The organism is Streptomyces sp. NBC_01306 (genome assembly GCF_026340465.1).
Taxonomy (GTDB): Bacteria; Actinomycetota; Actinomycetes; order Streptomycetales; family Streptomycetaceae; genus Streptomyces.
The window spans coordinates 5974737-6031186 of record NZ_JAPEPC010000001.1; the positions used below are offsets into that span (position 1 = coordinate 5974737).

Here is a 56450-nt window from a genome sequence, read left to right on the forward strand (position 1 = left end):
GTGTGCGCTTCGCCGGGCAGGACCTCGGCGCCCTCACCCCGGCCCAGCTGCGCTCCGTACGGCGGGAGATGCAGGTCGTCCTCCAGGACCCGTACTCCAGCATGAACCCGCGGATGCGGATCGCCGACATCGTGGCGGAACCCCTGGTCACCCACGATCCGGCGGCACGCGGGCGACGCGGCAGGGCCCGCACCAGGGAGCGTGTCGGTGAACTCCTGGAGGCGGTCGGTCTGGACGCGGGTATCCAGGACCGCTATCCGCACGAGTTCTCCGGCGGTCAGCGCCAGCGCGTCTCGATCGCCCGCGCGCTCGCCATCGAACCCCGGCTCGTGGTGCTCGACGAACCCACCAGCGCTCTCGACGTCTCCGTGCAGGCCAGGATCCTCGATCTGCTCGCTGAGCTCCAGCAGCGGCTGGGCCTGACCTATGTCTTCGTCTCGCACAACCTGGCCGTGGTGCGCCAGGTCGCTGACCGGGTCGCCGTGATGCGCCGGGGCGCCCTGGTGGAGGTCGGCGACGCGGCCGACGTCTTCCGGCACCCCCGGCACGAGTACACCCGCCGGCTCCTCGACGCGGTCCCCGACCCGGACCCGCGCACCGCACGCCGGACGGCGGGGCCCCGCAGGGAGAGCGCCGGGGCGGAGGCGGATCAGCGATGACCGGACCTGCCCCGGCGCTCGCCGTTCTACAGCTGCGACAGGACGAGACCGGCCCCGCCGAGCAGCGCCACATCGTCCACGGCCGCCGGGCTGACCTGCACCCTCGGCAGTTCGGCGGCGCCCGACGCCCCGTCGGCGCTGTCGGCGCGCAGCCGCTCCTCGATCAGCGTACGGAAGCGCTCGCCGCCCTCACGGGCCTCGCCGTGCAGCACGAAGAGGCCGGGGGCGAAGAGCTGCTGCACGTTCACCAGGCCCAGGGCCACGTTCCGCGCGTACTCCTCGACGACCCGGCGGGCCTGCTCGTCCGGCCGCTCCACCAGACCGGCCAGCGAAACGCGGTCGCCGAGCCCGGCCGCCCGCGAACGCTCCCGCAGCCAGCGGGTGGTGGCCACCGTCTTCCAGCAGCCGCGGCGGCCGCAGGTGCACGGGTCGCCGCTGGCCGACACCGTCATATGGGCGCCGCTGCGGCCCCCGGGCGGGGCCAGCACCTCACCGCCGTAGAGGATGCCCACCCCCAGCACCTCACCGGTCGAGACCGAGGCGAAGGTACGCCGCCCGCGCCCCGCACCGAACCAGCGGTCGCCGAGCACCTGGAGCCTGGCCCGGTGCTCGACCCGCACCCGCAGCCCGGTCAGAGCGCCCAGCCGTTCGGCCACCGGGTAGCCGTGCAGCGCCGGAACGTCGTTGACCTCGGTGATCAGGCCCGCCTCCGGGTCGACGAGGCCGGCGGCGGCCACCCCCACCCCGTCCGGATCATGACCGGCGAAGACCCGGGCCGCCCCGGCGAGTGCGGCGTCGATGTCGCGGGTCGTCGCCGCGCCCGCGTCGTACCTGGCCTCCGCCCGCTCCAGCACGGCGCCCGACATCGTCAGGACGGCCGCCGTGACCCGGCCGGGCACCAGCTCGACCGCGCCGAGCGTCCGCCGGGCGCCCGGCACGAGGGGGGCCGGAGCGGGCTCGGACACCAACCGCAACGGAGAACGTCTCTGCACCATGCGCCGACTCTGCCACGGCGGAGTTTCGAGGAGGTAGCGCTGTGAGCCAACTGCAACCGAGCCGACCGCGGCCGACCGGCCAGGCCCGGCTGACCGAACTGACCTGGGGCGAGGTGCGCGCGGCCGGTGAGCACGGCATCGCCCTGCTGCCCATCGGGTCCCAGGAGCAGCACGCCGGACATCTGCCGATGGGCACCGACACCCTGCTCGCCGAGGCGGTGATCGACCGGGCGGGCGCCCTGCTCGCCGGGGAGCCGGACGCACCGGAACTCGTACGGCTGCCGGCCCTGCCCTTCGGGCACAGCCCGCACCATCTGTTCGCCGCCGCCGTCTCGCTCTCCGCCGCCACCCTGGGCGCGGTGCTGGACGACATCCTGGACTCGCTCGTGACCAGCGGATACCGCCGGATCATGGTGGTGAACGGACACGGCGGCAACGACGAGATCATGCGCCTCGCCGTGAAGCGGTTCGCGCTGCGCTCCGATGTGACCGTCGCCGCATGCTCGTACTGGACCGTCACATCGGGCGCGGACGACGGGGGCAGGCCCGAGGTCACCCCCGGCCACGCCGGATGGTTCGAGACCTCGCTGATGCTGGCGGCCCACCCGGACCTCGTCCGTACGCCGGTACCGGCCCGCGCGCCCGTCGAGCCCCCACCGCTCTTCGACAACCCGCCGTACCCGGGGCTGACCGTGGAGCGCCACGGCGAGTGGGAGCGAGTGGGCGGTGCGACCGACGACGCGTCCGGCGCCGACGCGGAGCGGGGCACCCGGCTGCTCGACGACCGGGCCACCGGGCTGGCCCGCGCGATCCGCGCGTTCGACGCGGCGACCCGCTGAGCCGCCGGATCCCTGCACCAGATCCCTGCACCAGGACATCCCCGAAGAGCCCGATGAGGGCCCGATGAGGGCCCGATGCGAGAAAGAGAGAGCTGTGAAGATCACTGATGTCGACGTGTGGGTCGTGAACCTTCCGCTGGTGAATCCGTTCACCAGCTCGTTCGAGACCAAGACGGGCGAGACCCGCACGGTGGTGCGGATCCGTACCGACACGGGTGTCGACGGCTGGGGCGAGACGATGTGGGGCCGGCCGGTCGCGGCGATCGTCAAAGCGCTCGCGGCGGACCTGATCGGTACCAGTCCGTTCGCCCTGGAGAGCTTCCACCGCAAACAGCACATGGTGCCGTTCTTCCACGGCTACCTGGGATACGCGGCCATCGCCGCCCTGGACGTGGCCTGCTGGGACGCGATGGGCAAGGCCACCGGGCAGTCCGTCACCGACCTGCTGGGCGGTCCGGTACGCGACGAGGTCCCCATCACCGCACTGGTGACCCGCGCCGACGCGCCCGGAGTGGGCGCGGACGGGCTGCCGAAGGCGCTCGCCGAGCACACCGCACGGGTGGTGGCCGAAGGCGGCTTCGACGCGGTCAAGCTCAAGGGCACCAGGGACGTCGCCGGTGACGTCGCCATCCTGCGGGCCGTCCGCGAGGCCCTGCCCCGGGTGAATCTGCGGGTCGACCCGAACGCGGCCTGGTCGGTCCCCGACTCGGTGCGCGCCGGGATCGCCCTGGAGGAACTGGACCTGGAGTACCTGGAGGACCCCTGCGTCGGCATCGAGGGCATGAGCCAGGTGCACGCCAAGGTCCGGATCCCGCTCTGCACCAATATGTGCGTCGTCCGTTTCGAGGAGTTCGCCCCGGCGATACGCCTGAACGCCGTCGACGTGATCCACGGCGACGTCTACAAGTGGGGCGGCATCGCCGCGACCAAGGCGCTCGCGGCCCACTGCGAGACGTTCGGGCTCGGGATGAACCTGCACAGCGGCGGCGAGCTGGGCATCGCGACCGCGGCCCATCTGGCCGTCGTGTCCAGCACCCCGGTCCTGTCACGGGCGATCGACAGCATGTACTACCTGCACGCCGACGACATCATCGAGCCGCTGCACCTCGAAGGCGGCCGGCTGCGGGTGCCCACCGGACCCGGCCTGGGCGTCAGCGTGGACGAGGAGAAGCTGCGCCACTTCGCAGGGGTCAACGAGCGCGAAGGAGACCTGACCGGATGAGCCCGGCACCGGAAATCCACACAGACCAGCAGCCCGGACAGCGCAGCGGCGGCAAGCAGGCGGTGCACAGCGCGCACGCGCCACGCCCCGCCGGGGCCTACAGCCAGGGCGTGGTGGCCGGAGGATTCCTGTACACGGCGGGGTTCGGCCCGCAGGACCCGGCGACCGGGGAGGTACCCGGCACGGTCGGGGAGCAGACCGCCCAGGTGCTGCGCAACGTCCGGTCGGTCCTCGCCGAGTGCGGGCTGACCCTGGACGACGTCGTCAAGGTGACCGTCCATCTGGCCCGGCTCCACCGGGACTTCGCCGCATTCGACGCGGCGTACGGAGAGTTCTTCACGGCGCCGTACCCGGTGCGCACCACGGTGGGATCCGAGCTGATGGACATCCTGGTCGAGATCGATGTGGTGGCCTGTGCCGGTGAGTGAACACGGCCCGCACCGGGGGGAGAACCCGCGGGTCAGCGCCGTTCCATAAGGACCACTTGGAGGGCCCCGGCGCTGTCGCGCCATGGACGGTGCGCGGCCGGGGCCGCAGAGTGGAGCCCATGGAGACCTTGGCAGGCGCCGAGTTCGCGCCCGAGACGACATATCTGAACACCGCGAGCAGCGGTCTGCTCCCGGCCCGCACCGTCGCCGCGATCCACACCGCCGTGACGAGCGCGGCCGTGGGCAGGCAGGCCGACATGTTCGCCGATGTGGAGGCGTCCCGCGCCTCCTTCGCCCGGCTCGCCGGAGTCCCCGCCGCCCGTGTCGCGGCCGGGACCTCGGTCGCCGTCTACTGCGGGTTGATCGCCACCGCCCTCCCCGACGGGGCCGAAGTCCTGCTGGCCGAGGGCGACTTCAGCTCGCTGGTGAACCCCTTCGTCGTACGCGCCGGCCTCAAGGTGCGCTTCGCGCCGCTGGAGTCGATGGCCGAAGCGGTGCGCCCGGGCACCGCGCTCGTCGCGGTGAGCGCGGTGCAGTCGGCCGACGGCCGGATGGCCGACCTGGCGGCGATCCGGGCCGCGGCCCGTGCGCACGGCGCCCGCACACTGGTGGACGCGTCGCAGTCGGCGGGGTGGCTCCCGCTCGACGCCGCCGAGGACGACTACACCGTGGCCGTCGCCTACAAATGGCTGGCCTGCCCGCGCGGTATCGCGTTCCTGGTGGTCCCCGATGACCTGGGCGGGCTGACGCCGGTGTTCGGCGGCTGGGTCGCGGGGGAGGAGCCCTGGAGCAGCTGCTACGGACCGGTGGCCGAACTCGCCCACTCCGCACGGCGGTTCGACGAGTCCCCGGGCCTCTTCTCGTACGCCGGAGCCCGGCACTCCCTGGCCCTGATCGAGGAGACCGGGCCGGCGGCGATCGGGCGCCACAATGTCGCACTCGCCGACCGCTTCCGGGCCGGACTCGACCGGATCGGACAGCGCGCCGTCGCCGCTCCCGGCTCGGCGATCGTCGCGGCCCCGGGGCTCGGCCACCGCCGTGACGAGTTCGGCCGGGCGGGCATCGAACTCTCCGACCGCGCGGGCAACCTGCGCGCCGCCTTCCACCTCTACAACTCGGCCGCCGACGTCGACCGGCTCCTCGACGTGCTCTCCGGCTGAGCCCGGGAAGCACCGGCATACGCGGGAGGGGGACGGCACCCTGTGCCGTCCCCCTCCCGCGTACCTCAGATCACTTCACCGGAGTGAAGTCCCGCGCCCCGATGAAATCGGGCCGCCGGATCGGAGCCGAGAAGGGCTCCACCGCCGCGTTCTCCACGCTGTTGAACACGATGAAGACATTGCTGCGGGCGTACGGGGTGATGTTGTCACCCGAACCGTGCATGCAGTTGCAGTCGAACCAGGTGGCCGAGCCGGCCCGGCCCGTGAAGAGCCTGATGCCGTGGGCGTCCGCCATCCGCGTCAGCGCCTTGTCCGACGGGATGCCCGCGTCCTGCATCTGGAGCGACCGCTTGTAGTTGTCCTTCGGCGTCTCACCCGCGCACCCCAGGAAGTGCTGGTGCGAACCCGGCATGATCATCAAGCCGCCGTTGGTGTCGAAGTTCTCGGTCAGTGCGATCGAGACGGACACGGTCCGCATGTTCGCCAGACCGTCCTCGGCGTGCCACGTCTCGAAGTCCGAGTGCCAGTAGAAACCACTGGCTCCGAACCCCGGCTTGACGTTGATCCGGGACTGGTGGACATAGACGTCCGACCCCAGGATCTGCCGGGCCCGGTCCAACAGCCGCTCGTCCCGCACCAGTTGCGCGAAGACCTCGCTGAGCCTGTGTACCTCGAAGACCGACCGTACGTCCTGGGACTTCGGCTCGATGATGGAGCGCTCATCGGCGCGGACGTCCGGATCGGCGATCAGCCGGTCCAGTTCCGCGCGGTAGAGGGCCACCTCGTCGTCCGTGAGCAGATCGCCGACGGTGAGGAACCCGTCCCGCTCGAAGCCCTGGAGCTCCGGCTGCGCGATCGGGCCCGCCGCGCCGGGCTGCGACCAGACCACCGGGTCCTGGCGGGGGGTGGTCACTTCACTCGCGCCACGGGTGGGATAGAGGTCCGCCCGGATGTTGGACAGTACTTCGGTCATGGCTGTCAGGCCTCCTCGGTCAGCAGCGGGTAAACGCCGTTCTCATCGTGGTCCTCCCGTCCGGTGACCGGAGGGTTGAAGACGCAGACGCAGTGGAAGTCGGTCTTCGGGCGCAGAGTGTGCTTCTCGTGCCCGTTGAGCAGGTACATGGTGCCGGGCTCGATCCAGTGGACCTCGCCGGTGTCGTCGTTGGTGAGCTCGGCCTCGCCCTTGGTGCAGAGCACGGCCTCGATGTGGTTGGCGTACCACATCGATGTCTCGGTTCCCGCGTACAGGATGGTCTCGTGCAGGGAGAAGCCGACCTTCTCCTTGGCGAGGACGATGCGCTTGCTCTCCCAGGTCCCCGACTTCGACTTGATGTGGCGGTCGGTTCCCTCGACGTCCTTGAACGATCGGACAATCACTGTGACGTGAGCCTTTCTGTGTAGCCGGTGCGATGGTGCGTGGTGCGTCAGGCGGTCTCGCGGACGGAACGGGCCAGGATGCTCAGGCCCTCGTCCAGTTCTTCGGTGGAGACGGTCAGCGGCGGGAGCAGTTTGACGACCTCGCTCTCCGGGCCGGAGGTCTCGATCAGCAGCCCGAGGTCGAAGGCGCGGCGGGCGACGGCTGTGGCACGCGGCTTGTCCTCGAACTCGATGCCCCAGACGAGGCCACGGCCGCGGAAGCTCACGCCCGCTCCGTCATTCTCCTCGACCAGAGCCAGCAGCGCGCGCTCGACCTGCTCGCCGCGGGCCAGCGTCTGCTTCTCCATCTGGCCGTCGGACCAGTACGTCTCAAGGGTGGCGGTGGCGGTGACGAACGCCGGGTTGTTGCCGCGGAAGGTGCCGTTGTGCTCGCCCGGCTCCCACACGTCGAGCTCGCCCTTGAAGAGGCAGAGCGACATGGGCAGCCCGTAGCCGCTGATGGACTTCGACAGCGTGACGATGTCGGGGGTGATGCCTGCTTCCTCGAAGGAGAAGAAGCCGCCGGTGCGGCCGCAGCCCATCTGGATGTCGTCGACGATCAGCAGCATGTCCTGGCGGTGGCAGAGGTCCTGGAGTGCGCGGAGCCACTCGGCGCGCGCCACATTGATGCCGCCCTCGCCCTGGACCGTCTCGACGATCACGGCGGCCGGCTTGTTGAGACCGGAGCCCTGGTCCTCCAGCAGACGCTCGAACCAGAGGAAGTCCGGGATCTGGCCGTCGAAGTAGTTGTCGAACGGCATCGGTGTGCCGTGCACCAGCGGGATACCGGCGCCGGCCCGCTTGAAGGCGTTGCCGGTCACGGCCAGTGAGCCGAGCGACATGCCGTGGAAGGCGTTGGTGAACGAGACGACGGACTCGCGGCCCTTGACCTTGCGGGCCAGCTTCAGCGCCGACTCGACGGCGTTGGTGCCTGTCGGGCCCGGGAACATCACCTTGTACGGCAGGTCGCGCGGGCGCAGGATCACGTTCTGGAAGGACTCCAGGAAGGCGCGTTTCGCCGTGGTGGCCATGTCCAGGCCGTGGGTGATGCCGTCGCGCTCGATGTAGTCGATCAGCGCGCGTTTGAGCACCGGGTTGTTGTGGCCGTAGTTGAGTGAACCGGCTCCGGCGAAGAAGTCGAGGTAGGTGTGGCCGTCCTCGTCGTGGAGGTAACTGCCCTGGGCCCGGTCGAACACGGCCGGCCAGCTGCGGCAGTAACTGCGCACCTCCGACTCAAGGGTCTCGAAGACACTCAGGGCGGGCGGGGTGATGGTCACAGCAATCTCCTGGGGGTGAGGGATGTCAGTCAGGCCGAGACGGGGCTGATGCGGTACAGCACTTCCGGCTGGTGCGTCCCTTCGGGGAACAGTCCGCCGTCGAAGAGCACTTCACGTTCCACTGCCGCCCCGTGACGCTCTGCGAACGAGCGGAACAGGCGGTCGGACGCGGTGTTGTCCGGAGAAATGGTGGTTTCCAGCTCCCGGACCACTCCCCTGGCGGTCACCTTGGCGACCAGCCCGTCCAGCAGTACGCCGGCGAGGCCCTGGCCGCGGTATGCCTGGTCGACGGCGACCTGCCAGACGACGAGGGCTTCGGGACGGTCGGGGCGGACATATCCGGTGACGAAGCCGATGGGGGCACCGGCCGTGTCGCGCGCCACCACGGAGGTCGCTGCGAAGTCGCGACACCACAGCAGGTAGCTGTACGAGGAGTTGAGGTCCAGCACCTCGGAGTCGCGGGCGATACGCCAGATCGCGGCCCCGTCCTCCACTCGTGGGGTGTCTATCTCCTGGAATTCGCTACGGGCACGTACAAGGTCTTCTTGCGCGGCGGTCATGTAAAGGAAATTTACCCAGCAAATTCGAAAAATGCATTCTGGCGCAGGGTTGGCCAAAAGTTCAGTCCATGCTATCGCGCGGGCGCGGGTCGGCGCCTCTCCGGTCGCGAATATGGCTGATTTGTACCGGAATTATCGGGCAAAGTGACCGTACTGTGGGGTCGGTCACAGATGCGTAACCTTCGTGATGTGTGTCCGAAACCCGCTGATGGAACCTGTGGAAAATACTGCGTTTAGGGTCCGGGAAAGCGGGCAGAAGAAAAAAGTTGCCTGTACTGGTAAAAGCCGGAATTCTGCATTCTGCAATTCTTTGATTACGCGGGCTGTGTGTACGGGGGTGTGTACGGGGCCGGGCCGTACACACCCCCCGCCGTACGGGGCCGGTGGCTCAGCCGCGCTGCCAGGCCTCCGACACGGCGCCGCGTGCGGCCTCCAGATCGACAGCGGCCCCCGGACCACCCGAAGCGGGGCCACCCGGTACGGCGTCGCTCAGCGCGGCACCCAGTGCCGCGAGCGAGGACTGCACCACGCCCTGGGCGGCGTCCGGGCCGTAGTGGTTGATCCGCACCATCTCCCCGGCCAGCGCCCCGCCGCCCGCGATCAGCGGCAGCGTGGGGTCGGCCGCCAGGGCCTTCGCGACCAGCTCCGACGCGTCGACCCCGGCCGGGGTCCGGAGCGTGGTGGCCACGGGGGCCGCGTCCCGTGCCTCGTGCACGAACGGCGCCAGTCCGCCACCCAGGGCGAGCGCCCCGGCCCGGGTTGCCGCGGCGGCCCGTGCGTGCCGGTCCATCACCGCTTCGGGGCCCTCCGACTCGATCCGCTCCAGACAGGCCCCCAGCGCCAGCATCTCCAGCTGGGCGGGCGCGTGCGGCAGCGCGGTGCGCCCCGCGTCGATCCAGCGCTCCTTCCAGTCCAGGAGCGACAGGTACGAGCGGCGCGGAGCCCGCGGGTTCTCCGCGAACCGCTGCCAGGCGCGCTCGCTCACGGAGACGGCCGACACCCCGGCGGGGCCGCCCATCGCCTTCTGCGCGCCGATCACGCAGAGATCCACCCCCCAGGCGTCCGGCAGCAGCGGCTCGGCGCCCACCGACGCGACCGCGTCCAGCATGAAGAGCGCGCCGTGCGCCCGTACCGCCTCACCGATCTCCGCGACCGGGTTGGTGTTGCCGGTCGCCGCCTCCGCGTGGACCAGGGACACGAAGTCGATCTCCGGGCGGGCGGCGAGCGCCTCGCGCACCTGGTCCGCGGTGACCGCGGTGTGGAACGGCACGGCCAGGTCGACCACGGTGACCCCGCAGTCGCGCAGCCAGTTGCCGAAGGTCTGGCCGTACGGCCCGGTGATCACATTGAGCGCGGTGGAGCCCGGCCTGGCGCCGGAGCGGATGCAGCCCTCCAGCGGCAGCAGCGCCTCCCCCTGCATGATCACGATGTCCTGCCGGGTGCCGAGCAGCGAGGCCGTCTGCCGCTCGATCGCGGCGAAGTGCGCGGGGGTGAGCGGGGCGAGGTCAAGGAAGGGGTGCGTCACTGTGGTGCTCTCTTCGCGAGTTCGTTCGGGCTGCCGGTCCGATGGTACTGAGCAGGATTCCGGGCCCCTGCCGCCCGGCGTGGCCCCGTCGTTAGGCTCGCCGCATGAGCGATCACACGGTGCTGCATGTGAAGGGGCGGGTGCTGGTCGGGCCCGACGACGTCAGGGACGAACTGTGGGTGGTCGGCGGGCGGATCACCTATGTACGCCCGGCCGCGGAGGCCGTCACCGTGCGGGGATGGGTGCTGCCAGGGCTGGTCGACGCGCACTGCCACGTCGGGCTCGACGCGCACGGCGCGGTCGACGACGCGACCAGCGAGAAGCAGGCGCTCGGCGAGCGGGAGGCCGGGGCGCTGCTGCTGCGCGACGCGGGATCGCCCTCCGACACCCGCTGGATCGACGGCCGCGCCGACCTCCCGAAGATCATCCGGGCGGGCCGCCACATCGCGCGCACCCGCCGCTACATCCGGAACTACGCCCATGAGATCGAACCGGGGGACCTCGTCGAGTACGTCGCGAGGGAGGCCCGCAACGGCGACGGCTGGGTCAAACTCGTCGGTGACTGGATCGACCGGGACACCGGGGACCTCTCCGCCTGCTGGCCGCGCGGGGAGGTGGAGGCGGCGATCGCCGAGGCGCACCGGCTCGGGGCCAGGGTGACCGCGCACTGCTTCGCCGAGGACTCGCTGCGCGACCTCGTGGAGGCGGGGATCGACTGCATCGAGCACGCCACCGGGCTCACCGACGAGACCGTCCCGCTCTTCGCCGAGCGGGGGGTCGCGATCGTACCGACGCTGGTGAACATCGCGACCTTCCCGCAGCTCGCCGCGGGCGGCGACGCCAAGTACCCGCGCTGGTCCGCCCATATGAGGCGGCTGCACGAGCGTCGTTACGACACCGTCCGCTCCGCCTACGACGCGGGTGTGCCGGTCTACGTCGGCACGGACGCGGGCGGCTCGCTGCCGCACGGCCTGGTCGCCGAGGAGGCGGCGGAGCTGGTGAAGGCGGGCATCCCGGTGTCCGACGTGCTGTCGGCTGCGTCCTGGGGCGCCCGGGAGTGGCTGCGCAGGCCGGGGCTCACCGAGGGCGCGCCGGCCGACCTCGTGGTGTACACGGAGGACCCGCGCGAGAACGTACGGGTGCTGGGTGCCCCGCACCGGGTGGTCCTCGAAGGCCGGGTGGTGGGGTGAGAGAACCACCCGGACCGCCAGGACCACTCGGTGCCGGGGTGGGTCGGCGTTCCGGAGGGTGCCTGGTTGACCGGGCGTGACGTGAGGGCGCCCGCACTCGTTGAGGCACCTGGTGTGCGCCCCGCGGGGCCACCGGCGCACCACCTCGGGGCGGTGAAACGAGGGGTTCAGAGGAACGCCCGTGCCTCAGGATTCGAATGCAGACGCGGAAACGCCACTTTGGAGTGAACTCACGTCAGGTTGCTGACCGTTCACCCACAGTGCGTAAAGATTCCGGTGTCTCGGTCGCCGGCGCACCCACGAAGTCCCCGTGAGCTGCGCCCCCGGCGACGTCATGTCTCTTGTGGGGGTACCACCGCTTTGAACAGCAACACCTTCCGTATGCCCGCACGCCGTACGGCCGCCGTCTGTGTGGCCGCCGCGCTGACCGCGGGCCCCGCGGCGCTCCTCGCCGCGGCGCCCGCCCAGGCGGCCACCGGCAGTGACGGAAAGGCGAGCGCAGTCGTGCTCCGTACCGGGCTCGATGTCTCGCTGCTCAACAAGACCGTCGATGTGCCGCTCACGGTCGCGCTCAACGAGGTGCACGCCCCGGCCAGCGCGGACAGGACCGCGCTGACCGCGAAGCTGGACGGTGTCGACAAGGGCCGCCCGTTCAGCCTGCTGCGCGCCGATGTCGCCACCGCCCGGGCGACGGCCGACCGGCACAGGGCGGAGGGGTACGCCAACGTCGCCCGCGCGTCGGTCCATGTCCCCGGGCTGCCGCTGCTGTCGCTGATCGAGGTCGAGAAGGTCACGTCGAAGGCGGTCTGCGAGGCCGGTGAGCGGCCGCACGCCGAGTCGAACGTGCTCGGCCATGTGACCGTGCTCGGCAAGCGGATCACGCTCTCCGCCGGTGGCTCGACCCGGATCCATGTGCCCGCCGTCGGTGATGTCACGCTCGACCTCTCGAAGACCAGCACGACATCCCGTACGGCCGCCGCCACCGCGCTGCAGCTCAAGGTGTCGGTCAACCCGCTGAAGCTGAACGTCGCCGATGTCCAGGGCGAGGTGACCCTCGCGCAGGCGACCTGCGAGTCGCCGAAGGCCGCCCCGGCGGGCCACCAGGGCGGCGGCCGGCCGGCGGAGCCCACCCCCGCCACCGGGGTCGAGGAACAGACCGTGGCCCACCCGAAGCCGGCGGCCGCGCCGGAGAAGGAGCACCTCGCGGAGACCGGCGGCAGCTCCATGACGCCGTACATCGCGGGAGGCGCGGCGGCCCTGGTCCTGGCCGGCGGCGGCGCGCTCGCGGTGGCCCGTGGACGGAGCCGCAACAAGGCCTGACCGGTACGGGAGCCGGGCCGTACGACGGGGCTTACGAGAGCCGGCCGTACGAGCACGGGCCGTACGAGTGCCGGTCGTACGAGAGCCGGGGCCGCACCGGAGGGGGGTGCGGCCCCGGCCCGTCCGGACGTCAGCCGGAGATTCCGCTCAGCGCCTGGTCGAGCGCCTGCAGGAACCGGTTGGTCGTCGCACGGTCGCGCACCGCGAGCCGCAGCCACTCGGGCCCGAGCCCCGGAAAGGTGTCACCGCGGCGGGCCGCGAAGCCCAGCTGCCGCAGCCGCTCCCGCACCTCGTCGGCACGCTCCATCCGGACGAGCACGAACGGGCCCTCGGCCGCCTCGACCGCGCGTACCTCGTCGAACTCCGCGAGACCGGCCAGCAGATGGGCGCGGTCCTCGGCGATCGCGTGCGCGGCGAGCTCCGCCTCGGCCAGTGCGGGAGCCGCCGAGCACGCCTCGGCCGCGGCCAGCGCCGGGGTGGACACCGGCCACAACGGCTGTGCGCGCGCCAGCAGTTCCACCGTCTCCGGGTCGGCCAGCACATAGCCGATCCGCAGCCCCGCGAGACCCCAGGTCTTGGTGAGGCTGCGCAGGACGATCAGGCCCGGCACATCCGTACGGCCGGCGAGCGACTCGCGCTCGCCGGGCACCGCGTCCATGAACGCCTCGTCGACCACCAGCAGCCGCCCCGGCGCAGCCAGCGAGGCGAGCGTTCCGGCCGGGTGCAGTACGGACGTCGGGTTGGTCGGATTGCCCGCCACCACCAGGTCCGCCGCTTCGGGCACGGCCGCCGGATCCAGCCGGAAACCGTCCTCCGCACGCAGCAGCACCCGCCGCACCGTGTGCCCGGCGTCGCGCAGCGCCGCCTCCGGCTCGGTGAACTGCGGATGCACGACCACGGGTCTGCGCACCGGAAGGGCGCGGGCGATCAGCACGAACGCCTCGGCGGCGCCGGCTGTCAGCAGGACCCGTTCGACCGGCAGCCCGTGCCGGGCGGCCACCGCGGCTCTGGCGGCCCGTCCGTCGGGGTACGCGGCCAGGCCGCCGAGCGACCCCGCTATGTGGTCCCTGAGCCAGGGCGGGGGAGTGCCCGCCCTGACATTGACCGCGAGGTCGGTGAGGCCGCCGGGACCGCAGTCCCGTACCTCCGCGTCGCCGTGGTGCCGCAGATCGTGGACGTCAGTGTGTGAGCGCATGACTGCCATGGTGGTGAAGGTGGTGCCCCTCGTCATCAGGGTGGAGGTGGGGCTGTTGTGGAAGTCCCGGATCCGCGACGGCGCCGCGCGGCGCCATCCGGTGCCCCGGGCCCGGTGGTGCGGGCGGTTCACGGCGTACGACGGCGCAGGTCGCCATCGCCGGGCGGCCGTGCGGCGCCGACTTCCGCTTCGGGACGAGCAGTTCGCCGCCGCCGGCGAGTGCGGCCGCCTCCGCGACCGACGGGGTGCCGACCGCGGCCCGTGACGTGTCCGACGGGTGGGGCACCTCGATCCGGGCGAGCACGGCGGCGCCGTACGGACGCAGCGGCACCCCCAGCCGCACGGCGGCGGCGAGCAGCCCCGGCTCGCCGGCCCTGCTGTCCACGGTCGTCAGCTCGGCGACATCGAGCGGCGAAAGACCGGCGTCCCGCAGGGCGGCCACGACCAGCCCGATGACCTCGTCGGCACGGACCCCGCGGGAGGCCCCGACACCCACGACGAGGTCCGGCGCACGCTCCGGTGCTCCCACCGGGCCGGGTTCGACAGCGGTCATGGGCGCGGGTTCCTCTCCGGCGGATTCAGACGTTGACATGCGGGACCGGGGTGTCATGGGCTAGGCAGGGCCCATGGCGGTCTTCGTCGCGCTCGGCGCGTTCCTGATGACGCTGGTCGGTGGCTGGACGGCTCAGCGGGTCACCGACAAGCGCCATCTCGTGCTGGGTCTGGCCGGCGGACTGATGCTCGGCGTGGTCGGGCTCGACCTGCTGCCCGAGGCGCTGCGCGCGGCGGGCGGCGAGATCTTCGGTGTGCCCGCCGCGCTGCTGCTGTTCGTCGGCGGGTTCCTCGTCGCCCACCTGGTGGAGCGGCTGCTCGCGGTACGCCAGGCGGCGCACGGGGCGGCGGAGGAGCGGGTGCCCCAGGTCGGGCTGACGGCGGCGGCGGCGATGGTCGGCCACAGCCTGATGGACGGTGTCGCGATCGGCGCCGCCTTCCAGGTGGGCGACGGGATGGGCGCCGCCGTGGCCATCGCGGTGGTCACCCACGACTTCGCGGACGGCTTCAACACGTACACCCTGACCAGCCTGTACGGGAACGCACGCCGCAAGGCGATCGCCATGCTGGTCGCCGACGCGCTGGCTCCCGTGGTGGGTGCGGCGTCGACCCTGCTGTTCACCCTTCCGGAGCAGCCGCTCGGCTGCTATCTCGGCTTCTTCGGCGGTGTTCTGCTCTATCTCGCCGCCGCCGAGATCCTTCCCGAGGCCCACCACGAACACCCGGCCCGCTCCACGCTGCTGTGCACCGTGGCGGGGGTGGCGTTCATCTGGCTCGTGGTGGGCATCGCGGGCTGAGAGCCCCGCAACCCCGCGCACCGGCCCCGCGACAGGCCACCCCGGATTCTGGAGCGGCCCCGGCCCCGCGACAGACCCGTTCATCCCGTGCACCGGTCCACGAATCTGCGGGCGACCGCGGGCTGCGCGGCCCAGTGCGTGTGCAGATAGCTCGCGTGCACGCCCTGCTGGACGAAGCCCTCGACCCGGCGTTCCGGCTGGTGCACACCCCACGCGGGGGTGGCGCCCGCACCGGGCTCAAGGACCGTGCGGTGGAACTCGTGGGCGCGCAGCCGGGTCCCGGCCTGCGCCAGCGAGCTGTCCGACACGGCCACCGCGTCCCGGTAGCCGAGCGTCAGCCGCTCCGACATCCGGGCCTCCGCGTCCAGCACCCCGCACATCGGATGCCCGTCGAGCGAGCGCGACAGATACAGCAGCCCGGCGCACTCGGCGGCGACCGGTGCGCCGGACGCCGCCAGCTCCGCCACGGCCCCGCGCAGCGGCGCGTTGGCGGACAGCTCGGGCCCGTACACCTCGGGGAAGCCGCCGCCTATGACGAGCGCCCCGGTGCCCTCGGGGAGCCGCTCGTCGTGGAGCGGGTCGAAGCCGACGACATCGGCGCCCGCCGCGGTGAGCAGCTCGGTGTGCTCGGTGTACGAGAAGGAGAACGCGGCCCCGCCCGCGACGGCGACGACCGGGCGCCCACGGCGGGCAGCCCCGCCACCGGCTGCCGTGCCAGGACGCGCCGCCCCGCTGCCGGAGGCCGTAGCAGGATCGGCCGCCCCGCTGCCGGAGCCGGGCGCAAGGGCCTCGTGCGGGTCCCACGCCCCGGCGTCCAGCGGCGGTGCGCTCCGCGCCAGTGCCAGCACCGCCTCCAGATCGCACCCGGCCCGCACCTGCTCCGCCATCGCCGCGACGGCGCCCACCGCGTCGGGCCGCCGCTCCGCCACCGGCACAAGCCCCAGATGCCGGGACGGGGTCTTCGCCTGCCCGGTACGCCGGAGCACTCCGAGCACCGGCACCCCCGACTCGTCCAGCGCCTCCCGGAGCAGCGCCTCGTGCCGGTCGGAGCCCACCTTGTTGAGGATCACCCCGCCGATCCGCACCCGGGGGTCCCAGGACGCGAACCCGTGCACCAGCGCGGCCACCGACCGGGACTGCGACGACGCGTCGACCACCAGCACCACCGGAGCCCGCAGCACCTTCGCGATCTGCGCGGTGGACGCCAGCTCGCCCTGCCCGGCCGCCCCGTCGTACAGACCCATCACGCCCTCGACGACCGCCAGATCCGCGCCGGCCGCACCGTGCGCGAAGAGCGGCCCGATCAGCTCCGTACCGCAGAGGTACGCGTCGAGATTGCGCCCGGGGCGGCCGGTCGCCAGCGCGTGGTACCCGGGGTCGATGTAGTCGGGTCCCACCTTGTGCGGCGACACGGCGAGGCCGCGCCCGGCGAACGCGGCCATCAGGCCGGTGGCGACCGTGGTCTTGCCGCTGCCCGAGGACGGCGCGGCGATGACGAGTCTGGCTACCACTCGATGCCCCTCTGCCCCTTCTGCCCCGCGTCCATCGGATGCTTGACCTTGGACATGTCGGTCACCAGGTCGGCGAAGTCGAGCAGCGGCTGCGGCGCGTTCCGCCCGGTGATCACCACATGCTGGGTGCCGGGCCGGTCCCGCAGCACCGAGATCACCTCATCGGTGTCCACCCACCCCCAGTGCATCGGGTACGCGAACTCGTCCAGCACGACCAGCCGGTAGCTCTCCGCCGCCAGATCGCGCTTGACCTGCTCCCAGCCCTCCCGGGCGGCTTCCTCGCTCGACTCGATGTCCCGCTGGACCCAGGACCAGCCCTCGCCCATCTTGTGCCAGGCGACCGTCCCGCCCTCACCGCTCTCCCCGAGCACCTTCAGGGCCCGCTCCTCGCCGACCTTCCACTTGGCGGACTTCACGAACTGGAACACCCCGATGGGCCAGCCCTGATTCCAGCCGCGCAGCGCGAGCCCGAAGGCCGCGGTCGACTTCCCCTTCCCGATGCCGGTGTGCACCATCGTCAGCGGCCGGTTGCGGCGCTGGCGGGTGGTGAGCCCGTCCTCGGGCACGGTGGTCGGCTGTCCCTGCGGCATTACGCTGCCCTCCTGGATGAAGTGCTCTGTACGTCCTTGACCAGCCCCGCGATGCTCTCGGCCCGCAGCTCGTCCAGCGTCACCGCGGTGCCGCCGAGCTGCTGCGCCAGCTCTCCGGCGAGCCCCAGCCTGACCGGACCCGTCTCGCAGTCCACGACGACCGACGCGACGCCCTCCGCCTCGTGCAGCCGGGCCGCGCGCGCGGCCAGCGCGACCGGATCGGGGCCGCCGGTGGCCCGTCCGTCGGTGACGACCACCAGCAGCGGCCGGCGCGACGGGTCCCGCATCCGCTCGACCCGCAGTACCTCACGGGCTTTCAGCAGCCCGGCGGCGACCGGGGTGCGCCCGCCGGTCGGCAGTGTGTCGAGCCGGGCCGCGGCCGCGTCCACCGACGAGGTCGGCGGCAGCGCGATCTCCGCGTCCTTCCCGCGGAAGGTCACCAGACCCACCTTGTCCCGCCGCTGGTACGCGTCGAGCAGCAGCGAGAGCACGGCGCCCTTCACCGCGCTCATCCGCTGCCTGGCCGCCATCGACCCGGAGGCGTCCACCACGAAGAGCACCAGATTGCCCTCGCGCCCCTCCCGGGTGGCCTGCCGCAGATCGTCCCTGCGGACCACGAGACCGCGGCCGGAGCGCCCGCGCGCCCGCTGGTGCGGCGCCGCGGCCTGGACCGTCGCCGCCAGATGCAGCTTGGTGAGCGCACCCTGCGGCCGGCGCGAACCGGTGGTGCGGCCGTGCTCGGTCCTGGCCCGGGAGCGGCGCCCCGCGGCGCCGTCGCCGAGCCCCGGCACGCTCAGCATCCGGGTACGGAACGGTTCGGCCGCCTTCGCCGCCGCCTGCTCCCCGCCCCCGCCCGGCGCGGCGGGCGCGCTCTCGCCGGGCTGCTGCTGCGCGGGCGTGTCGGACCCGTCGGCCGCGGGCTCCTGCTGCTGCGGCGTGTCGCCCGGTCCGCCGTCCCCGTCGCGCTGCGGCGGCAGCCCGCCACCGCCACCGCCGTCGGGCCCGTCCGGTCCGGGATCGTCATCGCCGCCGTCGTGTCCGTCGCCGTCCCCGGCGGACTCCCTCAGCGTGTCGTCGAGCTTGTCCTCGTCGAGCCCCGGCGCGTCGAACGGGTTGCGCCTGCGGCGGTGCGGCAGCGCGAGCAGCGCGGCCTGCCGTACGTCGTCGGCCGTGACGTCCGGACGTCCCGCCCAGGCGGCCAGCGCGGTCGCGGTGCGCGCCATCACGATGTCCGCGCGCATCCCGTCCACCTCGAACGCGGCGCAGGTCGCGGCGATCTGCCGCAGCGCGGGATCGCCGAGACGCACGGAGGGCAGCAGCGCCCGCGCGGCCACGATGCGCGCCCGCAGCTCGCTCTCCTCGTCCGCCCAGCGGGCGGCGAACCCGGCAGGGTCGTCGTCGTACGCGAGCCTCCTGCGCACCACCTCGACCCGCTGGTCCGGGTCGCGCGACGCGGCGACCTCGACGGTCAGCCCGAAACGGTCCAGCAACTGCGGCCGCAGTTCGCCCTCTTCGGGGTTCATCGTCCCGACGAGCAGGAACCGCGCGGCGTGCCGTACGGAGACGCCCTCGCGCTCCACGTACGAGGCGCCCATGGCGGCGGCGTCGAGCAGCAGGTCCACCAAGTGGTCGTGCAGCAGGTTGACTTCGTCGACGTACAGGATCCCGCGGTGCGCGTCGGCGAGCAGCCCCGGCTCGAACGCCTTCACGCCGTCGGCCAGCGCGCGCTCGATGTCCAGCGCGCCGACCAGCCGGTCCTCCGAGGCGCCGACGGGCAGTTCGACCATGCGCGCGTCGCGCGACACGCCGTCGGTGGCCTCGTGCGGACCGTCAGGACACGCCGGGTCGGGTGCGCCGGGGTCGCACGAGAAGCGGCATCCGGAGACCACCGGGACCCCGGGCAGCAGCGCGGACAGGGCCCGCACCGCCGTACTCTTCGCGGTCCCCTTCTCGCCGCGCACGAGTACGCCGCCGACAGCCGGGCTGACCGCGTTGAGCAGCAGCCCGAGACGCAGGTCATCCATGCCCACGACAGCGGTGAACGGATAGGGCGTGCTCACTTCGGGATCACTCCTTCAGATGCTCGGGTGACAGGTTCGGTGAGGGGCTGACGGGCGAATGGGGCGACGGGCCGCCGGGCGCACGGCTGACGGGGCGTTCGCGGGCGCGCCCCGGCCGCTCTCATGGCGCTCCGGGTGGGACGAAGGGGAGTCCGGCCGGCGCGCCCGACTCGATGAGCGCGAGCAGCCCCTCGGTGTCCGCGTGCTCCTCGATGAGGTCGCCGAGCCGGTCGAGCTGCTCCTCGCGGAGCACGCCGAAGCTGGTGTCGGGCGCCGGTACGAAGCGCCGTCCCGCGACGGCGGCGACCTCGCGCAGAAAAGCCCGGCGGAAACCGTCGCTCTCCAGCGAGCCGTGCCAGTGGGTGCCCCACACGGAGCCGGCGCGGCAGCCGTCCAGGAAGGGGGAGCCGCCCAGCACATCTGCGACCCCGTGGTGGATCTCGTACCCCTCGACCGGCTCCCCGAGGGCTTCGCCGACGGGCCGCGCCAGGGTCTTCTCCACCTCGAACCGCACCCGGACGGGCAGCAGTCCGAGCCCGTCGACGGCCCCGGCGCGCGATTCGACCGTGTCGTCGATGTGCTCGCCGAGCAGCTGGAAACCACCGCAGATGCCCAGCACCGGACGGCCTTCGGCGGCCCGCCGGGCCAGCGCCTCCGCGAGCCCGCGCTCCCGCAGCCACTCCAGCGCGCGCACCGTGCCGCGCGTCCCCGGCACGATCACCAGGTCCGCGTCGGCCAGCTCCTCCGCGCGGTCCACGAACCGCACCACGACGCCCGGTTCGGCGGCCAGCGCGTCCACATCAGTGAAGTTCGACATCAGCGGCACGGCGCACACGGCGACCCGCAGCACGTCCTGCCCGTAGGGCGCGGACACGGCGGACTCGCGCACCGTGCCGCGCATCGACACCCGCAGCCCGTCCTCCTCGTCGATGCCCAGACCGTGCGCGTACGGCAGGACACCGTAGGTCCGCCGCCCGGTCAGCCCGTACAGCATGTCGAGCCCCGGTTCGAGCAGGGACACATCACCGCGGAACTTGTTGACGAGGTACCCGGCGACGAGCGACTGGTCCTCGGCGCTCAGCAGCGCCGTCGTACCGAAGAACGACGCGAAGACACCGCCCCGGTCGATGTCGCCGACGACGACCACCGGGAAGCGCGCGGCGCGCGCGATGCCCATGTTCACGATGTCGGTCCGCCGCAGATTGATCTCGGCCGGACTGCCCGCCCCCTCGCAGATCACCGCGTCATACGTGCCCCGGAGTCGGGTCAGACAGTCCGTCACGGTGCCGAGCAGCGCCTCCTGCCGGCCGCCGTGGTAGCCGCGGGCGCTCATCTCGCCCACCGGCTTCCCCATCAGCACGACCTGGCTCGACCGGTCGCTCCCCGGCTTGAGCAGCACCGGGTTCATCAGCGCTGTGGGCTCGACCCGCGCAGCCTGTGCCTGCATCGCCTGGGCCCGCCCGATCTCCGCCCCCTCGCGGGTGACGAACGAATTGAGCGACATGTTCTGCGCCTTGAAGGGCGCGACTTTCACACCCCGGCGCACCAGCCACCGGCAGATACCCGCCGTGACCACGCTCTTCCCGGCGTCCGACGTGGTTCCGGCCACCAGCAGCCCGCCACTCATCCGCGTACCTTCCTCACCACGAGAGCTGTCGCGAGCGCCAGCAGGGACACCCGGCGCGACAGCCGCACCGCGCGTTCGATGTCGCCGACGGCCACCGGCCGGCCGCCGCCGTTGAGTACCGCCCGGTGCTCGACCCGGCCGGCGTACGCGAGGGTGCCGCCGAGCCGTACGCCCAGCGCACCCGCGAACGACGCCTCCACCGGGCCCGCGTTGGGGCTCGGGTGGCGGCCCGCGTCCGACCGCCAGGCCCGTACCGCGCCGCGCGGGTCCCCGCCCGCGAGCACCGCCAGTACGGCGGTGAGCCGGGCGCCCGGCCGGCCCGCCAGATCGTCGAGCCGGGCGGAGGCCCAGCCGTACCGCAGATACCGGGGCGACCGGTGGCCCACCATCGCGTCCAGGGTGTTCACCGCCCGGAACCCGACGAGCCCCGGCACCCCGGCCAGGGCGCCCCAGACCAGCGCGCCCACCACCGCGTCGGAGGTGTTCTCGGCCACGGACTCCACGACGGCCCGCGCGATCTGCTGCGCGTCGAGCGCCTGCGGATCGCGTCCGCACAGATGCGGCAGCCGCTCCCTGGCCGCCCCGACATCACCTGCCGCCAGCGCGTCGGCCACCGCGCGGGCCTCACGCCCCAGCGAGGTGCCGCCGACGACGGCCCAGGTGGCGGCGGCGGTCAGTGCGACGCCCGCGGCGGGACGGCCGCGTACGGCACGCCCGGCCAGCACGGCGGCACCCACCGCGCCCCCGGCGCAGACCACGGTGTGCAGCGCGCCCCACCCGCGGTGGTCACGCCAGAGCCGGCGCTCCACGGCGGCGGCGGCCCGCCCGAAGGCGGCGACGGGGTGCCCGCGCCGGGGGTCGGCGAAGATGAGGTCTGCCAGGAGGCCCGTGGTGGCGCCGTACACGAAGACACGCTCTCCACGCATGGGGTCAGCAGGCCAGTTCGCCCGGGACCCTCACTGCGGTCGTACTCGGAGCATCGGGCGGTTCGGGCAGCAGGCGGCCGCGCATGGCGTAGTCCTCACTCAGGGTGTCCGCGCCCTGGTTCGACGTGACCGGCGGTGAGAGTTCCTGGCTCCCGGGGGCGACCCCGGTGACAGTGGCGGGACCGCGCCGGATTCGCACCGGACTTCCTCTCCTGCCGCCGTATTGGCCCCGGAAGTCCACCACGGTCGGCGAACACCCGTCAACTCACCCTTGACCTGCGACGGGGCAGTGTGCCGAGCCCCACACGGGCCACCCGGACGGCCGTACGGGCCACTCGCCCGGCAGGCCGCGCACACGGGCAGCCCGCCCGGTGGCCGGTGGCGGCCGCCGGGCGGGCGGAGTGACGCTGTCGCGGGGAGTGGTGGGGGAGGAGCGGGCCGTCAGGCGACGATCAGATAGATCCCGTACGCCACGGCCGCCGCGCAGAGCGCGAAGCAGGCGTACGAGCCGGCCCGCGCGGCCGGGCCCCTGCCCGTACCGGCAGGAGTCGCGGCGGCGGGTGCGGTGGCGGTGCCCGGCTCCGGCACGGGCTTCCGCGCCAGGCCCACCACGCCGAGGGTGAACAGGCCGACCAGTCCGACGGTGGCCACGAGGCTGACGCCGAAGACGGTGCCGAGAGCTGCCCAGTCGATGTCCATGGTGCGGTGTCCTTCTCCTTCAGACCGTGTTCGGACGGACCGTGTTCTCAGGGTTCTCAGGGTTCTCAGGGTTCTGAGGGTGCTCAGGCCGTGTTCAGACCGTGGCGGGCCGGGTGGGCTCCGGTGCGGCGCCGCCCGGTGCGGGGATGGTGGTCCGGAGACCGTCGGAGACCGCTCCGGCCGGCGGCGGGGCGACGGCCGCGATGGCGGTGGTCACCACCCCGGCGGGCTCGTCGGACGCGGCGGGTTCGTCGGGGGTGACGCTGTGCTGGCCGACCGGTTGGCGGCGGGAGAGCGACCAGATGACACCGGAGCCCGCGACCAGCAGGACGGCGACGGCGCCGATGCCCCAGGGGCCGCGGCCGGCCAGATACTCGGCGCCCGCGCCGACGACCGCGGCGGCGGGCAGGGTCAGACACCAGGCGACGGCCATCCGGGTCGCGGTGGACCAGCGGACCACCCCGCCCTTGCGGCCGACGCCCGCGCCCATCACGGCGCCCGAGCAGACCTGCGTGGTGGAGAGCGAGAAGCCGAGGTGCGAGGAGGCCAGGATCACGGTCGCGGCACCGGTCTGGGCGGCGAAGCCCTGCTGCGGCCTGAGCTCGGTGAGCCCCTTGCCCATGGTCTTGATGATGCGCCAGCCGCCCAGGTACGTACCGAGTGCGATGGCAGTGCCCGCGGAGACGATGACCCACAGGGGCGGGTTCGAACCGGGGGCGATGACGTTGCCGGTGACCAGGGCGAGGGTGATGACACCCATGGTCTTCTGCGCGTCGTTGGTGCCGTGGGCGAGCGAGACCAGGCCGGCGGAGGCGATCTGGCCGGCCCGGTAGCCCTTGGCGGTGGACTTCTCGTCCGTACGGCGCCCGATCCGGTACGTCAGCCTGGTGGCCAGCAGCGCGGCGACACCGGCGACGACCGGCGCGGCGACCGCGGGGAGCAGGACCTTGGTGATGACGACATCGCCGTTGACACCCGACGAGCCGACCGACATCAGCGTGGCTCCGATGAGCCCGCCGAAGAGTGCGTGGGAGGAACTGGACGGCAGGCCGAGCAGCCAGGTCAGCAGATTCCAGAGGATGGCACCGACGAGTGCCGCGAAGATCACTTCTGTGGTGATGCCCTGTTCATTGATGATCCCGCCGGAGATCGTCTTGGCGACCTCGACGGACAGGAATGCCCCGACAAGGTTGAGCACGGCGGACATGGCCACCGCGGTCTTCGGTTTGAGAGCGCCGGTCGAGATGGTCGTCGCCATCGCGTTGGCCGTGTCGTGGAAACCGTTCGTGAAGTCGAACACGAGAGCGGTAATGATCACGATCCCAAGGAGCAGGGTCAAGTGTTCCATTTACCTGGGCAATCGTTCGAGGTCATTGACGAGATGAACGTAGGCAACCCGGGTGAACGGAAGATGAACTGAGCCGGGCGCTGTGGTGACCCTGCCCGGAGGCGCCTGTTCCGCTCACTGCCGGCGCTGCCTCTGCCCGCTGCCGCGGCGGCATACCGGGGCGCACGGACGGCTGGCATCATCGCGTGGACGGGCCGCCCGTGCGCCCGAAGCGCAGACGTGGCAGAGAGGCAGAAGTGGCAGAAGGGGCAGATGTGGCAGGGGCAGATGTGACGGGGGAGACAGCAGTGGCACCGGAGGAGACCGATCCGCTCGCGAGGGCCTGGCACGAACTCGTCTCCACCGCCCGCAGGACCGCGTCCGAGGGGCTGGTCGTCGGCACATCGGGCAATGTCTCCGTACGCTGCGGCGACCTCGTCCTGGTCACCCCCAGCGGAGTGCCGTACGAGAAGCTCGGCCCCGGCGACACCGTCGCCGTCGACCTGGACGGCCACCAGGTGCTCGGCGAGCTGAAACCGACCAGCGAACTGCCCCTGCACCTGGCCGTCCACCGCGCCACCACCGCCACCGCCGTGGTCCACACCCACGCGGTGCACGCGACGGCGGTCTCCACCCTGGTCCCGGAGCTGCCCGCGGTCCACTACATGGCCGCCGCGCTGGGCGGCCCGGTGCGCGTCGCCCCGTACGCGCTCTACGGAAGCGACGAGCTGGCCGCGAACATGCTCACCGCTCTCACGGACCGCTCCGGCTGCCTCCTGCAGAACCACGGCACAGTCACCTACGGCAGCTCGCTCGACCAGGCCTACGACCGCACCGCCCAGCTGGAGTGGATGTGCCGCCTCTGGCTCACCGCGTCCGCGCTGCCCGGCCGCACCCCCTCCCTGCTGTCGCCCGGACAACTGGCCGAGGCCACCGAGAAGCTGCGGGGGTACGGCCAGCCCGGCTGAGTCCTCGCAGGTCCGGCCCCCGTTTGCCCCGGCCGGCTGGCAGCCGGGCCCGCCCCCGCCGACACTGGAGGGGTGCGCCCGGCAACCGCGACGGCAACGGCCGTCACCACTCTGATCGGCGTCGGCGCGGCCGCGGCAGCGGCCGGCCGGCTCGCCGCCGACGCCGCGCTCAAGGCGCCGCACGGCCGGGCCCTGCCCGCCGAACCCCGGCTCTCCGTACACGCCACGGCCCCCGGCCGGGTCACCCTCACCCGGTGCCTGGCCTCGCTGCGCCCCGGTGTGTACGGGCTGGAGGGCCCGGGTGTCCACGCGGTCGTCGGGCCGGTGATCGACGGCGGCTCCGAGACCGCCGACACCGTCGTGCGCCGTCTCGACCGGGTCACCTACGGCACGCTCGCCCCCGGCACCAAGGCCCGGCTCACCCCCCAGGTGTACGTGGGCGACCCGCGCTCCGCGCTCGGCATCGACCACGCCGACGTGGACATCCCCGCTGAACTCGGCGCCTGCCCGGCCTGGTTCGTGCCCGGCCCCCGTCCCACCTGGGTGATCACGGTGCACGGCCTGGGGACCGGCAGGGAGCAGCCCATGAACGTCCTGGGCTTCCTGCACCGCCAGCAGTTCGCGGTCCTCGACATCTCCTACCGGGGGGACACCGGCGCCCCCGCGAACCCGGACGGTCTGGGACACCTCGGCGCGTCCGAGTGGCGCGACCTGGACGCGGCCATCCGCTACGCCGTCCGCTACGGCGCGGAGCGCGTCGTCCTGCACGGCTGGTCCACCGGCGCCGCCATGGCCCTGCACGCCGCGGTGGGCTCGGGGATGCGCGACCGCATCAGCGGCCTGATCCTCGACTCCCCGGTCCTCGACTGGGAGGCCACCCTCGGCGCGCTGGCCGCCGCCCGGCGCACCCCCGCCTTCCTGCTGCCGCTCGCGGTACGGGCGGCCCAGGGGCGTACCGGCACCAACGGCGACCGGCTGCGCGCCGCCGCCGACCCCCGGGTGCTGACCGTGCCCACGCTGGTCTTCCACGGCCCCGACGACCGGGTGGCCCCCTGGCGGCGCTCCGTCGAATTCGCCGCGGGCAAGCCGTCGTTGGTGGACCTGCGGACCGTGACCGGCGCCCCGCACGGCGCCATGTGGAACGCGGATCCCGACGGCTACGAAGAGGCCATGCGGCGCTTCCTGACCCCGCTGATGTAGCGGTCCGGGCCCGCCGGCCCGCTTCCGTACCCCCTGCGTCAACCTGTAGCGAGGGGTTCCGTTTGGGCTTTCGGCCCGTCAGAGGCAAGACTGCTCCCCGTGACGTCCCGTAACCCGCGCGACTCCAGACTCCGCCTCGTCCGCCCCCGACCTCTGCTCACGGCCCGCCGTGTCGTGAGCAACCGGCCCATCCGCCCCGCCCCGCGCCCGCCCGCCGGTACCCCGGCCCCGGCGGAGCTGGCCCGCCAGGCCAGGACGGTGCTCGCCGACGCCGTCCGGATCGCCCGCTGGACCGGGGACGCCCGGCCGGTGCGGGGCGGGGCACTCACCGCCCCCGTCGCCGAACACGCCGCGCACACCCTCTCGTTGACCCCGGAAGCGGTCCGCGCGGGCTGGGACCGCGCCCGGCTCGCCGGACTCGTCGAACTGCACGGGGACATCGCCCGCCCCGGGTGGCGGCTGCGCGCCTGGGACGGTGACGACAGCGCGGTGCTGCGCGGCTGGGTCGCCCTCTTCGACGCCTGGTCGATCGTCCATCCGGCCGCCGCCGATGTCCCGGTCACCGCGGTGGCCGAGGTCGTCGAGGCCGTACCGCAGGTGCTCTCGCTGCTTCAGCTCTCCGCGGGGCCGGTGACCGTGCCGGCCCTGCTCGACCTGCTCCAGCAGCGCGTCGCCGAACTGCACGAGGAACGCTGCGAGGTCCCCTACGGCCCGCAGCCGCAGCCCGAGCCCCCGATGGCGGCGGGCACGCTCGCCGCGCTGCTCGACTGGGCGCTGCGGGGCCTGGCGGCGGTCGGCGCCCTGACGCTGGCGCCCGGCCAGGCGACGCTGACGCCGCTCGGCAACTGGGCGGTCTGGGTCAAGCTGGAGCAGATCTGCGTCGCGGCGCAGAGCCCGGCCGGCAACATCGAGCAGCGCGCCGACGCCATGCTGCGCGGCTGCGCGGGACTGACACCCGGCCCGGCGCGGGCCGAGTACCGCGCCTGGCTGGCCGCCCGCACCGTGGGCAGCGCCGTCAGCGAGCTGCTCGGGGTGGCCCGGGGCGAGGACGCGCTGCTGCGCGGTCTCGCCTTCGAGGCACTGCGGGTGGTCGGCGCTCCCGCGGAAGCGGCGGTACGGGGCGCGGCCGCCGAGACCTCGCTCCGTCCGTACGCGGTGCTCTGGCTGGCCGAGTACGAGGGTGCCGACCCGGAGGACGCCCACGACGCGCTCACCCGTGAAGAGGCGACCTGGCTCTGGGTGGACACCGCCGCGGCCGTCGCCGACCACGGAGAGAGCACCCTGCTGGTCCGCCACCTGGAATCGGCGGTGCAGGGCACCGTGCCCGCCCTGCTCGAAGAGGTCCGGGCGGTGGGGCACCCGCGCACCGTGCAGGTGCTGGTGGCGCTGGCCGCCGCGCACCCCGATCCGGCCCTGGCCAAGGCGGTCCGCCGGGCCGCGTTCCAGGTGCACACCGGGGGAGTCTGAGCGTCCGGGCGGCCGGTGCCTTCCGTTCGGATCAGGCCCGGGATGTGCCGGGAGGGCTCAGAGCGCGCCTCCCGGCGCATAGGTGCCGAAGCTCCAGATGTTCCCCTCGGGGTCGCGCGCCAGGTAGTCGCGGGAGCCGTAGTCCTGGTCGGTCGGCGGCATCAGGATCTCCACCCCGTGCTCCACGGCCCGCCGGTGGTGGGCGTCGGTGTCCTCGATGACCACGTAGACGCCCACCGGACCGCCCTTCGCCATCGCCTGGGCGAAGACCCCTTCCCGGCCCCGGGTGCCGAGCATCACCATGCCGTCGCCGTAGGCCAGCTCGGCGTGGGCGACCGCGCCGCTCTCGTCCTCGTAGACAGCGACCTCGGTGAAGCCGAAGGCGTCCTTGAGCAGCCGGATGGCCGCCTTGGCGTCGTCGTACAGCAGCGTCGGACTGATGGTGGCAACCATCCCGGACACCCTTCCCGCTGAGTTCGATCTTCCGATTTGTCCCTCTTGCGTGTGGCGCGGTCCCAGTCTGGCACCGGGCCCCGGCAGAGTGCCCGCGCGGCACCGTTAGACTGGGCCGCATGGCATTTCTCCTTGTGCATTAGCCGGCGTCGAAGCAACCCTCCGCCTGCCCTTCCGCCGTCCATACCGCCCTGGAGTTTTTCCGTGATCACCGCTTCCGGCATCGAGCTGCGCGCCGGCGCCCGCATCCTCATCGAGTCCGCCTCCTTCCGTATCGCCAAGGGCGACCGCATCGGCCTCGTCGGCCGCAACGGCGCAGGCAAGACCACGCTCACCAAGTGCCTCGCGGGCGAGGGCGCCCCCGCCGGGGGCACCATCACCCGCTCCGGCGAGGTCGGCTACCTCCCGCAGGACCCGCGCACCGGCGACCTCGACGTCCTCGCCAGCGACCGCATCCTCTCCGCCCGTGACCTCGACTCCGTGCTGCGCAAGATGCGGGAGAACGAGGAGCGCATGGCGCACGGCCAGGGCGCGACCCGCGAGAAGGCGATGAAGAAGTACGAGCGCCTGGAGACGGAGTTCCTCACCAAGGGCGGGTACGCGGCCGAGGCCGAGGCGGCCACCATCGCCGCTGCCCTCGGACTGCCCGACCGGGTGCTCGGCCAGCCGCTCCATACGCTCTCCGGCGGTCAGCGCCGCCGGGTCGAGCTGGCCAGGATCCTCTTCTCGGACGCCGACACCCTGCTCCTCGACGAGCCCACCAACCACCTCGACGCCGACTCCATCGTCTGGCTGCGCGAGTACCTGAAGAACTACCGCGGCGGCTTCATCGTGATCTCCCACGATGAAGAGCTGGTCAAGACGGTGGTCAACAAGGTCTTCTATCTGGACGCCAACCGCACCCAGATCGATGTCTACAACATGGGGTGGAAGCTCTACCAGCAGCAGCGCGAGGCCGACGAGAAGCGCCGCAAGCGCGAGCGCCAGAACGCCGAGAAGAAGGCCGCGTCCCTCAACTCGCAGGCCGACAAGATGCGCGCCAAGGCGACCAAGACCGTCGCCGCGCAGAACATGGCCAAGCGCGCGGACCGGCTGCTCGCCGGTCTCGAAGCCGTACGGGTGTCCGACAAGGTCGCCAAGCTGCGCTTCCCCGACCCCGCGCCCTGCGGCAGAACCCCGCTGATGGCGGAGGGCCTGTCCAAGTCGTACGGCTCGCTGGAGATCTTCACCGATGTCGACCTCGCGGTCGACAAGGGCTCCCGCGTCGTCATCCTCGGCCTCAACGGTGCGGGCAAGACCACGCTGCTGAAGCTGCTGGCCGGCGCCGAGAAGCCCGACACCGGCGAGGTCATCGAGGGCCACGGCCTGAAGATGGGCTACTACGCCCAGGAGCACGAGACGCTGGACCCCGAGCGCTCGGTGCTGGAGAACATGCGCTCCGCCGCACCCGATCTCGATCTGGTCCAGGTCCGCAAGACGCTCGGCTCGTTCCTCTTCTCGGGCGACGACGTCGACAAGCCGGCCGGGGTCCTCTCCGGCGGTGAGAAGACCCGGCTGGCGCTGGCCACCCTCGTCGTCTCGTCGGCCAACGTGCTCCTGCTCGACGAGCCCACCAACAACCTCGACCCGGCCAGCCGCGAGGAGATCCTCGGAGCGCTCCGCACCTACAAGGGCGCGGTCATCCTCGTCACCCACGACGAGGGCGCGGTACACGCGCTGGAGCCGGAGCGGATCATCCTGCTGCCCGACGGCGTCGAGGACCTGTGGGGTCCGGACTACGCGGATCTGGTGGCACTGGCCTGATCCGGCGCCCGGTCCGTCGCCTGATCCACTTCGGATGGATCATTCGGCTCACAGGTGATCCTTCATCTGAGTGAGCCGCTCTCGTACCCCGGCGCGCCCCACGCCTGCTGCCCGCCCGGCGGGCGTCATACGGGTCCGTACCGTGCTCCTTCCATCAGACCGCCGCTGACCAGCGCCTTCGCGCTCAGCGGCGGTCTTCTGCGCGTCCTGCCGGGGCCGGAATGCCGCGATCCGGTCCGCGGAGTGAGCCGGGACACAGAAATCCCTGTCGCACAGACCTTGCCGAATGGGTGGCCAGGACGGCCGGGAGGGGTGATCATGAGAGTCCAGAGCGCACTTCCTTGAGGAGGCACGGGTGGCCGAGACTCTGAAGAAGGGCAGCCGGGTTACCGGCGCCGCGCGTGACAAGCTCGCGGCAGACCTGAAGAAGAAATACGACTCCGGTGCGAGCATCCGGGCACTGGCCGAAGAGACCGGCCGCTCCTACGGATTCGTCCACCGGATGCTCAGCGAGTCCGGTGTGACGCTGCGAGGACGCGGCGGAGCAACGCGAGGCAAGAAGGCCGCATCGGCCTGACAGGGCTGTGGCCCTGGGTTCTGGGGTTCACCGGTTCACCACGGTGCCACCCGGTCGGCCGGAGGGCCGGCAGGGTGGTTACTGTGCAGTCACTTACCTGTCTGCACAGAACCGGAGACCCCCATGACCTCGCTCGACTACGTGCTCGACAAGGACGGCGTACGGCTGACCGTCGAGGACGCGGTTGCCACGGTGACGCTGGCCAACCCCGCGAAGCGCAACGCCCAGTCTCCCGCTCTGTGGCGGGCGTTGACAGAAGCGGGACGGTCACTGCCGGGCAGTGTCCGCGTCGTGGTGCTGCGCGGTGAGGGCAAGTCCTTCTCCGCGGGCCTGGACCGGCAGGCGTTCACGCCTGAGGGTTTCGACGGTGAGCCGTCCTTCCTCGATCTGGCACGCGGTGATGACGCCACGCTCGACGCGGCCATCGCCGAGTACCAGGAGGCGTTCACCTGGTGGCGCCGCACCGACCTGATCACCATCGCCGCCGTACAGGGCCACGCGATCGGTGCCGGGTTCCAGCTCGCCCTCGCCTGCGACCTGCGGGTCGTCGCCGACGACGTGCAGTTCGCCATGCGCGAGACCAGCCTCGGGCTCGTCCCCGACCTCACCGGCACATATCCGCTGGTGGGGCTCGTCGGCTATGCCCGGGCGCTGGAGATCTGCGCCACCGGCCGGTTCGTGCACGCCGACGAAGCCGTCCGTACGGGTCTGGCCAATCTGGCCGTCCCCGCCGACGAACTCGACGGAACGGTCACCGACCTGGCGGCCGCCCTGCTCGCCGCCCCCCGCGATGCGGTCATCGAGACCAAGGCACTGCTGCTCGGGGCACCGGACCGTACGTACGAGGAGCAGCGCACAGCCGAGCGCGCCGGACAGGCCCGCAGGCTGCGTGACCTGGCGGGACTGTCCGACTGACGGTCCGGCTCCCAGTCCGGCCGGTGGTCCGGCCGCCTGTCCGCGCGCCTGTCCGGCCGACTGTCCGTACGGCGCTCCCGTCTTCCCTCAGGCCACCCGGCTCTTCCCTCAGGCCACCCGGCGCGCGCGGTGCTTCACCGGGCGCAGCTGGACCTCGGCGGGAAGCTCGGCCAGCCCGGCCGACTCGCGGGCGTGCGCCAGGGCCCCGGTGGTGAGGTCCGAGAGCGCGGACACCGGCTCCGCGTGCGGCGCGAGCGCCATACCGATCCGGGCCGCGGGGGAGGTGCGCCGGCCGGTCAGCCGGACCACCGCACGGTCGACGCCGTGCAGCGACTCGGCCTCGGCCGCCAGCGCGTTCTCCAGTGCCCGGCCCCTGAGCCGCGCGCCGTCCCCGTCGCCGCTGTCGACCAGCACCTCGGAGAGACGCGAGCGGCGCAGCTGGGCGAGCAGCCACCACAGCGCGAGCAGCACGATGACGGCGAACACCGCGATGACCACCGGCCACCACCAGCTGTCGCCGCGCCATTTGGTGCGGCGCGCCGTGCTGAGCAGGACGTCGTGCGGCCCGCTCCAGGGCCACCACGAGGGAACGGAGAGGTGCAGCCCCGCGGCCAGCACCGCTCCGCCAAGGGCGAGCAGTACGAGTCCGGCGAGGGTGAGCAGCACCCGGTTGACTGTCTTCAGCATCGAAGCGTCACCCCTTCTTGGCCGGACGGCTGACGTGTACGGAGAGCCGCGGCCGCGACGCGAGCCCCAGGCCGTTGATCCCTGCCGTCATCGCGCTGTCCAAGTCGGCCCGTACGTCGTCGAGTTCGCGGAAGTGTGCGCGGGCGCGCACCTTGACCTTGGAGCGCTTCATCCGGATGCGCACGGACTGCACACCGGGCACCTCCATGGCCCGGTCCCGCAGCACCAGCGCCGCCGCGTCCCGTTCGAGCGCTGCCTTGATCTGCGGGCTGTCGCGCCGCATCGTCAGCAGCGAGCGCAGGCCCGGGGTGAGCGCCAGGATGATCAGCCAGAGGCCGATGGCCATCGCGACCCCGGCGCCGACCTTGATCCAGATGCTGTCCAGGGGGCGTGTCGCCAGATCGTCGGCGACCACACGGCGCCAGTGCATCGCGGGCCGCCCGGCCCGGACCGCCGACACGTCGTACAGCAGCACGCCGGACGCCGCGAGCACCACGAGCGCGAGCAGCGCCGCCGGTGTCCTGCGCCCCGACCAGAATCGCCTCGCCCGGCCACCCGACCCGGGCACCGGTGCGTACGCCGTGGCGGAGCCGGGACCGCTGGGCTCGGCCGGGGTCTTCTCCAGGACGGGAAGCCGCCGCGTGCTGTCGTCCGCCTCGCTCATCGGGCCCTCCCCCGGTCGGAGCCGCGGGTCTGCTCGGAGTGCAGCTGCTCGACCTGCACCGCCACCTCGGGCACCTCCATGCCCGCCAGCGACTCGACCCGCTGGGCCACCCGGCGGCGGACCGCACCGCACTGGGCGCCGATGTCGGACGGATAGCCGAGATCCAGACTGACCCGCACCCGCGCACGGGAGTCCTGCACGGTGACCGTGGCGTGCGGGGCCGTTCCGCCGGCGGGCACCGTGCCGATCGCCTCACGCGCCGCCTGCGCCGCGATCTTCGACACGACCCGGTCGGCGATGCGGGTCGAGCCGCGTTCCGCGGGCGCCACCTGAGCGGTCATCGCCGCCCGTCGCCGTGGTCGCGGCCGCGGAAGAAGTCACCGGCTTCGAGGTCGCCGTCGGCGAACTTGCCCGCCACGAAGCCGATCGCACCGAGTGCGGCCACCAGAAGAAAGGCTCCGAAGCCGCCGAAGTAGCCGGCGAAGCCAAGTGCCATACCGACCAACAGGCCGACCACAGCCATACTCATCGTGCGCTCCTAAGCCGAAGGTACGGGGTTACTGAAGTCGGGACTCCGGCTCTTCGTCGTCTTCCTCGTCGGGCAGCTTCACATCGCTGACCGCGATATTGACCTCGACGACCTCAAGTCCCGTCATGCGCTCCACAGCCGAGATGACGTTCTCCCGCACATCGCGTGCGACCTCCGAGATCGACACGCCGTACTCGACGACGATCTCCAGATCGAGAGCCGTCTGGACCTCACCGACCTCGGCCTTCACCCCGCGCGACACGGACTTGGTGCCGCCGCCGGGCACCCGGTCGCGCACCGCACCGAACGTACGGGAGATCCCGCTGCCCATCGCGTGCACGCCGGGCACGTCGCGCGCCGCGAGACCGGCGATCTTCTCGACCACGCCGTCCGCGATGGTGGTACGGCCGCGGGATCCGGGGGCGCCGCCGCCGCGCTTGGTCACATCGGGCCTGGCGGGCCCCTTGCCAGAGGTGTCGGACTGGTTCTGCTGCGGGGTCTCACTCATCGCCGTACGTCCTCTCCGAGCGGTAGCCGATTCTGTGCCCACCGTAGGTGCGCTTTCCCGGTTCCGCGCCGGGAATGCGGCAGGGTGGAGGTATGACGGGTGACGGATCGCGGGTGCAGGACGGGTGGGCGCAGGCCGTCCGCAGCAGGCTCGGCCTCGGCAGGCTGCTGCCGCTCGGCGGCGCGCGGGACGGGGCCTGGATCGCCGAGGATGCGGCCGCCGCCGTGCTGCGGCGCGCTGCCGGCGGGGTGCCGGGGGTCGCCCTCGGGAAGCTGAGGATTGCCCCGGCCGAGACCGGTGGGACGGCCCGCTCGGCGGTTCCGGCCCCGCCGAGCGCCCTGCCGCCCGGGCCGCTGCGGGTCGAGGCGGAGGCCGAAGCGGCGGCCGGGGGAGAGTCACTGCCGGCGGCCGTCGAGCGGCTGCGGGACGCGCTGTTCGGGGCCTGCGCCGATGCGCTGGGGCTCGAAGTGGCCGAGGTGGACGTACGGGTGACGGGGCTGCTGGACGCCCCGTCGGACCCGTCGGCGCCGGGCGGGCCGAACCCGCCGCCGGTCGTTGGGCCGGACAGGGGAGTCGCTGCTGTACGGGGCCCCGAGGCGGAGGCGGCCGCCGCCGTTCCCGGCGTCGCCCGTCTGACCGGTGTCCTCGGGGACGCCGTGCACCGCACCGACCACCACGTCCGGGTGGAGCTCGCGGTGGCCGCCGGGCGGCGGGCCCTCGATGTGGCGGGGGCGGTGCGGTCGGCGGTGGCCGCGGCGGCCGGTGCGGACCGGTCGGTCGCCGTGCTGGTCACGGCGGTGGAACTGCCCTGACCCGGCCCCTGTTCAGGACCGGGCCGCCCGGCTGCGTAACCGGCCGGGCGGCCGGCTGCGCAGCCGGACCGTGCACGGCGGGCGCCGTGCGGGTCAGAATCCGCGCCGGGAACCGCCGTCGACCGGCAGCATGACCCCGGTGAGGTACGAGGCCCCGGGCGACAGCAGGAACGCGGCGGCCCTGCCGAACTCCTCCGGCCGCCCGTAGCGCCGCAGCGGAATCCCCGCCTCGCTCCTCGTGCGCGCCGCCTCCGGGTCACCGCCGAGCGTGTCGAGGTGCCGCACCCGGTCCGTGTCGATGCGGCCTGGCAGCAGCCCGACCACCCGGATCCCGAGCGGACCCACCTCGTCGGCGAGCGACTTGGCGAAACCGGCCAGACCGGGGCGGAGCCCGTTGGAGATCGTCAGGCCGCCGATGGGCTCGTGCACCGAGCCGGAGAGCACCAGGCCGATCACGCCGCCGTCGGACAGCTCGGCCGCGGCGGTGCGGGCGAGCCGCACCGCGCCCAGGAAGACGGCCTCGAAGGCCGTGCGCCACTGCTCGTCGGTGTTGTCGGCCGCGGAGCCTGCGGCCGGGCCGCCGACGCTGATCAGGATGCCGTCGAAGCGGCCGAAGTGCTCCCGCGCGGTGGCGATCAGCCGCTCGGCGACCGCGGGGTCGCTGTTGTCGGCCGCCACCCCGATCACACCGGGACCGAGCTCGGCCGCCGCAGCTCGCGCCGTATCCGCGTCGCGCCCGGTGATGATCACCTTCGCCCCGTCGGCCGCCAGCTCACGTGCGGAGGCGAACCCCAGCCCCCTGGTGGCCCCGGTGACGACGTAGACGCGGTCCTTCAGTCCAAGATCCATGGCTCTATCCTGCATCCTCCTCGGGCGCCCCCAGCGCGCGGGCCAGCCCGAGAGCGGTGTTCACCAGGCCGATGTGGCTGAACGCCTGCGGGAAGTTGCCGAGTTGGCGCCCGGCCACCGGGTCGTACTCCTCGGCCAGCAGTCCGACGTCGTTGCGGAGCGACAGCAGCTTTTCGAGGAGCGCCTCGGCCTCCTTGACCCGCCCGGTCAGCCGCAGCGCGTCGGCCAGCCAGAACGAGCAGACCAGGAACGTCCCCTCGCCGCCCGGCAGGCCGTCCACCGCCGGCCCCGCCATGCTGTAGCGGCGCACCAGGCCGTCGTGGCACAGCTCCCGGCGTACGGCGTCGACCGTACCGATCACCCGCGGATCGTCCGGCGGCAGGAAGCCGACCTGGGGGATGAGCAGCGTCGCCGCGTCCAGATCGGAGCAGCCGTACGACTGGGTGAAGGTGTTGTGCTCCTTGTCGAAGCCCTTCTCGCACACCTCCTGGTGCACCTCGTCGCGCATCCGCCGCCACCGCTCCACGTCCCCGTGCAGCTTCGGCTCGGCCTCCAGGGTGCGTACGGCGCGGTCGGCGGCCACCCACGCCATCACCTTCGAGTGCACGAAGTGGCGGCGCGGCCCGCGTACTTCCCACAGACCCTCGTCCGGCTCGCGCCAGCGCGACTCCAGGAAGCCGAGCAGAGCCAGCTGGAGCCTCCAGGCGTGCGGCTCATCGGCAAGACCCGACGTACGGGCCAGATAGAGCGAGTCGATGACCTCGCCGTACACGTCGAGCTGAAGCTGGGTCACGGCTCCGTTCCCGGTGCGCACCGGCGCGGACCCCTCGTGGCCGCGCAGCCACTCCAGCTCCGTCTCGGGCAGCCGCCGCTCGCCGGCGAGCCCGTACATGATCTGCAGATCACCGGGGGCGCCCGCGACCGCGCGCAGCAGCCAGTCGCGCCACGCGGCGGCCTCCTCCAGATAGCCGCAGGCCAGCAGCGCGCCGAGGGTGAGCGTGGAGTCGCGCAGCCAGCAGAACCGGTAGTCCCAGTTGCGTACGCCCCCGATCTCCTCCGGGAGGGAGGTGGTGGGGGCCGCGACGATGCCGCCGGTCGGGGCGAAGGTGAGCGCCTTCAGGCTGATCAGCGAGCGGATCACGGCCTCGCGGTAAGGGCCCTGGTACCGGCAGCGCTCCGACCACTCGTGCCAGTCCTCCAGGGCGTCGGCCAGTGCCTCGTGCGGGTCCACCAGCGGAGGGCGCGGCTCCTCCGAGGGGTGCCAGGTGAGCACGAACGCCACCTTCTCGCCCGCGGCGACCGTGAACGACGAGCAGGTGGAGAACTGGTGGCCCCAGGTCCGCACCTCCGGCTCGCTGCGCAGCCACACCGAGTCCGGGCCCGCCACCGCGACCCGGTGCCCGTCCGAGCGGCGCATCCACGGGATGACCGAGCCGTAGTCGAAGCGCAGGCGCAGCGTTCCCGCCATCTCCACCTCGCCGGTGACACCTTCGACGATCCGCATGATGTCCGGGGCGGTGTCACGCTGCGGCATGAAGTCGGTGATTTTGACCGTGCCGGTCGCCGTCTCCCAGACCGATTCCAGGACGAGCGACTCGCCCCGGTAGCTCCGCCTGGTGCAGTTGCCGGCTCCGGCCGGGGCGATGCGCCAGTGGCCGTTCTCGTCGTCGCCGAGCAGCGAGGCGAAGCACGCCGCCGAGTCGAAGCGGGGCAGGCACAGCCAGTCGATGGAGCCGTCCCTGCCGACCAGGGCCGCGGTCTGCAGATCGCCGATGAGGGCGTAGTCCTCGATACGTTGGGTCACGGTGTGCCGTCTTCCCGGGACCGCGCCGGGTTAAGCAGCCGTGGGCACCGGTTCGGGTGTGCTCTCGGAGGCGGCCGCGGCCCGTTCGCGCTTCTCACGGCGTACGAGGACCACGAATCCGATGGGCACTCCGGCGGTGAAGAGCCACCACTGGACGGCGTACGCCATGTGCGGGCCGATGTCCGAGTGCTCGGGTGCCGGGATCAGCTGGGGCGAGTCGCCCTTGGGCGTGGGCGCGGTCTGCTCGATGTAGCCGCCGAGCACCGTCCTGCCCAGCGCCTTCGCCTCTTCGGCGCTGTTGATCAGCATCACCTGGTGGGGCGGCAGCCCCTTCTCGTTCTTGATCCCGCTGGCCCCGGTCGTCTCGTCGGCCATCAGCCGGCCGGCCACCGTGAGCCTGCCCTTGGGGGCGGGCGGGATCTTGGGGAGCGTGAGCTGGCTGCCGTTGTCCGCGACCCAGCCGCGGTTGATGAGTACGGTCTTGCCGTCGTCCAGGACGAAGGGCGTCAGGACGTGGTACCCGACGGTGCCGTCGGCCGAGGTCCTGCGCCGTACGACGACCTCGTCCGCGTTGTCGAAGTGGCCGGTCGCCGTCACCTGGCGCCAGTACTGGTCGTACGGCACGGTGTGCCCGGGGGAGGTGAGGTCTCCGACCGGTACGGGTCTCGACTTGAGATTCTTGCCGATGAGTGTGTTCTGCGCAACCTTGTGTTCATGGCGGTGCAGTTGCCAGAAGCCCAGCTTGATCATCGTCGGCATCAGGACGATGGAGACAAGGGCGAGAATCACCCACTGCCGTGTCAACAGGAAGCGGTACACGCCTCTGAAGGTACCCGCCCGGCGAAGCCCTCCGGACGGGGGGTCCGGCCGGAGGGACAGAACCGGGCAGAGTCAGACCTTGTCGACGATGCCCTCCTTCCCCTCCGCGCGGGCGCAGTGCCCGCCGCAGTACCACACACCGTCGGCCTCCACGCCCTGCCCGATGACCTGGACACGGCAGTGCCCACAGATGGGCGCCATGCGGTGAATGGCGCAGGAGAAGCAGTCGAAGACGTGGACCGCGCCCTGCGCGTGAACCTCGAAGGACATGCCGTAGTCGTTTCCGCATACCTCGCAACGTGCCATGCGCCACAGGGTGGGACGCGCGGGCGCCGGCGGGCGAGCGGGCGGTGGGCGAGTCGCCCGCCAATCACCCGTCTGCCGGGGCCGGGGCGACGTCGCGCAGCAGCTGGGTGAAGGCGGCCTCGTCGATGACGGGGGTGCCGAAGGACTTGGCCTTGACCGTCTTGGACGTGGCGGAGTCCGGGTCGTTGGTGACGAGCAGGCTGGTCAGCCGGGAGAGGCTCGTCGCCACATGCAGCCCGGCTTCGGCTGCCCGGTCCTCCAGCAGCTCGCGGTCGACCGATGTGTCACCGGAGAACGCCACCCGCATCCCCTGCGCCAGCGGCTTCCCCGGCTCGTACCGCCCCGGATTCGGGTAGGGGCAGGCGGGCCGCTTCCTGGCCGGGCGCCAGCTGCTCTGCCGGTACGAGGCCTGGTAGCCGACACGCGGCGCGGCCGGTGCGTCCGACCACTCGGTGAGCGGCCGGCACTCCAGGAGCGGCAGCCGCACCCCGTCCCTGGCTGCCGCGTGCAGACTCGGGCGGAACGCCTCGGCCAGCACCCGGGCGTCGTCGAGCGCGTGGTGGGCGTGCTCCTGTACGACGCCGAAGTGCGCGGCGAGCGACTCCAGCTTGTGGTTGGGCAGCGGCAGGGCGAGCTCCTTGGAGAGCGCGATGGTGCACAGCCGCTGGCGGACCGGAGGGGTGCGCTGCGCGCGGGCGTACTCCCTGGCGATCATCTGCCAGTCGAAGATCGCGTTGTGCGCCACCAGCACGCGCCCGTCGAGCCGTTCGGCGAACTCCGCCGCGATCTCCGGGAAGAGCGGGGCGCCCGCCAGGACATCACTGGTCAGCCCGTGGATCCAGACGGGCCCGGGGTCCCGCTCCGGATTCACCAGCGTGTACCAGTGGTCCTCGACATCGCCCCGGGCGTCCAGCCGGTAGACGGCAGCGGAGATTATCCGGTCGTCGCGTGCGAGGCCGGTGGTCTCCACGTCGACGACCGCGTACCCCTGCGGGTACGCGGCCGGCCACGCTGTCGCTGCTGTCTGGCGGTCGTCGAGCATGGTCACAGAGAATACGGGCCCCTACCGACAACACCGCAATCCCGGGGGCGGCCCCGATCGGCGGCCGGCGGCGGCCGGTACCCGTGTCCGGGGCGGCAGCGCACGGCTTCCGTTACGGCGTAACCGATATGACGGGGCATCGGCTCCGGCCGGCGCCGCTCCGGCCCCGTGCCCCGCTGACACCGCCCCGGCCGTCCGGCTGGTCCGGGACACCACGGGCGAGGCCGGTGCGGTGCGGGCCGCCCGGATGAGACTCTGGTCCGATGACGGACTCCTCCCACGGCGAACCCCACCACAGCGGCCTCGGAGCGCGCCTCAACTGGCTCCGGGCCGCGGTGCTCGGAGCCAACGACGGTGTCGTGTCGACCGCGGGCATCGTCGTCGGCGTCGCCGGTGCCACCGACTCGCGTACCGCACTGCTCACCGCCGGTCTCTCCGGACTGCTCGCCGGATCGATGTCGATGGCGGCGGGGGAGTACGTCTCCGTGTCCACCCAGCGCGACTCCGAGAAGGCCGCGCTGGCCATGGAGAGGCGCGAACTGCGCGAGACCCCGGACGCCGAACTCGACGAACTGGCCGGGCTCCTGGAGGGCAAGGGGCTCTCGGCCGAACTGGCCCGCGAGGCCGCCGAGCAGCTCACGGAGCGGGACGCCCTGCGCGCCCACGCCGAGGTCGAGCTGGGCATCGACCCCGACGACCTCACCAGTCCCTGGCACGCCGCCGGCGCCAGCTTCGCCGCCTTCACGGCCGGTGCGCTGCTGCCGTTGCTGGCCATCGTGCTTCCGCCGGCCTCGGTCCGGCTGTACATCACGGTGCTCTCCGTCCTGGCGGCGCTGGCCATGGCGGGCTGGTGGAGCGCCCGGTCGGGTGCCGCTCCGGTGCGCCCCGCCGTGGCGCGGAACATGGTGGGGGGCGCGCTGGCCATGGCGGTGACCTACGGCGCCGGTGCGCTGCTGGGTGCGGCGGGGGTCTGAGCCGCCGAGCCTGCCCCGGAAGCCCGCCCCGAGCCCGCCGGGAGGACGCGGAGGCCGCTCAGGTCTGCTCCGGGACGGCTCAAGGACCGCTCCGGCGGCGCCGATTGGCGGAACTCACCAAAACACGCTGACAGAATGTCTCGCATACTTGTCAGTAACAACGTCTAGCCGGGGCCGTTCCGGCGGCCGTACCGTGCTGCCATGCCGAACCTGCCCGATGTCGTGCTGTGGTCCATACCGGCGTTCGTCCTGCTCACCGTCGTGGAGATGGCGAGCTACCGGTTCCATCCCGACGAGGACTCCGCGGGGTACGAGACCAGGGATGCCGTCACCAGCATCGGTATGGGTCTCGGCAGCCTGGTCTTCGACTTCCTGTGGAAGATCCCGATCGTCGCGATCTACACCGCCGTCTACGAACTGACCCCGCTGCGCGTCCCCGTCCTGTGGTGGACCGTCCCCCTGATGCTGCTCGGCCAGGACTTCTTCTACTACTGGTCGCACCGCGGCCACCATGTCGTCCGCATCCTGTGGGCCTGCCACGTCGTGCACCACTCCAGCCGCAAGTTCAACCTCACGACCGCGCTGCGCCAGCCCTGGACGTCGCTGACCGTCTGGCCGTTCTACGTCCCGCTGATCGCCATCGGCGTGCATCCGGCCGCGCTCGCCTTCTGCTCGTCGGCCAACCTCGTCTACCAGTTCTGGGTGCACACCGAGCGGGTCGGCAAGCTGCCGCGCCCCTTCGAGTACCTGCTCAACACGCCCTCCCACCACCGGGTGCACCACGCCTCCCAGGGCGGCTACCTGGACCGCAACTTCGGCGGGATCCTCATCGTCTGGGACCGGCTGTTCGGGTCCTTCACCCCGGAGACCGTGCGGCCCGTCTTCGGGCTGACCAAGAACATCGAGACCTACAACCCGCTGCGGGTCGCGACCCACGAGTACGCGGCGATCGCCCGGGACCTGCGGGCCGCGGAGAGCTGGCGCGAACGGGCGGGGCGGGTCTTCGGCGGACCGGGCTGGCAGCCGGCGCCGGTGACGGGGGCCGCGGCCCCGCAGCCGGTGGAACCCGCCGCCGCTGTCCCCGCCGCCGCTCCCGCCGTCCGGGAGACCTCCTCCGAGCGGATCGCGTGACGCGGGAGCGGGCCGCGCGGCTGCTGCTGTTCGCCTACGCGCTCGCCGTCCTGACCGACCTCTCCGCGCTCCTCGTGCACGGGCACACCGCCCAGACCCTGCACGCCGTCGCCAAACCGCTGCTGATGCCGCTGCTCGCGGCCCAGGTGTACGCGCGGGGCGCGCCCCGGCTGCTGATCGCGGCGCTGCTGTTCGGCTGGGGCGGCGACACCCTGCTCCTGATCGACGCGGACCCGGCCTTCCTCGCCGGGATGGCGCTGTTCGCCGCCGGGCACGTCTGCTACCTGGTGCTCTTCGGCCGCGGCCGGACGAACCCGTACCTCGGGGCGGGCTACGCGGTCGCGCTGGCCGCCACGGCCGCCGTGCTGCTGCCCGCCCTCCCGGCCGGGCTGCGGATCCCGGTGGCGGGCTACTCGCTGCTGCTCACCGCCATGGCGTACCGGGCGAGCGGACTCGGCCTGCGGGCCGGGCTGGGCGGGGCGCTCTTCCTGGTCTCCGACACGCTGATCGCCACGGGCATCGCGGACCTCCCACAGCCACCCGTACCCGGTTTCTGGGTCATGGCGACCTATCTGGCGGCCCAGTCCCTGCTGGCCTCCGGGGTGCTCCGGTCCTGGGGTGCGCCGGCTCCCGGGTACGGTGGCAGTCGTACATCTGTCTGATCAGCAAGGATTTGTCCCATGCGCGCCACCGTCATCCACGCCCCTCACGACATCCGCGTGGAAGAGGTGCCGGACCCCGCGATCCAGCACCCCACCGACGTCGTCGTCCGCGTCCTGCGGTCCTGCATCTGCGGCAGCGACCTCTGGGCCTACCGGGGGGTGGCCGCGCGCGTCCCGGGGCAACGCATCGGCCACGAGTTCCTCGGCACCGTCGAGTCGGCCGGCTCCGACGTACGGGGCTTCGCCACCGGTGACCTCGTCGTCGCGCCCTTCGTCTGGTCCGACGGCGCCTGCGAGTACTGCGCCGAAGGGCTGACCACCTCCTGCCCGCAGGGCGGGTTCTGGGGCTCGGTCGGCGCCGACGGCGGCCAGGGCGAAGCGGTCAGGGTGCCCTTCGCCGACGCCACACTCGTCAAGCTCCCGGCCGCCGCCGCGTCCGACGACCGGCTGCTCACCGGGCTGCTCGCGCTCTCCGACGTCATGGGCACCGGCCACCACGCCGCCCTCGGCGCGGGGGTGCGGCCGGGCAGCACCGTCGCCGTCGTCGGTGACGGAGCGGTCGGGCTCTGCGGCGTACTGGCCGCCAGGCGGCTCGGCGCCGAGCGCATCATCGCGCTCGGCCGGCACCGGGCCCGCACGGACATCGCCCGGACCTTCGGCGCCACGGACATCGTCGCGGTCCGCGGCGACGAGGCCGTCGCCGCGGTGCGCGAGCTGACCGGCGGCCAGGGCGCGCACGCGGTGATCGAGGCCGTCGGCACCGAGCAGTCGATGGCCACCGCCGTCGCCGTCACCCGCGACGGCGGAGCCATCGGGTACGTCGGTGTCCCGCACGGCAGCGGCACGGGTCTGAGCCTCAGCGACATGTTCAACCGCAACATCGCCCTGCGTGGCGGTGTCGCGCCGGTCCGCACCTACATCCCCGAGCTGCTCCCCGACGTACTGGACGGCACGATCGACCCGTCACCGGTCTTCGACCGGACCGTCGGCCTGGACGAGGTGCCGGAGGGCTACCGGGCGATGGACGAGCGCACCGCGCTCAAGGTGCTGGTGAAGTAGGCGCGGTGCGACGGGCCCTACCGGGTGACCGCGTGCAGCGCGTCGGCCAGACCCGCCCCGTAGAAGCTGTTGTGGTCCCTGCCGCCGTGGCAGACCGCGTCGGGCCTGCCGTCACCGTTGGCGTCGATCGGGTACGGGTCCGGGCAGGCGAGCCGGTCGGCCCCCGCGTACAGCAGCGCCTCGACCTGTGCGGGTGAGGCGTGCGGATGGCGGGACTTGATCAGGGCCGCGACCCCGGCGGCATGGGGGGACGCCATGGACGTGCCTGACATGTAGGCGTAGCCGCCGCCCGGCACAGGGCCGAGGACCGCGCTGCTGGTCGCGGGCGGCTCGGGGGGCTGGAACGCCACCGAGTCGCCGCCCGGCGCCGCGATGTCGATGACCCCGAATCCGTAGTTGGAGTAGGAGGACTTGAGGGTCTTGGCGCCGGTCGCGGCCACCGTGACGACACCCGGCAACTGGCCCGGAATCTGCGGGCACTTGGACGGGTCGACCGTACGGGAGACCGCTGTGCCGTCGTCGGGGCTCAGTGCGTCGGTGACCGAGTGCGAGGCGAGGTCGAACCCGTCGTTGGCCGCGCCCGCGACATTGACCGTGCCCTTGCGCTCCGCGTACCGGGAGGCCCGGGTGACCGCCTCGACCAGGGCCTTCTGGTCCGGGTCGTCCGTGCAGTTGAAGTACCACGGGTCGGTGAAATAGCTGTTGTTGGTCACATCGGCACCGTGGTCGGCGGCCCATATGAAGGCGCAGACGACGGCCTCCGTGTAGAAGAACGAGGACGCTGTACCGACCTTGATGCCGGACACCCGCACCCCTGGCGCGACACCGGTGATGCCGATGCCGTTCCGCGCGCCCGCGATCTCGCCCGCCACATGCGTGCCGTGCGGATTCCCCCCGCTGCCCGGCCGCCAGGCGCCGTCCGTGGTGTCGGGCCTGCCCGTCGCACAGTTCGCCGAGCCCGCGCGGTCGAAGTTGGGGGCGATGTCCGGATGTGTGTCGTCGACACCCGTGTCGATCACCGCGACGGTGACGGCACGGCTGCCGAGCGTCTTCTCATGGGCCTTGTCCGCCTTGATGGCCCTCATGTCCCACTGGAGCGGCTCCATCGGATCCGCACCGGGCGCGGCCTCCGCCGCCAGCGCCTTCCGCTGCCGCGCCGTGAGTTCCAGCGGTGTGGCCGTGTCCGTGGCGGCCTCGGCGGGCAGCGGCGCGGTGCGGGTGGCACCGGCCGATTCGACCCCTCCGGCCCTGCGGATGGTCCTCGCGAAGTCCGGGTCCGGCGAGTGCGCGACGATCACGCCCACCTTGTCGTACGCCATGACCACCGACCCGCCCGCCCGGGAGATGGCCCGCTCCACCGCGGCCGGCGTGCCGTGACCGGTCCCGGTGTTCACGACGTACGACAGGCCGGGACCCGCCCCGGCAGCCGATGAGTGCGCGGGGCCGCCGCCCTGCTCCGCTGTCGCGGTGGCCGGCAGGAGGCCGAGCGAGGCGACGAGTGCCAGTCCTGCGGGCAGCGCGAGTGCGCGCCACCGCCCGTATCTCAGACGATCCATGGGTTCTCCACATCATCCGTGTCAACCGCCCTGCTGCGAACCGCAGTTGGGCGCTACCCGACCAGTGAAGCCGACGCCGGCCCTTCCTGCCCGTCGATCGATCCAGCAGGAAGGGCCGGGCATTGAACCACTTGGCCCCGCGCGCCGTGCCCTTGTCGGAGGCCCGTACCGCAGGCCTCCGGCAGCCCACCCACCGCAAGCACGTCGCGAGGAGAATCCGTGGCCACCGATGCACCGCAGTTCCCGGACGGAACGGACACCGGACCCCGCCCCGGCCGGCCCACGACAGAGATGTTCACCGAGGTGCAGCAGAGCGCCGAGTTCGGCGAACTGCGCCGCGCCCACCGCTCCTTCGCCTTTCCGCTGACCGTCGGCTTCGTCGCCTGGTACCTGCTGTACGTCCTGCTGTCGAGCTACGCGGGCGGCTTCATGGGCACCAGGCTCTTCGGCAACATCAATGTGGCGCTGGTCCTCGGCCTCGCCCAGTTCCTCACCACGTTCCTCATCGCGTGGTTCTACTCGCGACATGCCGCGGCCCGGCTCGACCCGAAGGGCGCCGCGATCAAGTCCCGTATGGAGGAGCGCGCATGAGCCCCGCAGTCCAGCTCGCCGCATCGGCGACCACCCAGCACCGGCCCCTGATCATCACGCTCTTCGCGGTCTTCGTCGTCGCCACGCTCGTCATCACCGTCTGGGCCGGACGCCGTACCAGGAGCGCCGCCGACTTCTACGCGGGCGGCCGGCAGTTCACCGCACTGCAGAACGGGCTCGCGGTCTCCGGCGACTACATGTCGGCCGCGTCGTTCCTCGGCATCGCGGGCGCCATCGCCCTCTTCGGCTACGACGGCTTCCTCTACTCGATCGGCTTCCTGGTCGCCTGGCTGGTCGCCCTGCTGCTCGTCGCCGAGCCGCTGCGCAACTCCGGCCGCTACACGATGGGCGACGTCCTCGCCTACCGGATGCGCCAGCGCCCCGTCCGCACCGCCGCGGGGGCGTCCACCATCGTCGTCTCGATCCTCTACCTGCTGGCGCAGATGGCGGGCGCCGGTGTCCTGGTCTCGCTGCTGCTCGGCATCACCAGCGACGCCGGGAAGATCGCCATCGTCGCCCTGGTCGGAGTCCTGATGATCGTGTACGTCACGATCGGCGGGATGAAGGGCACCACCTGGGTCCAGATGGTGAAGGCCGTCCTGCTGATCGCCGGAACCGTCCTCATCACGTTTCTGATCCTGCTCAAATTCCACTTCAACGTCTCCGACCTGCTCGGCTCGGCCGCGTCGAACAGCGGCAAGGGGAAGGCGTTCCTGGAACCCGGCCTCAAGTACGGCGCTACGGGAACCTCCAAGCTGGACTTCATCTCGCTCGGCATCGCGCTGGTGCTCGGCACCGCGGGTCTGCCGCACATCCTGATCCGCTTCTACACCGTGCCGACGGCCAAGGCCGCCCGCAAGTCGGTGAACTGGGCGATCGGCATCATCGGCGCCTTCTACCTGATGACGATCGTGCTCGGGTTCGGCGCCGCGGCCCTGCTCAAGCCCGCCGACATCATCGCGTCCAACCCGGCGGGGAACACGGCGGCCCCGCTCGCGGCCCTGCAGATCGGCGGCGGCGCCGACTCCACCGGGGGTTCGGTCCTGCTCGCGGTGATCTCGGCGGTCGCGTTCGCCACCATCCTCGCGGTGGTCGCCGGGCTGACCTTGGCCTCCTCGTCGTCGTTCGCGCACGACATCTACGCCAACGTCATCCGCAGGGGGCAGGCCACCGAGAAGGAGGAGATGCGCGCGGCCCGCTGGGCGACCGTCGCGATCGGTGCCGTCGCCATCGTGCTGGGTGCCTTCGCCCGCGATCTGAACGTCGCGGGTCTGGTCGCCCTTGCCTTCGCGGTCGCCGCGTCCGCCAATCTGCCGACCCTGCTCTACAGCCTCTTCTGGAAGAGGTTCACGACCTCGGGCGCCCTGTGGTCCATCTACGGCGGGCTCATCTCCTCCGTGGTGCTGGTGCTCTTCTCGCCGGTCGTCTCCGGGAAGCCCACCTCGATGTTCAAGGGCGTCGACTTCGCCTGGTTCCCGCTGGAGAACCCCGGCCTCATCTCCATCCCGCTGGGGTTCCTGCTCGGCTGGCTGGGCTCGCTGCTCTCGCCCGAGAAGCCGGACGAGGACAAGTACGCCGAGCTGGAGGTCAGGTCCCTCACCGGATTCGGCGCCCACTGACGGCAGTCCGCGCAGGCAGTCCGTGCAGCAGCCCGCGCAGGTCGTTCGCGCAGGCAGGAGACGTGCCGGCGCGGGGGTCCGGTCGTAGATCCATACGACCGGACCCCCGCCTACCCTGTGGTAATCGGCCCTGTCGCTGTCACAGGTGTCGCGTAGGCTCGGTCGCGTACGCATTTCCGCTATCGGGGAGGGGGCCCACCGTGCTTATCGACACCTTTGGCCGAGTGGCCACTGACCTGCGAGTGTCACTCACGGACCGCTGTAATCTGCGCTGCACCTACTGCATGCCGGAAGAGGGCCTGCAGTGGCTCGCCAAGCCCGATCTGCTCACGGACGACGAAATCGTCCGGCTGATCGGCATCGCCGTGACCAGCCTGGGCATCACCGAGGTCCGCTTCACCGGCGGTGAGCCGCTGCTGCGCCCCGGTCTCGTCGGCATCGTCGAGCGCGTCGCGGCCCTGGAGTCGCGCCCCCGGATGTCCCTCACGACCAATGGCATCGGCCTCAAGCGCACCGCCCAGGCCCTGGCGGCAGCGGGCCTCGACCGGGTCAACGTCTCGCTCGACACCCTGCGCCCGGACGTCTTCAAGACCCTCACCCGCAGGGACCGGCAACGCGATGTGCTGGACGGTATGGCGGCCGCCGGCGCCGCCGGACTCACCCCGGTCAAGGTCAACACCGTGCTGATGCCGGGGCTCAACGACGACGAGGCACCCGACCTGCTCGCCTGGGCCGTGGAGCACGGGTACGAGCTGCGCTTCATCGAGCAGATGCCGCTCGACGCCCAGCACGGCTGGAAGCGCGACGGCATGATCACGGCAGGTGACATCCTCAAGTCGCTGCGCACCCGCTTCACGCTGACCGAGGAAGGCAGCGAAGAGCGCGGTTCGGCGCCCGCCGAGCGCTGGGTGGTCGACGGCGGTCCGCACCGGGTCGGCGTCATCGCCTCGGTCACCCGCCCGTTCTGTGCCGCCTGCGACCGCACCCGGCTCACCGCGGACGGACAGGTGCGCACCTGCCTGTTCGCCCAGGAGGAGTCCGACCTGCGGGGCGCGCTCCGCTCCGGGGAGCCGGACGAGGAGATCGCCCGGCGCTGGAAGCTGGCGATGTGGGGAAAGAAGGCCGGATCCGGTCTGGACGACCCGTCCTTCCTCCAGCCCGACCGGCCCATGTCGGCGATCGGCGGCTGACGGCCGTACCCGTCCGGCCTGCGCTCGGCCGGTTTCTGCGCCCCGCCGGGCGGCGTTCCGTCGGTCAGTTGTGTCTTACGGGGTCTGCGTCTCGCCGGTCTGTGTCTCCCCGGTCCGGCCCCTCTGCTCCCACTCGGCCAGGAGCACCACGTCCTTGAGGAAGCCGCGCACCCCCAGGAACTGCGACAGATGCTCCCGGTGTTCCGCACAGGCCAGCCATGTCTTCCGGCGCTCCGGGGTGTGCAGTTTCGGGTTGTTCCACGCCAGCACCCACACGGCGTCGGCCCGGCATCCCTTGGCCGAGCAGACCGGGGCGGGCGTGACAGCGGCGGGCGGGACCGGGGCGGAACCGGTCGAATCAGGGGAGTTCACACCTCAACCCTAGGCCAAAGCATCGCCGTTACGGACAGGCGAGGAGCCGGAGGGAGGGGCCGGAAAAAGGCGACGCCGAGCAGCCACGGGGGGAGCTGCCCGGCGTCGGTCCGTCGCTCCGACGGGGGATGCGGAGCGCCCCCAAAGTATGTCATGGGCCAATGGGACTGCGGCACCGGAACTTCATGATTGATCTGAGCTTTTCTTGAGCTTTGACACCGGCAGGGGATCGGCCCCGCCTCAGCCCTGCTCCGCCGCCCGTTGGTCACGCTCCGTGGTGGGTCCCTCGTCCGCCGGATCCGTCCCCGGAACCACGGACGACGGTTCCAGCGGCGGGCGGAAGGGCGCGGGAACGAACGTCGTGGGGAGCCCCGGAGTGTTCTCGCGGCCCGCGTTCGCGATTACCACGGCGATGTACGGAAGGAAGGCGCCGAGCACCAGCGTCCCGATCGCCACCGGCCGTGCCACGTTCCAGAGAGCCGCGGTCAGGATGACCGCGACGGTGCGCACCGTCATCGAGATGATGTACCGGCGCTGCCGGCCGCGTACATCCTCCTCAAGACCCGTCCGGGCCCCCGTGATCCGGAAGACCTCACCACTGCGCTGCTTCCGCATCACGCTCCACCACCCGATTCCTGCGCCGGACTCTCCCCGGACCGGACGGCACCACGTTACGCCGGGGCCCGGCCGCCGATAAGAGCGGGGCGCGCTCGTACCGCCCGTACCGGGGCTGCCGGGGCGCGTATGGAGGTGTCCGACATGCGCCGTATGGAGGATGGGCCGAAACTGGGGCCCGTGCGTATCCAGCAGCCGCATCAGGAGGCGACATGAATTGGTTGTGGGCCATCATCGTGGGGCTGGTGCTCGGCCTGATCGCCAAGGCGATCATCCCGGGCAAGCAGCAGATCCCGCTGTGGCTGACCGTGATCTTCGGCATCCTGGGCAGCGTGCTGGGCAACTGGGTGGCCACCGGGCTGGGGGTCAACGACACCCGGGGTATCGACTGGATCAGACATCTGCTCCAGCTGGCCGGCGCCGTGATCATCGTCGGCGTGGGGGACAAGCTCTGGACCTCGGTCCGGGGCAGCAGACACACCACCTGACGCCACGCACGCGTGAGGGGCGGCCGGTTCCGTACCGGCCGCCCCTCACGTATGTGCTGAGACCGACAGGACCTAGACGCCCGTGACCTCGACCGCCGCCAGGCTCTTCTTGCCCCGGCGCAGCACCAGCCACCGCCCGTGCAGCAGATCCCCGGCCGCCGGCACCGCGTCCTCGCCCGTGACCTTCACGTTGTTCACGTACGCCCCGCCCTCCTTGACGGCGCGGCGGGCCGCCGACCGGCTCGGCACAAGACCCGTGTCGGCGAGCAGTTCCACGACCGGCAGCAGGCCGTCGACCTCGGTGTGCGGCAGCTCGGAGAGCGCGGCGCTCAGCGTCGCCTCGTCGAGCTCCGTGAGCTCACCCTGTCCGAACAGCGCCCTGGACGCCGCGACGACCGCCGCGCACTGGTCCGCGCCGTGCACCAGCGTGGTCAGCTCCTCGGCCAGCGAGCGCTGGGCGGCCCGCGCCTGCGGCCGCTCCTCGGTCAGCTGCTCCAGCTCCTCCAGCTCGGCGCGGCTCTTGAAGCTGAGGATGCGGTTGTACGTGGAGACATCGCGGTCGTCCACATTCAGCCAGAACTGGTAGAAGGCGTACGGAGTGGTCATCTCCGCGTCCAGCCAGACGGCCCCGCTCTCGGACTTGCCGAACTTGGTGCCGTCCGCCTTGACCATCAGCGGGGTGCCCAGCGCGTGCACGGGCGCGTCCGGCTCCAGGCGGTGGATCAGGTCGATCCCCGCCGTGAGGTTGCCCCACTGGTCGCTGCCGCCCTGCTGGAGCGTGCAGCCGTACCGCCGGTACAGCTCCAGGAAGTCCATCCCCTGGAGCAGCTGGTAGCTGAACTCCGTGTAGCTGATGCCCTGTTCGGACTCCAGGCGGCGGGCGACCGACTCCTTGGTGAGCATCTTGTTCACCCGGAAGTGCTTGCCGATGTCCCGCAGGAACTCGATCGCGGACAGGCCCGCGGTCCAGTCCAGGTTGTTGACCATCACCGCCGCGTTCTCCCCCTCGAAGGAGAGGAACGGCTCGATCTGGGAGCGCAGCCGGCCCACCCAGTTGGCGATGGTCTCCGGGTCGTTCAGCGTCCGCTCGGCGGTCGGCCTCGGGTCACCGATCTGGCCGGTGGCCCCGCCCACCAGCGCCAGCGGCCGGTGACCGGCCTGCTGGAGCCTGCGGACGGTGAGGACCTGCACGAGGTGGCCCACATGCAGGCTCGCCGCCGTCGGGTCGAAGCCGCAATAGAACGTGACGGGACCGTCCGCGAGCGTCTTGCGCAATGCGTCCTCGTCAGTGGAGAGGGCGAAGAGCCCCCGCCACTTCAGCTCGTCGACGATGTCCGTCACGGGTCTCGCGTCTCCTTCGGTGTGGCTGGAAGTACGTCCCAGAGGTTATACGCCCTGGCTGACGGAACTCATATTGAAATCCGGGATGCGCAGGGCAGGCATCGCGGCGCGGGTGAACCAGTCGCCCCACTCGCGCGGCAGCGTCCGCTCCGTACGCCCGGCCTCGGTGGCCCGGGAGAGCAGATCGACCGGCGACTCGTTGAAGCGGAAGTTGTTCACCTCGCCGGTGACCTCGCCGTTCTCCACGAGGTAGACACCGTCCCTGGTCAGCCCGGTCAGCAGCAGGGTGGCCGGGTCGACCTCCCTGATGTACCAGAGGCAGGTCAGCAGCAGGGCGGGTCCGTCGTGCCCCGACGCCGCCACCATCTCGTCGAGCGAACGCTCCCCGCCGCCCTCCAGGATCAGATTGCTGATGGCGGGCGCCACCGGGAGGCCGGTCAGCTCGGCGCTGTGCCGGGTGGTGAGCAGATGCTCCAGCCGGCCTTCGCGCACCCAGTCCGTACGGGAGAGCGGCAGGCCGTTGTCGAAGACCGACGAGTCGTCGCCCGAGGAGTGCGCGAGGACGAAGGGCGCCGACTCCAGACCGGGCTCGGCCGGATCGCTGCGCAGGGTCAGCGGAAGCGGGGAGAGCCGGTCGCCGAGCCGGGTCCCGCCGCCGGGCCGGGAGAAGACCGTACGGCCCTCCGCCGCGTCCCGGGCGGCCGACGACCAGTACTGGTAGATCAGCAGATCGGCCACCGCGGTCGGCGGCAGCAGCGTCTCGTACCGCCCGGCGGGCAGCGCCACCCTGCGCTCGGCCCAGCGCAGCCGCTGCGCCAGTCCGGCGTCCAGCGCGGCCGGGTCGACGTCGGTGAAGTCCCGGGTGGCCCGGCCCGCCCAGGCGGAGCGGGACCGGTCGGGGGACTTGGCGTTCAGCTCCAGCGTGCCGTTCGGCTGGTCGTGGCGCAGCCGCAGACCGGTGGACGTACCGAGGTAGCTGGAGGTCATCTCGTGGTGGGCGAATCCGTACAGCTCGCGCCCGCCGGACCGCGCGCGGGCGAAGGACTCACCGAGCGCCGGCGCGAAGGCGTCGAAGACCGCCGACGTCGTCTCGGCGGGCGCTTCCGTGAAACCGGCGGACTCGGGCACCCCGGTGACCAGCGGCCGGGCGTCCTCGGCGGGGGAACCGTCGCGGGCCGCCGCCTCGGCGGCCCGGACCAGCGGTTCGAGATCCGCCGCGGTCACCGCCGACCGGGAGACGACACCGGACGCGGTGCCCTCCTTGCCGTCGACGGTCGCGATGACGGTCAGGGTCCGGCCGCGGGTCACACCGTTGGTCGTCAGCGCATTGCCCGCCCAGCGCAGATTGGCGCTCGAATGCTCGTCGGCGATGACGGCACAGCCGTCCGCGGTGGACAGCGCCAGGGCACGCTCGACGATCTCGTGCGGCCTGCTCGTGCGGTTCGACGGGGTCATCGCCCGGCCTCCTGGGTGGTGTTCAAGATGTTCACGCCGCGGAAGAGGGCGGACGGGCAGCCGTGCGAGACCGATGCGACCTGGCCCGGCTGGGCCTTGCCGCAGTTGAAGGCGCCGCCCAGCACATAGGTCTGCGGGCCGCCGGCCTTCTCCATCGAGCCCCAGAAGTCCGTCGTCGTCGCCTGGTAGGCGACATCCCGCAACTGCCCGGCAAGTTGCCCGTTCCTGATGCGATATGCCCGCTGCTGGGTGAACTGGAAGTTGTAGCGCTGCATATCGATCGACCACGACCGGTCGCCCACCACATAGATCCCGCGCTCGACACCCCCGATCAGGTCCTCCGTCGAGAGCCCGCCAGGATCCGGCTTGAGCGACACATTGGCCATCCGCTGCACCGGCACATGCCCCGGCGAATCCGCGTACGCGCACCCGTTGGACCGGCCGAGCCCCGTCAGCTTCGCGATCCTGCGGTCCAGCTGGTACCCGACCAGGGTGCCGTCCTTGATCAGATCCCAGGACTGCGCCTCCACACCCTCGTCGTCGAACCCGACCGTGGCCAGACCGTGTTCGGCGGTCCTGTCGCCCGTCACATTCATCACGGGGGAGCCGTACGCCAACGTGCCGAGCTGGTCGAACGTGGCGAAGGAGGTCCCGGCGTACGCCGCCTCGTACCCCAGCGCCCGGTCCAGCTCGGTGGCGTGCCCGATCGACTCGTGGATGGTCAGCCAGAGGTTGGACGGGTCCACGACCAGGTCGTACGCCCCCGCCTCGACGCTCGGCGCCCGCATCTTCTCGGCGAGCAGCTCCGGGATCCGCTCCAGCTCGGCGTCCCAGTCCCAGCCCGTGCCGGTCAGATACTCCCAGCCGCGCCCGGCCGGCGGCGCGAGGGTGCGCATCGAGTCGAACTCACCCGTGTCCGCGTCCACCGCCACCGCGGTGAGCTGCGGATGGAGCCTGACCCGCTGCTGGGTGGTGACGGTGCCCGCGGTGTCCGCGTAGAACTTGTTCTCCAGGACGGTCATCAGCGAGGCGTCCGCATGGGCGACACCGTCCGCCCGCAGCAGCCGCGCCGACCAGTCGGCCAGCAGCCCGGTCTTCTCGTCGGCGGGTACGGAGAAGGGGTCGGTCTCGTACGAGGAGATCCAGGTCCGGTCCGGGTGCACCGGCTCGTCCGCCAGCTCCACCCTCTCGTCGGACCCGGCCGCCCTGATCACCTTGGCGGAGAGTTTCGCCATCGCGACCGCCTGCCCGGCCACCCGCGCCGCAGCGTCCATCGAGAGGTCCACACCGGAGGCGAACCCCCAGCTCCCCCCGTGCACGACCCGCACGGCGTACCCGAGATCAGTGGTGTCCGTCGACCCGGCAGGCCGGGCGTCCCGCAGCCGCCAGGTCGCGCTGCGGACACGTTCGAAGCGGAAGTCGGCGTGGTCGGCGCCGAGCGCGCGGGCGCGGGCCAGCGCCGCGTCGGCCAGGGCGCGCAGCGGCAGAGCCGTGAAGGCTGCGTCGATCGAATGTGGCACGAGGTCTCCTGTCGTCACGACCGGTCGCTCGCATCATGTCGCGCGGACGCGTCCCGCTGCCAGATGCTTTCTGTAGGGACCCGACAGGGACCGCCACGCGGCGCTGTCGGAGGCCGATTCCTCCGAAGTGGGGCAGGACCGATAGTTTGCGTGAGTACCACACAGCTATCGAAAGGGTGATCCGTTGAGCCGCTCGGTTCTCGTCACCGGAGGAAACCGGGGCATCGGCCTTGCCATCGCCCGCGCTTTCGCAGACGCAGGCGACAAGGTCGCGATCACGTACCGCTCCGGCGAGCCGGCCGCGCTTGCCGAACAGGGGTTCCTGGCCGTCAAGTGCGACATCACCGACACCGAGCAGGTGGAGCAGGCCTACAAGGAGATCGAGGAGAAGCACGGTCCCGTGGAGGTGCTGGTCGCCAACGCCGGTGTCACCAAGGACCAGTTGCTGATGCGGATGTCCGAGGACGACTTCACCGCCGTACTCGACACCAACCTCACCGGCACCTTCCGGGTCGTGAAGCGGGCCAACCGCGCGATGCTGCGCGCCAAGAAGGGCCGCGTCGTCCTCATCTCGTCCGTGGTCGGTCTGCTCGGCTCCGCCGGACAGGCGAACTACGCCGCTTCCAAGGCCGGCCTGGTGGGCTTCGCGCGCTCCCTCGCCCGTGAGCTCGGCTCCCGCAACATCACTTTCAACGTAGTCGCACCCGGTTTCGTCGACACCGACATGACCAAGGTGCTCACCGACGAGCAGCGCGCGGGCATCGTCTCGCAGGTGCCGCTCGGCCGGTACGCGCAGCCGGAGGAGATCGCCGCGACGGTGCGGTTCCTCGCCTCCGACGACGCGTCGTACATCACTGGAGCCGTCATCCCCGTTGACGGCGGATTGGGCATGGGTCACTGATCACATGAGCGGAATTCTCGACGGCAAGCGCATCCTCATCACGGGTGTGCTGATGGAGTCCTCCATCGCCTTCCACACCGCCAAGGTGGCCCAGGAGCAGGGTGCCGAGGTCATCCTGACCGCCTTCCCGCGGCCCACCCTCACCGAGCGCATCGCCAAGAAGCTGCCGAAGCCCGCCAAGGTCATCGAGCTCGACGTCACCAACACCGAGCACCTCGACCGGCTCGCGGACCTGGTCCGCGACGAGCTCGGCTCGCTCGACGGCGTTGTGCACTCCATCGGCTTCGCGCCGCAGGACGCGCTCGGCGGCAACTTCCTCAACACCCCGTTCGAGTCGGTCTCCACGGCCATGCACGTCTCGGCGTTCTCGCTGAAGTCGCTGGCCATGGCCTGTCTGCCGCTGATGGGCGAGGGCGGCTCGGTGGTCGGACTCACCTTCGACGCCCAGTACGCCTGGCCGCAGTACGACTGGATGGGCCCCGCCAAGGCGGCGCTTGAGGCGACCTCCCGCTACCTGGCCCGCGACCTGGGCAAGCAGGACATCCGCTGCAACCTGATCTCCGCCGGCCCCATCGGCTCGATGGCCGCGAAGTCCATCCCCGGCTTCGGGGAACTGGCCGACGTCTGGAACAGCCGCTCCCCGCTCGCCTGGGACATGGCCGACCCCGAGCCGGCCGGCCGCGGCATCGTCGCGCTGCTCTCGGACTTCTTCCCGAAGACGACCGGCGAGATCATCCACGTCGACGGCGGCGTGCACATGATGGGCGCCTGACCCGCCCGTATCGCTCAGGACACCGCTCAGGAGGCCGCGCGACCGTCGAGCAGACGGCGCGCGGCCTCCGTGCGTCCGGGGGCGACCTCGATCCGTACCCCTTCGAAGCCGGGGCCGCGGGTCGCGTCCAGGGCCATCCGGGACGTCGTGCCGTCCGCCGTGGACGACGGGTCGAGGGGGCTGCCGGGCAGACCGCCGACCTGGAAGACGTCCCGGTGCGGCTGGAGATGGGTGGCCATCGCCCACAGCACCTGCGAGTCCCGGGTGATGTCGACGTCCTCGTCGACCGCGACCACCGTCTTGAGGTACGGGTCCCAGCCGAGCAGCCCCAGCATGATCTGCCGGGCCTGGCCGGGGCGGCCGGCGCGCATCGCCACGTACGCGTGGAAGTGGGTGCCCGAGGTCGGATAGTGCAGCGCGGTCACCTCCGGGAAGCGCTCCATGAGCTTCTGCGCCATCTCCGACTCGCGCGGCACCCGCGCCAGGTTGAGGTGTTCGGCGGTGCTGCCGCCCACCACGTCAAGGAGCAGCGCGTCCCGGCGCCGCAGGACCGTCTCGACGGTCAGTACGTTGTGGGTCGAGCGGTCCGACGAGTAGCCGGAGAACTCACCGAAGGGACCCTCATCGGCGCGGCGGGCGGGATCGATGAACCCCTCAAGGACCGTCTCGGCGCTCGCCGGAACCCGTATCCCGTACTTCGGGGTCCGCACCACCTCCAGGGGCGCCCCGAACAGGCCGCCCGCCACACACCGTTCGTCGGTGTCCGCGCCCACCCGGGCGGACGCCGCCAGCATGAACAGCGGGTGCGCCCCGACGACCATGGCCACCGGGAGCCGTTCGCCGTGCTCCTCGGCCAGCCGCAGCAACTGCCACAGATGGCCGCGCGAATGCAGGCTGGTGGCCAGCTCGCCAGGGCTGTGCACCAT

57 protein-coding genes, 1 pseudogene and 1 riboswitch (2 of these 59 cut by a window edge) are annotated in these 56450 nt (G+C 72.0%); of the genes and pseudogenes, 25 read left to right on the forward strand and 33 right to left on the reverse strand.

Features of this window, described 5'->3' with window-relative positions; all coding sequences use genetic code 11:
• Positions 1–659, forward strand: partial view of an ATP-binding cassette domain-containing protein gene (locus OG385_RS26345; protein ID WP_266858251.1) — the 3' portion only. The gene continues 202 nt to the left of window position 1, outside the view; the window shows 659 of its 861 coding nt (coding positions 203–861); the start codon falls outside the window, past its left edge; its stop codon occupies positions 657–659.
• A gap of 26 nt (positions 660–685) precedes the next feature.
• Here OG385_RS26345 and OG385_RS26350 read toward each other — a convergent pair whose 3' ends face one another.
• Positions 686–1633, reverse strand: coding sequence for an ROK family protein (locus tag OG385_RS26350; RefSeq protein WP_266861174.1), 948 nt, complete (start codon positions 1631–1633; stop codon positions 686–688).
• Positions 1634–1704: 71 nt separating this feature from the next.
• On the opposite strand from OG385_RS26350, the gene OG385_RS26355 reads away from it, so the two are divergent.
• The 4 genes from OG385_RS26355 to OG385_RS26370 all read left to right on the forward strand — a co-directional run bounded on the left by OG385_RS26355 (position 1705) and on the right by OG385_RS26370 (position 5303).
• On the forward strand, positions 1705–2493 hold the full coding sequence (locus OG385_RS26355) for a creatininase family protein (protein ID WP_266861176.1): 789 nt from the start codon (positions 1705–1707) through the stop codon (positions 2491–2493).
• 94 nt (positions 2494–2587) lie between these two features.
• On the forward strand, positions 2588–3715 hold the full coding sequence (locus tag OG385_RS26360; protein WP_266858253.1) for a mandelate racemase/muconate lactonizing enzyme family protein: 1128 nt from the start codon (positions 2588–2590) through the stop codon (positions 3713–3715).
• Positions 3712–4143, forward strand: coding sequence for a RidA family protein (locus OG385_RS26365; protein WP_266858255.1), 432 nt, complete (start codon positions 3712–3714; stop codon positions 4141–4143). The genes OG385_RS26360 and OG385_RS26365 overlap by 4 nt, the downstream gene beginning before the upstream one ends.
• A 119-nt stretch (positions 4144–4262) precedes the next feature.
• Entirely contained in the window at positions 4263–5303 is a 1041-nt protein-coding gene (locus OG385_RS26370) for an aminotransferase class V-fold PLP-dependent enzyme (RefSeq protein WP_266858257.1), read from the forward strand.
• Positions 5304–5373: 70 nt separating this feature from the next.
• On the opposite strand, the gene thpD is transcribed toward OG385_RS26370, so the two are convergent.
• The 5 genes from thpD to OG385_RS26395 all read right to left on the reverse strand — a co-directional run bounded on the left by thpD (position 5374) and on the right by OG385_RS26395 (position 10081).
• Entirely contained in the window at positions 5374–6276 is a 903-nt protein-coding gene (gene thpD / locus OG385_RS26375) for an ectoine hydroxylase (protein ID WP_266858259.1), read from the reverse strand.
• A gap of 5 nt (positions 6277–6281) precedes the next feature.
• Positions 6282–6680, reverse strand: coding sequence for an ectoine synthase (locus tag OG385_RS26380; protein WP_266858261.1), 399 nt, complete (start codon positions 6678–6680; stop codon positions 6282–6284).
• 47 nt (positions 6681–6727) lie between these two features.
• Entirely contained in the window at positions 6728–7996 is a 1269-nt protein-coding gene (gene ectB, locus OG385_RS26385; protein ID WP_266858263.1) for a diaminobutyrate--2-oxoglutarate transaminase, read from the reverse strand.
• Positions 7997–8025: 29 nt separating this feature from the next.
• Complete coding sequence (gene ectA, locus OG385_RS26390; protein ID WP_266858265.1) at positions 8026–8556, reverse strand: diaminobutyrate acetyltransferase; 531 nt, start codon at positions 8554–8556, stop codon at positions 8026–8028.
• Between the two features lie 388 nt (positions 8557–8944).
• Positions 8945–10081: an alanine--glyoxylate aminotransferase family protein gene (locus tag OG385_RS26395; protein WP_266858267.1), complete on the reverse strand. Its 1137-nt coding sequence runs from the start codon at positions 10079–10081 to the stop codon at positions 8945–8947.
• Between the two features lie 104 nt (positions 10082–10185).
• Between OG385_RS26395 and OG385_RS26400 the strand changes: the two genes are divergently transcribed.
• Both OG385_RS26400 and OG385_RS26405 read left to right on the forward strand, forming a co-directional pair.
• Positions 10186–11271 (forward strand): amidohydrolase family protein, encoded by a 1086-nt coding sequence (locus tag OG385_RS26400; RefSeq protein ID WP_266858269.1) that lies wholly within the window; start codon positions 10186–10188, stop codon positions 11269–11271.
• 360 nt (positions 11272–11631) lie between these two features.
• Positions 11632–12591: an SCO1860 family LAETG-anchored protein gene (locus OG385_RS26405; RefSeq protein WP_323183854.1), complete on the forward strand. Its 960-nt coding sequence runs from the start codon at positions 11632–11634 to the stop codon at positions 12589–12591.
• 130 nt (positions 12592–12721) lie between these two features.
• On the opposite strand, the gene cobC is transcribed toward OG385_RS26405, so the two are convergent.
• Positions 12722–13786, reverse strand: a complete 1065-nt coding sequence (cobC, locus tag OG385_RS26410) for an Rv2231c family pyridoxal phosphate-dependent protein CobC (protein WP_323183855.1) — start codon at positions 13784–13786, stop codon at positions 12722–12724.
• 130 nt (positions 13787–13916) lie between these two features.
• Positions 13917–14300: pseudogene (locus OG385_RS26415) on the reverse strand (cobalamin biosynthesis protein); the annotation flags it as partial.
• A 112-nt stretch (positions 14301–14412) separates the two neighbouring features.
• On the opposite strand from OG385_RS26415, the gene OG385_RS26420 reads away from it, so the two are divergent.
• On the forward strand, positions 14413–15135 hold the full coding sequence (locus OG385_RS26420; RefSeq protein WP_164266110.1) for a ZIP family metal transporter: 723 nt from the start codon (positions 14413–14415) through the stop codon (positions 15133–15135).
• Between the two features lie 80 nt (positions 15136–15215).
• Here OG385_RS26420 and OG385_RS26425 read toward each other — a convergent pair whose 3' ends face one another.
• From OG385_RS26425 to OG385_RS26455, 7 genes are all read right to left on the reverse strand, one after another.
• Positions 15216–16646, reverse strand: a complete 1431-nt coding sequence (locus OG385_RS26425) for a cobyrinate a,c-diamide synthase (protein WP_266858274.1) — start codon at positions 16644–16646, stop codon at positions 15216–15218.
• Positions 16640–17236, reverse strand: coding sequence for a cob(I)yrinic acid a,c-diamide adenosyltransferase (gene cobO, locus OG385_RS26430; protein WP_266858276.1), 597 nt, complete (start codon positions 17234–17236; stop codon positions 16640–16642). Before cobO ends, OG385_RS26425 begins: the two co-directional genes overlap by 7 nt.
• Positions 17236–19296: a putative cobaltochelatase gene (locus OG385_RS26435; protein WP_266858277.1), complete on the reverse strand. Its 2061-nt coding sequence runs from the start codon at positions 19294–19296 to the stop codon at positions 17236–17238. The genes cobO and OG385_RS26435 overlap by 1 nt, the downstream gene beginning before the upstream one ends.
• A 121-nt stretch (positions 19297–19417) precedes the next feature.
• On the reverse strand, positions 19418–20923 hold the full coding sequence (locus tag OG385_RS26440; RefSeq protein ID WP_266858279.1) for a cobyric acid synthase: 1506 nt from the start codon (positions 20921–20923) through the stop codon (positions 19418–19420).
• Positions 20920–21849 (reverse strand): cobalamin biosynthesis protein, encoded by a 930-nt coding sequence (locus OG385_RS26445; protein WP_266858281.1) that lies wholly within the window; start codon positions 21847–21849, stop codon positions 20920–20922. The genes OG385_RS26440 and OG385_RS26445 overlap by 4 nt, the downstream gene beginning before the upstream one ends.
• A 139-nt stretch (positions 21850–21988) precedes the next feature.
• A riboswitch (cobalamin riboswitch) is annotated at positions 21989–22060 on the reverse strand.
• 230 nt (positions 22061–22290) lie between these two features.
• A complete protein-coding gene (locus OG385_RS26450) occupies positions 22291–22548 on the reverse strand; it encodes a hypothetical protein (RefSeq protein WP_266858283.1) in 258 nt (85 codons plus the stop codon).
• Positions 22549–22642: 94 nt separating this feature from the next.
• Positions 22643–23896 (reverse strand): inorganic phosphate transporter, encoded by a 1254-nt coding sequence (locus tag OG385_RS26455; RefSeq protein ID WP_266858284.1) that lies wholly within the window; start codon positions 23894–23896, stop codon positions 22643–22645.
• 269 nt (positions 23897–24165) lie between these two features.
• On the opposite strand from OG385_RS26455, the gene OG385_RS26460 reads away from it, so the two are divergent.
• The 3 genes from OG385_RS26460 (at position 24166) to OG385_RS26470 (ending at position 27510) form a co-directional block, all read left to right on the forward strand.
• Positions 24166–24843 (forward strand): class II aldolase/adducin family protein, encoded by a 678-nt coding sequence (locus tag OG385_RS26460; RefSeq protein WP_266861180.1) that lies wholly within the window; start codon positions 24166–24168, stop codon positions 24841–24843.
• Positions 24844–24915: 72 nt separating this feature from the next.
• On the forward strand, positions 24916–26043 hold the full coding sequence (locus tag OG385_RS26465; RefSeq protein ID WP_266858286.1) for a S9 family peptidase: 1128 nt from the start codon (positions 24916–24918) through the stop codon (positions 26041–26043).
• Positions 26044–26142: 99 nt separating this feature from the next.
• A complete protein-coding gene (locus OG385_RS26470) occupies positions 26143–27510 on the forward strand; it encodes a hypothetical protein (protein ID WP_266858288.1) in 1368 nt (455 codons plus the stop codon).
• A gap of 57 nt (positions 27511–27567) precedes the next feature.
• Here OG385_RS26470 and OG385_RS26475 read toward each other — a convergent pair whose 3' ends face one another.
• Positions 27568–27963, reverse strand: coding sequence for a VOC family protein (locus OG385_RS26475; protein ID WP_266858290.1), 396 nt, complete (start codon positions 27961–27963; stop codon positions 27568–27570).
• Between the two features lie 204 nt (positions 27964–28167).
• Between OG385_RS26475 and OG385_RS26480 the strand changes: the two genes are divergently transcribed.
• The 3 genes from OG385_RS26480 to OG385_RS26490 all read left to right on the forward strand — a co-directional run bounded on the left by OG385_RS26480 (position 28168) and on the right by OG385_RS26490 (position 31258).
• Positions 28168–29766: an ABC-F family ATP-binding cassette domain-containing protein gene (locus tag OG385_RS26480; RefSeq protein ID WP_266858292.1), complete on the forward strand. Its 1599-nt coding sequence runs from the start codon at positions 28168–28170 to the stop codon at positions 29764–29766.
• Between the two features lie 355 nt (positions 29767–30121).
• Positions 30122–30343 carry a helix-turn-helix domain-containing protein gene (locus OG385_RS26485; protein ID WP_006123601.1) on the forward strand — a complete coding sequence of 74 codons (222 nt, stop codon included), beginning with the start codon at positions 30122–30124 and terminating at the stop codon, positions 30341–30343.
• Between the two features lie 123 nt (positions 30344–30466).
• Positions 30467–31258 (forward strand): enoyl-CoA hydratase/isomerase family protein, encoded by a 792-nt coding sequence (locus OG385_RS26490; RefSeq protein WP_266858294.1) that lies wholly within the window; start codon positions 30467–30469, stop codon positions 31256–31258.
• A 108-nt stretch (positions 31259–31366) separates the two neighbouring features.
• Here OG385_RS26490 and amaP read toward each other — a convergent pair whose 3' ends face one another.
• Genes amaP through OG385_RS26515 form a run of 5 tightly spaced genes read right to left on the reverse strand, consistent with a single transcriptional unit; the run spans position 31367 to position 33646 of the window.
• Entirely contained in the window at positions 31367–31945 is a 579-nt protein-coding gene (gene amaP / locus OG385_RS26495; RefSeq protein WP_266858296.1) for an alkaline shock response membrane anchor protein AmaP, read from the reverse strand.
• A gap of 7 nt (positions 31946–31952) precedes the next feature.
• Entirely contained in the window at positions 31953–32609 is a 657-nt protein-coding gene (locus OG385_RS26500; RefSeq protein ID WP_266858298.1) for a DUF6286 domain-containing protein, read from the reverse strand.
• Entirely contained in the window at positions 32606–32950 is a 345-nt protein-coding gene (locus tag OG385_RS26505) for an Asp23/Gls24 family envelope stress response protein (RefSeq protein WP_266858300.1), read from the reverse strand. The genes OG385_RS26500 and OG385_RS26505 overlap by 4 nt, the downstream gene beginning before the upstream one ends.
• The gene (locus OG385_RS26510; RefSeq protein ID WP_266858302.1) at positions 32947–33138 is read right to left on the reverse strand and encodes a hypothetical protein; all 192 of its coding nucleotides are present in this window, start codon (positions 33136–33138) and stop codon (positions 32947–32949) included. Before OG385_RS26510 ends, OG385_RS26505 begins: the two co-directional genes overlap by 4 nt.
• Before the next feature lie 28 nt (positions 33139–33166).
• A complete protein-coding gene (locus OG385_RS26515; RefSeq protein ID WP_266858304.1) occupies positions 33167–33646 on the reverse strand; it encodes an Asp23/Gls24 family envelope stress response protein in 480 nt (159 codons plus the stop codon).
• 92 nt (positions 33647–33738) lie between these two features.
• Between OG385_RS26515 and OG385_RS26520 the strand changes: the two genes are divergently transcribed.
• Positions 33739–34458 carry a hypothetical protein gene (locus OG385_RS26520; RefSeq protein ID WP_266858306.1) on the forward strand — a complete coding sequence of 240 codons (720 nt, stop codon included), beginning with the start codon at positions 33739–33741 and terminating at the stop codon, positions 34456–34458.
• A gap of 93 nt (positions 34459–34551) precedes the next feature.
• Here OG385_RS26520 and OG385_RS26525 read toward each other — a convergent pair whose 3' ends face one another.
• The 5 genes from OG385_RS26525 to OG385_RS26545 form a co-directional block, all read right to left on the reverse strand.
• On the reverse strand, positions 34552–35307 hold the full coding sequence (locus OG385_RS26525; protein ID WP_266858308.1) for an SDR family oxidoreductase: 756 nt from the start codon (positions 35305–35307) through the stop codon (positions 34552–34554).
• A 4-nt stretch (positions 35308–35311) separates the two neighbouring features.
• The gene (locus tag OG385_RS26530) at positions 35312–37111 is read right to left on the reverse strand and encodes a glycoside hydrolase family 15 protein (protein ID WP_266858310.1); all 1800 of its coding nucleotides are present in this window, start codon (positions 37109–37111) and stop codon (positions 35312–35314) included.
• Positions 37112–37141: 30 nt separating this feature from the next.
• Positions 37142–37930, reverse strand: coding sequence for an SURF1 family protein (locus tag OG385_RS26535; protein WP_266858312.1), 789 nt, complete (start codon positions 37928–37930; stop codon positions 37142–37144).
• A gap of 72 nt (positions 37931–38002) precedes the next feature.
• Positions 38003–38236: a hypothetical protein gene (locus tag OG385_RS26540; RefSeq protein ID WP_266858314.1), complete on the reverse strand. Its 234-nt coding sequence runs from the start codon at positions 38234–38236 to the stop codon at positions 38003–38005.
• Between the two features lie 64 nt (positions 38237–38300).
• A complete protein-coding gene (locus OG385_RS26545) occupies positions 38301–39284 on the reverse strand; it encodes a DEDDh family exonuclease (RefSeq protein WP_266858316.1) in 984 nt (327 codons plus the stop codon).
• A 257-nt stretch (positions 39285–39541) separates the two neighbouring features.
• Between OG385_RS26545 and OG385_RS26550 the strand changes: the two genes are divergently transcribed.
• The 4 genes from OG385_RS26550 to OG385_RS26565 all read left to right on the forward strand — a co-directional run bounded on the left by OG385_RS26550 (position 39542) and on the right by OG385_RS26565 (position 43104).
• A complete protein-coding gene (locus OG385_RS26550) occupies positions 39542–40252 on the forward strand; it encodes a VIT family protein (RefSeq protein ID WP_266858318.1) in 711 nt (236 codons plus the stop codon).
• A gap of 201 nt (positions 40253–40453) precedes the next feature.
• Positions 40454–41383 carry a sterol desaturase family protein gene (locus OG385_RS26555; RefSeq protein ID WP_266858320.1) on the forward strand — a complete coding sequence of 310 codons (930 nt, stop codon included), beginning with the start codon at positions 40454–40456 and terminating at the stop codon, positions 41381–41383.
• The gene (locus tag OG385_RS26560) at positions 41380–42045 is read left to right on the forward strand and encodes a lysoplasmalogenase (RefSeq protein ID WP_266858321.1); all 666 of its coding nucleotides are present in this window, start codon (positions 41380–41382) and stop codon (positions 42043–42045) included. The genes OG385_RS26555 and OG385_RS26560 overlap by 4 nt, the downstream gene beginning before the upstream one ends.
• An 18-nt stretch (positions 42046–42063) precedes the next feature.
• Positions 42064–43104, forward strand: coding sequence for a zinc-dependent alcohol dehydrogenase family protein (locus OG385_RS26565; RefSeq protein WP_266858322.1), 1041 nt, complete (start codon positions 42064–42066; stop codon positions 43102–43104).
• A 17-nt stretch (positions 43105–43121) separates the two neighbouring features.
• Here the strand turns inward: OG385_RS26565 and OG385_RS26570 are convergent, their stop codons facing one another.
• Positions 43122–44660 (reverse strand): S8 family serine peptidase, encoded by a 1539-nt coding sequence (locus OG385_RS26570; RefSeq protein ID WP_266858324.1) that lies wholly within the window; start codon positions 44658–44660, stop codon positions 43122–43124.
• Positions 44661–44879: 219 nt separating this feature from the next.
• Here OG385_RS26570 and OG385_RS26575 point away from each other — a divergent pair, with 219 nt between their 5' ends.
• The 3 genes from OG385_RS26575 (at position 44880) to moaA (ending at position 48060) form a co-directional block, all read left to right on the forward strand.
• Entirely contained in the window at positions 44880–45251 is a 372-nt protein-coding gene (locus OG385_RS26575; RefSeq protein WP_266858326.1) for a DUF485 domain-containing protein, read from the forward strand.
• A complete protein-coding gene (locus OG385_RS26580; RefSeq protein WP_266858328.1) occupies positions 45248–46870 on the forward strand; it encodes a cation acetate symporter in 1623 nt (540 codons plus the stop codon). Before OG385_RS26575 ends, OG385_RS26580 begins: the two co-directional genes overlap by 4 nt.
• A gap of 200 nt (positions 46871–47070) precedes the next feature.
• A complete protein-coding gene (gene moaA / locus OG385_RS26585; RefSeq protein ID WP_266858330.1) occupies positions 47071–48060 on the forward strand; it encodes a GTP 3',8-cyclase MoaA in 990 nt (329 codons plus the stop codon).
• A gap of 75 nt (positions 48061–48135) precedes the next feature.
• Here the strand turns inward: moaA and OG385_RS26590 are convergent, their stop codons facing one another.
• Together OG385_RS26590 and OG385_RS26595 are read right to left on the reverse strand one after the other, a co-directional pair.
• Complete coding sequence (locus OG385_RS26590) at positions 48136–48432, reverse strand: hypothetical protein (protein ID WP_266858332.1); 297 nt, start codon at positions 48430–48432, stop codon at positions 48136–48138.
• A 240-nt stretch (positions 48433–48672) separates the two neighbouring features.
• Positions 48673–49047, reverse strand: coding sequence for a DUF3099 domain-containing protein (locus OG385_RS26595; RefSeq protein ID WP_266858334.1), 375 nt, complete (start codon positions 49045–49047; stop codon positions 48673–48675).
• A gap of 212 nt (positions 49048–49259) precedes the next feature.
• On the opposite strand from OG385_RS26595, the gene OG385_RS26600 reads away from it, so the two are divergent.
• A complete protein-coding gene (locus OG385_RS26600; RefSeq protein WP_266858336.1) occupies positions 49260–49535 on the forward strand; it encodes a GlsB/YeaQ/YmgE family stress response membrane protein in 276 nt (91 codons plus the stop codon).
• A 72-nt stretch (positions 49536–49607) separates the two neighbouring features.
• On the opposite strand, the gene tyrS is transcribed toward OG385_RS26600, so the two are convergent.
• From tyrS to OG385_RS26615, 3 genes are read right to left on the reverse strand one after another with little or no spacing between them, the layout of a single operon-like run.
• On the reverse strand, positions 49608–50876 hold the full coding sequence (gene tyrS, locus OG385_RS26605; protein WP_266858337.1) for a tyrosine--tRNA ligase: 1269 nt from the start codon (positions 50874–50876) through the stop codon (positions 49608–49610).
• Positions 50877–50921: 45 nt separating this feature from the next.
• Positions 50922–52331 (reverse strand): metallopeptidase TldD-related protein, encoded by a 1410-nt coding sequence (locus tag OG385_RS26610; RefSeq protein WP_266858338.1) that lies wholly within the window; start codon positions 52329–52331, stop codon positions 50922–50924.
• Entirely contained in the window at positions 52328–53851 is a 1524-nt protein-coding gene (locus OG385_RS26615; RefSeq protein WP_266858340.1) for a TldD/PmbA family protein, read from the reverse strand. The genes OG385_RS26610 and OG385_RS26615 overlap by 4 nt, the downstream gene beginning before the upstream one ends.
• A 184-nt stretch (positions 53852–54035) precedes the next feature.
• Here OG385_RS26615 and fabG point away from each other — a divergent pair, with 184 nt between their 5' ends.
• Complete coding sequence (gene fabG / locus OG385_RS26620) at positions 54036–54752, forward strand: 3-oxoacyl-[acyl-carrier-protein] reductase (RefSeq protein ID WP_266858342.1); 717 nt, start codon at positions 54036–54038, stop codon at positions 54750–54752.
• A 4-nt stretch (positions 54753–54756) separates the two neighbouring features.
• A complete protein-coding gene (gene fabI, locus OG385_RS26625; RefSeq protein WP_266858344.1) occupies positions 54757–55524 on the forward strand; it encodes an enoyl-ACP reductase FabI in 768 nt (255 codons plus the stop codon).
• A 26-nt stretch (positions 55525–55550) separates the two neighbouring features.
• Here fabI and OG385_RS26630 read toward each other — a convergent pair whose 3' ends face one another.
• On the reverse strand, positions 55551–56450 hold the 3' portion of the coding sequence (locus OG385_RS26630) for a UbiD family decarboxylase (RefSeq protein ID WP_266858346.1). It continues 504 nt past the right edge of the window; only the last 900 of its 1404 coding nucleotides appear in the window; its start codon lies beyond the right edge, outside the window — the gene reads right to left on this strand; the stop codon is at positions 55551–55553.

Coding starts and splice junctions, on each gene's coding strand:
- OG385_RS26365 (WP_266858255.1), top strand. CDS start 3,712: ATGAGCCCGGCACCGGAAATCCACACAGACCAGCAGCCCGGACAGCGC.
- OG385_RS26370 (WP_266858257.1), top strand. CDS start 4,263: ATGGAGACCTTGGCAGGCGCCGAGTTCGCGCCCGAGACGACATATCTG.
- thpD (WP_266858259.1), bottom strand. CDS start 6,276: ATGACCGAAGTACTGTCCAACATCCGGGCGGACCTCTATCCCACCCGT.
- ectA (WP_266858265.1), bottom strand. CDS start 8,556: ATGACCGCCGCGCAAGAAGACCTTGTACGTGCCCGTAGCGAATTCCAG.
- OG385_RS26400 (WP_266858269.1), top strand. CDS start 10,186: ATGAGCGATCACACGGTGCTGCATGTGAAGGGGCGGGTGCTGGTCGGG.
- cobC (WP_323183855.1), bottom strand. CDS start 13,786: ATGCGCTCACACACTGACGTCCACGATCTGCGGCACCACGGCGACGCG.
- OG385_RS26420 (WP_164266110.1), top strand. CDS start 14,413: ATGGCGGTCTTCGTCGCGCTCGGCGCGTTCCTGATGACGCTGGTCGGT.
- cobO (WP_266858276.1), bottom strand. CDS start 17,236: ATGCCGCAGGGACAGCCGACCACCGTGCCCGAGGACGGGCTCACCACC.
- OG385_RS26440 (WP_266858279.1), bottom strand. CDS start 20,923: ATGAGTGGCGGGCTGCTGGTGGCCGGAACCACGTCGGACGCCGGGAAG.
- OG385_RS26445 (WP_266858281.1), bottom strand. CDS start 21,849: ATGCGTGGAGAGCGTGTCTTCGTGTACGGCGCCACCACGGGCCTCCTG.
- OG385_RS26450 (WP_266858283.1), bottom strand. CDS start 22,548: ATGGACATCGACTGGGCAGCTCTCGGCACCGTCTTCGGCGTCAGCCTC.
- OG385_RS26455 (WP_266858284.1), bottom strand. CDS start 23,896: ATGGAACACTTGACCCTGCTCCTTGGGATCGTGATCATTACCGCTCTC.
- OG385_RS26475 (WP_266858290.1), bottom strand. CDS start 27,963: ATGGTTGCCACCATCAGTCCGACGCTGCTGTACGACGACGCCAAGGCG.
- OG385_RS26490 (WP_266858294.1), top strand. CDS start 30,467: ATGACCTCGCTCGACTACGTGCTCGACAAGGACGGCGTACGGCTGACC.
- amaP (WP_266858296.1), bottom strand. CDS start 31,945: ATGCTGAAGACAGTCAACCGGGTGCTGCTCACCCTCGCCGGACTCGTA.
- OG385_RS26500 (WP_266858298.1), bottom strand. CDS start 32,609: ATGAGCGAGGCGGACGACAGCACGCGGCGGCTTCCCGTCCTGGAGAAG.
- OG385_RS26505 (WP_266858300.1), bottom strand. CDS start 32,950: ATGACCGCTCAGGTGGCGCCCGCGGAACGCGGCTCGACCCGCATCGCC.
- OG385_RS26510 (WP_266858302.1), bottom strand. CDS start 33,138: ATGAGTATGGCTGTGGTCGGCCTGTTGGTCGGTATGGCACTTGGCTTC.
- OG385_RS26515 (WP_266858304.1), bottom strand. CDS start 33,646: ATGAGTGAGACCCCGCAGCAGAACCAGTCCGACACCTCTGGCAAGGGG.
- OG385_RS26520 (WP_266858306.1), top strand. CDS start 33,739: ATGACGGGTGACGGATCGCGGGTGCAGGACGGGTGGGCGCAGGCCGTC.
- OG385_RS26525 (WP_266858308.1), bottom strand. CDS start 35,307: ATGGATCTTGGACTGAAGGACCGCGTCTACGTCGTCACCGGGGCCACC.
- OG385_RS26540 (WP_266858314.1), bottom strand. CDS start 38,236: ATGGCACGTTGCGAGGTATGCGGAAACGACTACGGCATGTCCTTCGAG.
- OG385_RS26550 (WP_266858318.1), top strand. CDS start 39,542: ATGACGGACTCCTCCCACGGCGAACCCCACCACAGCGGCCTCGGAGCG.
- OG385_RS26555 (WP_266858320.1), top strand. CDS start 40,454: ATGCCGAACCTGCCCGATGTCGTGCTGTGGTCCATACCGGCGTTCGTC.
- OG385_RS26565 (WP_266858322.1), top strand. CDS start 42,064: ATGCGCGCCACCGTCATCCACGCCCCTCACGACATCCGCGTGGAAGAG.
- OG385_RS26570 (WP_266858324.1), bottom strand. CDS start 44,660: ATGGATCGTCTGAGATACGGGCGGTGGCGCGCACTCGCGCTGCCCGCA.
- OG385_RS26580 (WP_266858328.1), top strand. CDS start 45,248: ATGAGCCCCGCAGTCCAGCTCGCCGCATCGGCGACCACCCAGCACCGG.
- OG385_RS26595 (WP_266858334.1), bottom strand. CDS start 49,047: ATGCGGAAGCAGCGCAGTGGTGAGGTCTTCCGGATCACGGGGGCCCGG.
- OG385_RS26600 (WP_266858336.1), top strand. CDS start 49,260: ATGAATTGGTTGTGGGCCATCATCGTGGGGCTGGTGCTCGGCCTGATC.
- OG385_RS26610 (WP_266858338.1), bottom strand. CDS start 52,331: ATGACCCCGTCGAACCGCACGAGCAGGCCGCACGAGATCGTCGAGCGT.
- fabI (WP_266858344.1), top strand. CDS start 54,757: ATGAGCGGAATTCTCGACGGCAAGCGCATCCTCATCACGGGTGTGCTG.